Annotated in this window: 48 protein-coding genes, 1 tRNA gene and 3 pseudogenes (1 of these 52 only partly in view); 20 read left to right on the top strand and 32 right to left on the bottom strand. The window is 71.8% G+C overall.

Annotation, left to right across the window (positions count from 1 at the left end; genetic code table 11):
- Window positions 1-1002: the 5' portion of a PucR family transcriptional regulator gene (locus ACWDRR_RS06640; protein ID WP_449771241.1), read on the bottom strand. Its footprint begins 195 nt before the window's first position; the window shows 1002 of its 1197 coding nt (coding positions 1-1002); it begins with the start codon at window positions 1000-1002; the stop codon falls past the left edge of the window.
- A 297-nt stretch (window positions 1003-1299) separates the two neighbouring features.
- Between ACWDRR_RS06640 and ACWDRR_RS06635 the strand changes: the two genes are divergently transcribed.
- Entirely contained in the window at window positions 1300-2076 is a 777-nt protein-coding gene (locus ACWDRR_RS06635; RefSeq protein ID WP_449771083.1) for a pirin family protein, read from the top strand.
- 34 nt (window positions 2077-2110) lie between these two features.
- Here ACWDRR_RS06635 and ACWDRR_RS06630 read toward each other — a convergent pair whose 3' ends face one another.
- Entirely contained in the window at window positions 2111-2944 is an 834-nt protein-coding gene (locus tag ACWDRR_RS06630; protein ID WP_449771082.1) for a serine hydrolase domain-containing protein, read from the bottom strand.
- A 121-nt stretch (window positions 2945-3065) separates the two neighbouring features.
- Here ACWDRR_RS06630 and ACWDRR_RS06625 point away from each other — a divergent pair.
- Both ACWDRR_RS06625 and ACWDRR_RS06620 read left to right on the top strand, forming a co-directional pair.
- Window positions 3066-3497, top strand: a pseudogene (locus tag ACWDRR_RS06625) (MerR family transcriptional regulator); the annotation flags it as partial.
- 128 nt (window positions 3498-3625) lie between these two features.
- The gene (locus tag ACWDRR_RS06620; protein ID WP_449771081.1) at window positions 3626-4654 is read left to right on the top strand and encodes an aldo/keto reductase; all 1029 of its coding nucleotides are present in this window, start codon (window positions 3626-3628) and stop codon (window positions 4652-4654) included.
- 94 nt (window positions 4655-4748) lie between these two features.
- On the opposite strand, the gene ACWDRR_RS06615 is transcribed toward ACWDRR_RS06620, so the two are convergent.
- Complete coding sequence (locus ACWDRR_RS06615) at window positions 4749-5327, bottom strand: TIGR03086 family metal-binding protein (RefSeq protein WP_449771080.1); 579 nt, start codon at window positions 5325-5327, stop codon at window positions 4749-4751.
- 101 nt (window positions 5328-5428) lie between these two features.
- Between ACWDRR_RS06615 and ACWDRR_RS06610 the strand changes: the two genes are divergently transcribed.
- Window positions 5429-6409: a helix-turn-helix transcriptional regulator gene (locus tag ACWDRR_RS06610; RefSeq protein ID WP_449771079.1), complete on the top strand. Its 981-nt coding sequence runs from the start codon at window positions 5429-5431 to the stop codon at window positions 6407-6409.
- 12 nt (window positions 6410-6421) lie between these two features.
- Here the strand turns inward: ACWDRR_RS06610 and ACWDRR_RS06605 are convergent, their stop codons facing one another.
- The 9 genes from ACWDRR_RS06605 to ACWDRR_RS06565 all read right to left on the bottom strand — a co-directional run bounded on the left by ACWDRR_RS06605 (window position 6422) and on the right by ACWDRR_RS06565 (window position 18095).
- Window positions 6422-7633 (bottom strand): alpha/beta hydrolase, encoded by a 1212-nt coding sequence (locus tag ACWDRR_RS06605; RefSeq protein WP_449771078.1) that lies wholly within the window; start codon window positions 7631-7633, stop codon window positions 6422-6424.
- Between the two features lie 158 nt (window positions 7634-7791).
- On the bottom strand, window positions 7792-8139 hold the full coding sequence (locus ACWDRR_RS06600; protein ID WP_449771077.1) for an MmcQ/YjbR family DNA-binding protein: 348 nt from the start codon (window positions 8137-8139) through the stop codon (window positions 7792-7794).
- 74 nt (window positions 8140-8213) lie between these two features.
- Window positions 8214-10505 (bottom strand): Dyp-type peroxidase, encoded by a 2292-nt coding sequence (locus ACWDRR_RS06595; RefSeq protein WP_449771076.1) that lies wholly within the window; start codon window positions 10503-10505, stop codon window positions 8214-8216.
- A 36-nt stretch (window positions 10506-10541) separates the two neighbouring features.
- A complete protein-coding gene (locus ACWDRR_RS06590) occupies window positions 10542-12485 on the bottom strand; it encodes a galactose oxidase-like domain-containing protein (RefSeq protein ID WP_449771075.1) in 1944 nt (647 codons plus the stop codon).
- 224 nt (window positions 12486-12709) lie between these two features.
- Entirely contained in the window at window positions 12710-13936 is a 1227-nt protein-coding gene (locus ACWDRR_RS06585; protein ID WP_449771074.1) for an acyltransferase family protein, read from the bottom strand.
- 100 nt (window positions 13937-14036) lie between these two features.
- Window positions 14037-15179, bottom strand: coding sequence for an alpha/beta hydrolase (locus ACWDRR_RS06580; RefSeq protein ID WP_449771073.1), 1143 nt, complete (start codon window positions 15177-15179; stop codon window positions 14037-14039).
- Between the two features lie 156 nt (window positions 15180-15335).
- Window positions 15336-16010 (bottom strand): response regulator, encoded by a 675-nt coding sequence (locus ACWDRR_RS06575; RefSeq protein WP_449771072.1) that lies wholly within the window; start codon window positions 16008-16010, stop codon window positions 15336-15338.
- Window positions 16007-17308: a sensor histidine kinase gene (locus ACWDRR_RS06570; RefSeq protein WP_449771071.1), complete on the bottom strand. Its 1302-nt coding sequence runs from the start codon at window positions 17306-17308 to the stop codon at window positions 16007-16009. Before ACWDRR_RS06570 ends, ACWDRR_RS06575 begins: the two co-directional genes overlap by 4 nt.
- A 97-nt stretch (window positions 17309-17405) precedes the next feature.
- A complete protein-coding gene (locus ACWDRR_RS06565) occupies window positions 17406-18095 on the bottom strand; it encodes a TetR family transcriptional regulator (RefSeq protein ID WP_449771070.1) in 690 nt (229 codons plus the stop codon).
- Window positions 18096-18315: 220 nt separating this feature from the next.
- On the opposite strand from ACWDRR_RS06565, the gene ACWDRR_RS06560 reads away from it, so the two are divergent.
- Window positions 18316-19920 (top strand): MFS transporter, encoded by a 1605-nt coding sequence (locus ACWDRR_RS06560; protein WP_449771069.1) that lies wholly within the window; start codon window positions 18316-18318, stop codon window positions 19918-19920.
- 89 nt (window positions 19921-20009) lie between these two features.
- Here the strand turns inward: ACWDRR_RS06560 and ACWDRR_RS06555 are convergent, their stop codons facing one another.
- Window positions 20010-20456 carry a nitroreductase/quinone reductase family protein gene (locus ACWDRR_RS06555; protein ID WP_449771068.1) on the bottom strand — a complete coding sequence of 149 codons (447 nt, stop codon included), beginning with the start codon at window positions 20454-20456 and terminating at the stop codon, window positions 20010-20012.
- A 204-nt stretch (window positions 20457-20660) separates the two neighbouring features.
- The gene (aceE, locus tag ACWDRR_RS06550) at window positions 20661-23411 is read right to left on the bottom strand and encodes a pyruvate dehydrogenase (acetyl-transferring), homodimeric type (protein WP_449771067.1); all 2751 of its coding nucleotides are present in this window, start codon (window positions 23409-23411) and stop codon (window positions 20661-20663) included.
- Window positions 23412-23927: 516 nt separating this feature from the next.
- On the opposite strand from aceE, the gene ACWDRR_RS06545 reads away from it, so the two are divergent.
- From ACWDRR_RS06545 to ACWDRR_RS06525, 5 genes are all read left to right on the top strand, one after another.
- Window positions 23928-24362 (top strand): DUF3052 domain-containing protein, encoded by a 435-nt coding sequence (locus ACWDRR_RS06545; protein WP_329487476.1) that lies wholly within the window; start codon window positions 23928-23930, stop codon window positions 24360-24362.
- Between the two features lie 240 nt (window positions 24363-24602).
- Window positions 24603-25061 (top strand): peroxiredoxin, encoded by a 459-nt coding sequence (locus ACWDRR_RS06540; protein ID WP_360628806.1) that lies wholly within the window; start codon window positions 24603-24605, stop codon window positions 25059-25061.
- Window positions 25062-25297: 236 nt separating this feature from the next.
- A complete protein-coding gene (locus tag ACWDRR_RS06535; RefSeq protein WP_360628802.1) occupies window positions 25298-25873 on the top strand; it encodes a TerD family protein in 576 nt (191 codons plus the stop codon).
- A gap of 441 nt (window positions 25874-26314) precedes the next feature.
- The gene (locus tag ACWDRR_RS06530; protein ID WP_380571056.1) at window positions 26315-26890 is read left to right on the top strand and encodes a TerD family protein; all 576 of its coding nucleotides are present in this window, start codon (window positions 26315-26317) and stop codon (window positions 26888-26890) included.
- 68 nt (window positions 26891-26958) lie between these two features.
- On the top strand, window positions 26959-28059 hold the full coding sequence (locus ACWDRR_RS06525; RefSeq protein ID WP_449771066.1) for a DUF475 domain-containing protein: 1101 nt from the start codon (window positions 26959-26961) through the stop codon (window positions 28057-28059).
- 254 nt (window positions 28060-28313) lie between these two features.
- On the opposite strand, the gene ACWDRR_RS06520 is transcribed toward ACWDRR_RS06525, so the two are convergent.
- Window positions 28314-29471 (bottom strand): DUF2637 domain-containing protein, encoded by a 1158-nt coding sequence (locus ACWDRR_RS06520; RefSeq protein ID WP_449771065.1) that lies wholly within the window; start codon window positions 29469-29471, stop codon window positions 28314-28316.
- Between the two features lie 492 nt (window positions 29472-29963).
- Between ACWDRR_RS06520 and ACWDRR_RS06515 the strand changes: the two genes are divergently transcribed.
- Complete coding sequence (locus tag ACWDRR_RS06515; RefSeq protein ID WP_449771064.1) at window positions 29964-30704, top strand: Tellurium resistance; 741 nt, start codon at window positions 29964-29966, stop codon at window positions 30702-30704.
- An 85-nt stretch (window positions 30705-30789) separates the two neighbouring features.
- Here the strand turns inward: ACWDRR_RS06515 and ACWDRR_RS06510 are convergent, their stop codons facing one another.
- Window positions 30790-31950 (bottom strand): TerD family protein, encoded by a 1161-nt coding sequence (locus ACWDRR_RS06510; protein ID WP_449771063.1) that lies wholly within the window; start codon window positions 31948-31950, stop codon window positions 30790-30792.
- A 447-nt stretch (window positions 31951-32397) separates the two neighbouring features.
- Here ACWDRR_RS06510 and ACWDRR_RS06505 point away from each other — a divergent pair, with 447 nt between their 5' ends.
- From ACWDRR_RS06505 to ACWDRR_RS06495, 3 genes are all read left to right on the top strand, one after another.
- Window positions 32398-33759, top strand: coding sequence for an HpcH/HpaI aldolase/citrate lyase family protein (locus ACWDRR_RS06505; protein WP_449771062.1), 1362 nt, complete (start codon window positions 32398-32400; stop codon window positions 33757-33759).
- Between the two features lie 180 nt (window positions 33760-33939).
- Window positions 33940-36471, top strand: coding sequence for a phosphoribosyltransferase (locus ACWDRR_RS06500; protein WP_449771061.1), 2532 nt, complete (start codon window positions 33940-33942; stop codon window positions 36469-36471).
- Between the two features lie 5 nt (window positions 36472-36476).
- Window positions 36477-37346 (top strand): HAD family hydrolase, encoded by an 870-nt coding sequence (locus ACWDRR_RS06495; RefSeq protein ID WP_449771060.1) that lies wholly within the window; start codon window positions 36477-36479, stop codon window positions 37344-37346.
- A gap of 30 nt (window positions 37347-37376) precedes the next feature.
- Here ACWDRR_RS06495 and ACWDRR_RS06490 read toward each other — a convergent pair whose 3' ends face one another.
- Both ACWDRR_RS06490 and ACWDRR_RS06485 read right to left on the bottom strand, forming a co-directional pair.
- A complete protein-coding gene (locus tag ACWDRR_RS06490) occupies window positions 37377-37598 on the bottom strand; it encodes an FmdB family zinc ribbon protein (protein ID WP_449771059.1) in 222 nt (73 codons plus the stop codon).
- Window positions 37599-37755: 157 nt separating this feature from the next.
- On the bottom strand, window positions 37756-39075 hold the full coding sequence (locus tag ACWDRR_RS06485) for a hypothetical protein (RefSeq protein WP_449771058.1): 1320 nt from the start codon (window positions 39073-39075) through the stop codon (window positions 37756-37758).
- 212 nt (window positions 39076-39287) lie between these two features.
- On the opposite strand from ACWDRR_RS06485, the gene ACWDRR_RS06480 reads away from it, so the two are divergent.
- Window positions 39288-39359 (top strand) — tRNA-Val (locus tag ACWDRR_RS06480).
- A 65-nt stretch (window positions 39360-39424) separates the two neighbouring features.
- Here the strand turns inward: ACWDRR_RS06480 and ACWDRR_RS06475 are convergent.
- The 10 genes and pseudogenes from ACWDRR_RS06475 to ACWDRR_RS06430 all read right to left on the bottom strand — a co-directional run.
- A pseudogene (locus tag ACWDRR_RS06475) lies at window positions 39425-40132 on the bottom strand (tyrosine-type recombinase/integrase); the annotation flags it as partial.
- Window positions 40108-40332, bottom strand: a pseudogene (locus tag ACWDRR_RS06470) (diguanylate cyclase domain-containing protein); the annotation flags it as partial. The pseudogenes ACWDRR_RS06475 and ACWDRR_RS06470, both read right to left, overlap by 25 nt.
- A gap of 85 nt (window positions 40333-40417) precedes the next feature.
- Window positions 40418-40951: a DUF6197 family protein gene (locus ACWDRR_RS06465; protein WP_449771057.1), complete on the bottom strand. Its 534-nt coding sequence runs from the start codon at window positions 40949-40951 to the stop codon at window positions 40418-40420.
- 22 nt (window positions 40952-40973) lie between these two features.
- The gene (locus tag ACWDRR_RS06460; RefSeq protein ID WP_449771056.1) at window positions 40974-41171 is read right to left on the bottom strand and encodes a hypothetical protein; all 198 of its coding nucleotides are present in this window, start codon (window positions 41169-41171) and stop codon (window positions 40974-40976) included.
- A 12-nt stretch (window positions 41172-41183) separates the two neighbouring features.
- Complete coding sequence (locus tag ACWDRR_RS06455) at window positions 41184-41888, bottom strand: DUF2637 domain-containing protein (protein WP_449771055.1); 705 nt, start codon at window positions 41886-41888, stop codon at window positions 41184-41186.
- A 76-nt stretch (window positions 41889-41964) separates the two neighbouring features.
- A complete protein-coding gene (locus ACWDRR_RS06450) occupies window positions 41965-42129 on the bottom strand; it encodes a hypothetical protein (protein ID WP_449771054.1) in 165 nt (54 codons plus the stop codon).
- On the bottom strand, window positions 42126-42308 hold the full coding sequence (locus tag ACWDRR_RS06445; protein ID WP_449771053.1) for a hypothetical protein: 183 nt from the start codon (window positions 42306-42308) through the stop codon (window positions 42126-42128). The genes ACWDRR_RS06450 and ACWDRR_RS06445 overlap by 4 nt, the downstream gene beginning before the upstream one ends.
- Window positions 42309-42313: 5 nt before the next feature.
- The gene (locus tag ACWDRR_RS06440; RefSeq protein WP_352289675.1) at window positions 42314-42523 is read right to left on the bottom strand and encodes a hypothetical protein; all 210 of its coding nucleotides are present in this window, start codon (window positions 42521-42523) and stop codon (window positions 42314-42316) included.
- Window positions 42524-42602: 79 nt separating this feature from the next.
- The gene (locus ACWDRR_RS06435; protein WP_449771052.1) at window positions 42603-44009 is read right to left on the bottom strand and encodes an FtsK/SpoIIIE domain-containing protein; all 1407 of its coding nucleotides are present in this window, start codon (window positions 44007-44009) and stop codon (window positions 42603-42605) included.
- 5 nt (window positions 44010-44014) lie between these two features.
- On the bottom strand, window positions 44015-44371 hold the full coding sequence (locus ACWDRR_RS06430) for an SCO3933 family regulatory protein (RefSeq protein ID WP_449771051.1): 357 nt from the start codon (window positions 44369-44371) through the stop codon (window positions 44015-44017).
- Between the two features lie 219 nt (window positions 44372-44590).
- Between ACWDRR_RS06430 and ACWDRR_RS06425 the strand changes: the two genes are divergently transcribed.
- Both ACWDRR_RS06425 and ACWDRR_RS06420 read left to right on the top strand, forming a co-directional pair.
- Entirely contained in the window at window positions 44591-45379 is a 789-nt protein-coding gene (locus tag ACWDRR_RS06425; protein WP_449771240.1) for a GntR family transcriptional regulator, read from the top strand.
- A gap of 2 nt (window positions 45380-45381) precedes the next feature.
- Window positions 45382-46140, top strand: coding sequence for a glycosyltransferase (locus ACWDRR_RS06420; RefSeq protein ID WP_449771050.1), 759 nt, complete (start codon window positions 45382-45384; stop codon window positions 46138-46140).
- A 57-nt stretch (window positions 46141-46197) separates the two neighbouring features.
- Here the strand turns inward: ACWDRR_RS06420 and ACWDRR_RS06415 are convergent, their stop codons facing one another.
- The 4 genes from ACWDRR_RS06415 to ACWDRR_RS06400 form a co-directional block, all read right to left on the bottom strand.
- On the bottom strand, window positions 46198-46770 hold the full coding sequence (locus ACWDRR_RS06415) for a hypothetical protein (RefSeq protein WP_449771049.1): 573 nt from the start codon (window positions 46768-46770) through the stop codon (window positions 46198-46200).
- Window positions 46771-47336: 566 nt separating this feature from the next.
- Window positions 47337-47957, bottom strand: coding sequence for an RloB family protein (locus ACWDRR_RS06410; RefSeq protein ID WP_449771239.1), 621 nt, complete (start codon window positions 47955-47957; stop codon window positions 47337-47339).
- Window positions 47958-47961: 4 nt separating this feature from the next.
- Window positions 47962-49272 (bottom strand): AAA family ATPase, encoded by a 1311-nt coding sequence (locus ACWDRR_RS06405; RefSeq protein WP_449771048.1) that lies wholly within the window; start codon window positions 49270-49272, stop codon window positions 47962-47964.
- A gap of 555 nt (window positions 49273-49827) precedes the next feature.
- Complete coding sequence (locus ACWDRR_RS06400) at window positions 49828-50766, bottom strand: nuclease-related domain-containing protein (protein WP_449771047.1); 939 nt, start codon at window positions 50764-50766, stop codon at window positions 49828-49830.
- Between the two features lie 372 nt (window positions 50767-51138).
- Here ACWDRR_RS06400 and ACWDRR_RS06395 point away from each other — a divergent pair, with 372 nt between their 5' ends.
- The 3 genes from ACWDRR_RS06395 (at window position 51139) to ACWDRR_RS06385 (ending at window position 56014) form a co-directional block, all read left to right on the top strand.
- Complete coding sequence (locus tag ACWDRR_RS06395; protein ID WP_449771046.1) at window positions 51139-51993, top strand: toll/interleukin-1 receptor domain-containing protein; 855 nt, start codon at window positions 51139-51141, stop codon at window positions 51991-51993.
- Between the two features lie 634 nt (window positions 51994-52627).
- Window positions 52628-53368 carry a VIT1/CCC1 transporter family protein gene (locus ACWDRR_RS06390; RefSeq protein WP_449771045.1) on the top strand — a complete coding sequence of 247 codons (741 nt, stop codon included), beginning with the start codon at window positions 52628-52630 and terminating at the stop codon, window positions 53366-53368.
- Window positions 53369-53485: 117 nt separating this feature from the next.
- Complete coding sequence (locus tag ACWDRR_RS06385) at window positions 53486-56014, top strand: ATP-dependent Clp protease ATP-binding subunit (protein WP_449771238.1); 2529 nt, start codon at window positions 53486-53488, stop codon at window positions 56012-56014.
- The last annotated feature ends 122 nt before the right edge of the window (window positions 56015-56136 follow it).

Raw genomic sequence — 56136 nt, 5'->3', positions numbered from 1 at the left:
CAAGGTCTCCAGCAGTGCCGAACCGGCCTCGTCGAGCGGTGTGTAGATCTCCTCCACCAGCTGACGGCGGGCCGCCTGGTCGCCGGCGAGCGCCCGCTCGGGCAGCAGGTCGTCGGCCAGGACCGGGCGCGGGGCGTCCGGCCAGGCGGCGCAGGCCCGCAGGCCGGCCGCGGCGGCGTGCGCCGAGCGGGTCGCCGACAGCAGGTCGGGCACGGTCGGGCCGACCACCACCGGGCCCGGCGCGAACTGGCCGATCAGCGCCCGGGCCGCGTGCACCGGCTCCTTCTCGCCGCCGACCACCACGACCAGGCGCTTGCCGAGCACCCCGGTCAGGACGTGCAGTTTGGCGTAGCGGGCGGCCCGGCGGATCGCCTCCACCACCAGCTCGCTGTCGCCGTCCGGGGCGCTGCCCATCACCACCCGGACCTGGCTCGGCTGGCCCCAGCCGAGCGCGGCGGCCCGCGAGAGCACCCCCTCGTCGGCGTCGCCGGAGAGCAGCGAGTTGACGACCAGTGCCTCCAGCCGGGCGTCCCAGGCCCCGCGCGCCTCGGCGGCCTGGGCGTACACCTGGGCGGTGGCGAAGGCGATCTCCCGGGCGTAGACCAGGACGGACTCGCGCATGTCCGCCTCGTCGCCGGGGGAGGCCACCTCCTCGATGGCCTCCTCCATCACCTCGATGGTGGTGCGGATGAGTTCGACGGTCTGGCGCAGCGTGATGGCCCGGGTCAGCTCGCGCGGAGCGGTGCCGAAGACGTCGGTGGAGATCGCCTGCGGGGCGTCCGGGTGGCGGTACCACTCGGTGAAGGCGGCGATGCCGGCCTGGGCGACCAGGCCGATCCAGGAGCGGTGCTCCGGCGGCATCCGCCGGTACCAGCCGAGCTGGTCGTCCATCCGCGCGATCGCGGCGGTGGCCAGTTTGCCCGAGGACTTCTCCAGTCGCTTGAGCGTCGCGGCCCGCCGTTCGGCCCGCTCGGCCGCGAGTCTGCGCTCCTGCGCGGTCAGGCGTGGCGCCGCCCGACCGGGCCGGTCCCGGCCGGAGCCGGGCGTCGGGCTCTTCCCGTTCTTGTCGGGCTTGGCGGTCGGATCGTTCTTGGAGTTCGCGGAGGCGGCTGGCACAAGGACAAGACTGCCTCACCGGAGTGACTGCTCGTGCACACCCCCCGGCGCAGCGCCGCGGTGGCAACCGTCACAGTCTCGCGCCGGCGGGGGCGCCTCCCGCTCGCAGGGTCGGCGCCGGAGCGTCGGCGCCGGGCCCGCAGTGCCCGGGAACGGGCCCTCGGCCGCGCTACCGTGGGGCCCGTGACCGACGCCCCCGCCCGCCCCCGCGCCGACCTGCGCCGCACCGCCGAGCGCTACCGCTCCACCCCGGCCGAGGGCATCGAGACCAGACACGCGTTCTCCTTCGCCGGTCACTACGACCCGAAGAACACCCACTTCGGCGCGCTGCTCGCCTGCAACGAGGAACTGCTCGCCCCCGGGGCGGGGTTCGACGAGCACAAGCACCGGGACACCGAGATCCTCACCTGGGTCCTGGAGGGCGCGCTGGCGCACCGGGACTCCCGGGGCCACAGCGGCGTGGTCCGCCCCGGCATGCTCCAGTACCTGGGCGCGGGCTCCGGCGTCAGCCACACCGAGCGCAACGTCGGCGGCGCCGGCGGGCCGGTCCGCTTCGTCCAGATGTGGCTCCAGCCGGACGTGTTCGACGTGCCCCCGGTGTACGGGCTGCGCCGGGTGGTACCGGCGGACGGCGGGTTGACGCTGCTCGCCTCCGGGCTGGAGCGGGACGCCGGGACGGACGCCCTGCGGCTGCGCCGCAGTGACGCCGCACTCTGGCTGGCCACCGCCGACCCCTGGCAGCCGCTGCCCCAACTCCCGCCCGCCGCTTGGCGGTACGCGCACCTGACGGACGGCTCGCTGGGCTACCGGACGGTGCCGGGGCCGCAGGGCGGCGGCCGCTCGATGGTGCCTGGCGACAGCGTCCGGATCACCGGCGAGGCCTTCGCCGACCCGACGGCCGGCGAGGACGGCGCCCGTCTGCTGCTCTGGGAGATGCACTCGCCGGTCTCGTACGGCTGAGGGCGGGCCCCGGCCGGGGCCCGCCCCCCGGGGCTCAGCCGCGCAGTTCGGCCAGGACGGCGTCGCCGAGGACGGGCCAGACCTCGGCGGCCCACGGCCCGAAGTCCCGGTCGGTGAGCGCGACGCAGGCCACCCCCGCCTCCGGGTCCACCCAGAGGAAGGTGCCGGACTGCCCGAAGTGGCCGAAGGTGGCCGGAGAGTTGGTGGTACCCGTCCAGTGCGGCGCCTTGCCGTCCCGGATCTCGAAGCCGAGGCCCCAGTCGTTCGGCCGGCGGTGGCCGAAGCCCGGCAGCACGCCGCTCGTTCCGGGGAAGGCGACCTCACGGGTGGCCGCGCGCAGGGTGGACGGGTCCAGCAGCTTGGGCGACTGCAGCTCGGCCGCGAACAGCGCGAGGTCCGCCACCGTGGAGAGGCCGCCGGCGCCGGCGGGCGACTTGTGCGCGGTGTTGATCAGTGTCGCGTGCATCCCGAGCGGCTCGAACACGGCCTCGGCGGCGTAACGGCCGAACTCGATGCCCGAGGCCTGCTGGAGGGTCTGCGCCAGCACGTCGAAGCCGGCGTTGGAGTAGAGCCGGCGGTTGCCCGGCTCGGCCATCACCCGGTGCTCGTCGAAGGCCAGGCCCGAGGTGTGGGCCAGCAGGTGGCGCACGGTCGAGCCGGCCGGCCCGGCCGGGTCGTCCAGCTCGAAGACGCCCTCCTCGACGGCGACCAGCACGGCGTACGAGGTGAGCAGCTTGGTCACCGACGCCAGCGGGAACAGGTGCTGCTGCGGGCCGTGCCCGCCCAGGACGGCGCCGTCCGCGCCCCGCACCACCGCCGCGGCGGCGTTGGGCACCGGCCAGGTCTCGATCATCCGCAAGCTCTCCATGGCGCCGACTCTAACGGGCGGCCGCGGCCGGGTGCCGGGAACACCCGGATGGCAGGCTTGCTTGGAGTGCACTCCAACTCACTAGCGTCGTCGTCACCGCTCACCACCGGGGGTACTGATCATGGCAACGCTCGCACCGATCCACGTCGACCTGCGGACCTGCTCCGATGTGTTCAACGCGCCGGTCGGCGAACCGGACCGGACCCCTCGGCACACCATCAGCGAGGTGGCGGCGGCCAGCGGACTGACCGCCCACACGCTGCGCTGGTACGAGCGGATCGGCCTGCTCGACCCGGTCGACCGCTCCGCCTCCGGCCAGCGCCGCTACCGCGACACCGATCTGCACCGGCTGGCCTTCCTCGGCCGGCTGCGGCTGACCGGCATGACGGTCGCCGACATGCTCCGGTACGTGGAGCTGGCCCGCCGGGGCGAGCGGACCCTGGAGGACCGGCGGGACCTGCTGCTCGCCCACCGCGAGGAGGTGCGGCAGCGGATCGCCGACCTGCACGCCACCCTCGCCGTCATCGACTACAAGATCGACCTGTACGCCGGGAAGATCGCCGACCGCACCGACCCGGCCGACCGCACCGACCCGGCCGACCGCACCGACCCGGCCGACCGCACCGACCCGGCGGACGGCGGCGACCCGGCGGACGGCCCGCAGAGAAGGAAGCAGAGCGCATGACTCTCCCCACCCTCCCGACCGTCCGGCTCGGCCAGGACGGACCGGTCGTCGGTGTCCAGGGCCTCGGCTGCATGGGCATGAGCGAGTTCTACGGCCCGACCGACACCGCCGAGGCGCTCGCCACCCTGGACGCCGCCCTGGCGGCCGGCGTCACCCTCCTCGACACCGCCGACCAGTACGGCGCCGGCCGCAACGAGGAGTTGATCGGCCCCTTCGTCCGCGCCCACCGGGACGAGCTGGTGCTCGCCACCAAGTTCGGCGTCGAGCGCCGGGCGGACGACCCGGCGTACCGGGGCGTCCGCAACGAACCGGCGTACATCCGCGCCGCGGCGGACGCCTCGCTGCGCCGGCTCGGGCTGGACGTGATCGACGTCTACTACATGCACCGGCGGAACCCGGCCGTGCCGATCGCCGAGTCGGTCGGCGCGATGGCCGAGCTGGTGGCGGCCGGCAAGGTGCGCCACCTCGGACTCTCCGAGGTGACCGGGGCCGAGCTGCGCGAGGCGCACGCGGTGCACCCGATCGCCGCCCTGCAGTCCGAGTGGTCGGTCTTCGCCCGGGACGTCGAGCGCTCCGCCGTCGCGGCCGCGGCCGAGCTGGGCGTCGCCTTCGTGCCGTACTCCCCGCTCGGACGCGGCTTCCTGACCGGCTCGTTCGCCGCGGCGGAGGAGCTGGCCGCGGACGACATCCGGCGGACCCAGCCGCGGTTCAGCGGCGCCAACGCGGTGGCCAACCGCGCGCTGGTCGAGCCGCTGCGGGAGATCGCGGCGGCCCGCGGGGCCACCGCCGCGCAGGTGGCGCTGGCCTGGGTGCACCAGCAGGCCGAGGTGCACGGCCTGACCGTGGTGCCGATCCCGGGGACCCGCCGGCGCGAGCGGCTCGCCGAGAACACGGCCGCCGCGACGCTGCGGCTCACCGCGGCGGAGCTGGCCGTGCTGGAGCCGCTCGCCGGCCGGGTGGCGGGTGACCGCTACCCGGACATGGCCTTCACCTCGGTCGGCCGCGAGCAGCCGGGCGGCGAGTAGCGGCGAACCGGCCGCTCGTCGCCGCGAACGGCCCCGAACGGCCACGAGCGGCCCGCCGGGAGGGGCGCCCGCCCCTCCCGGCGCCGGGAGGGGGTCAGACCTCGCGGCCCAGGAAGGCCGCCAGCCGGGTGTAGGCGTCGGCACCGGCCGGCGCGGGCCGCACCGCGCCGAACGGGACCGGACCGCCGCGGTACTCGGCCGGCAGCACGGCCTCGGCGATCGCCAGCGCGGTCAGCGCCAGCTGCTCGTCCAGGGCGAGGCCGCTGCCGAGCGCCCGCGCGATGTCCCAGGAGTGCGTGACCGCCTCCATCACGTAGCCGCCCAGCGCGGCCCGGCCGGGGACCTCGCCCCAGGGGGCGACGGCGGGGCGGTCCAGCTTGGCGTCGTCCGCCCAGGCGGCGACGGCCCGGGTGCGGGCCCGGTCGAGGGCGGCCGGCCAGGCGTCGTCGGCCAGTTCGCCGGTGGCCGCCACGACGTCCTCGGCCCGGCCGCCCTCGCCGATGTAGGCGAGCCGGTGCACGCCGCCGACCACGTGGCTGAGCAGCTGCCGCAGGTCGTACTCGGTGCACGGGGTGGGGCGTCCCAGCGCCTCCGGGGTCACCTCGGCGATCAGCTTCTCCAGCTGGCCGAGCGCGAGCAGGTACAGCGGGCGGGGGTCCTGGGTGGTGTCCATGCGGGATCGGCTCCATCGGTGCGAAGGGGGTTCGGCTCTCTGGAGGCAATCTCCCGGTAAAACCTGACAACCGGCGTCAGGTTTTCTGAAATCCTCGTCCCATGAAGGCCGACCGCCTGCTCTCGATCCTGCTGTTGCTCCAGACCCGCGGCCAGGTGTCCGCCACCGAACTGGCCGAGCGCCTGGAGGTGTCGGTCCGCACCATCTACCGCGACGTCGAGGCGCTCTCGTCGGCCGGCGTGCCGGTCTACACCGAGCGCGGCCGGCACGGCGGGATCGCCCTGCTGCCCGGCTACCGCACCGACGTCAGCGGTCTGACCGCCGACGAGGCCCGGGCCCTGTTCGTGCTCTCCGCCCAGGGCGCGCACAGCGACCTCGGGCTGGACGGCGCGCTCGGCTCGGCGCTGCGCAAGGTGATGGCCGCGCTGCCCGCCCCGCACCGCCCGGCCGCCGAGCGGATCAGCGAGCGGATCCTGGTGGACCCGGCCCGCTGGCTCCAGGCCGGCGCACCCGCCGGGCCGGACCTCGGTGAGCTGCAGTACGCCGTCTTCGCCGACCGCCGGCTGCGGCTGCGCTACCGGCACAGCGGCACACCGGCCCCGGTCGAGTACACCGTCGACCCGTACGGCCTGGTCAGCAAGGCCGCCGTCTGGTACCTGGTGGCCGATCTGCGCGGTGAGCCCCGGTTGTTCCGGGCCGACCGGGTGCTCGTGGCCGAGGCCACCGAGGAGCCGGTGCGCCGCCGTCCGGGGCTGGGCCTGGGCGAGGTGTGGGCGGTGCTGCGCGAACAGGTGGAGCGGCTGCCGAAGGAGGTGCCGGTGAAGGTCCGGGTGCGGCGCGGGCGGCTGGACCTGTTCGTCCGGATCCACGGCGGCCGGCTCACGGCGCCGCCGCCCGAGTCGGGCGCCGGGGCCCCGGACGAGTGGGTCGAGCTCGCGATGGGCTTCCAGGCCCTGCCGGCCGTCCGCGCGCTGCTCTCCTTCGGGCCGGACGCCGAGGTGCTCTCGCCGCCGGCCGCCCGGCGGGAGCTGGCCCGGGCCGCCGCCGAAGCCGTCCGGCTCTACCAGGACCAGCCGCACTGACCCGCCCCGGGCTCAGGCCTCGGGAACGGGCCGGACCACGTCCTCGTAGTGGCCGAGCGAGATGGCCGCGAAGTTGTGCAGGCTGTCGGTGCCCTCGGTGAAGTAGCCGTTGTGGCCGGAGGAGCGGGCCGAGGAGATCTGCTCGGCGCCGAACTCGGCCGAGGTCGGGTCGGCGCCGTGGCCGAGCCCGCCCACCTCCAGGTACGGCACGTTGCCGATCCAGTCGCTGCCGTTGCGGGTGGCCCAGACGTGCACGCCGGTGCCCAGCTCGGCGGTGCTCTGCACGCCCATGCCGGGGCTGCCGAACACCATCAGGTCGGTGACTCCGGAGGTGTCGGACGGCGAGGCGGCCGCCCGGGGGATCTCGGGGGCCGCGCTGCCGCAGACCACCGAGCCGTAGGAGTGGCAGAGCAGCGACGGCGGCGCGTCCGGCCGGGTGGTCTCCTTGAGCCCGGCGAGCAGCCGCTCCAGCCGGGGCGCGCCGACGTCGGCGAGCCGGGAGGTGACGGCGTCCGGGCCGAGGCCGGAGGGCGTGACGTAGCCGGTCCAGGCGATCACCGCGGTACGGGTACCGGGCGACTGCCGCCGCTCCTCGGCGTACAGCGCGCGGGCCATCCCGGCGGGGGAGCGCAGCGGCTCGGCCGCCTGGTCGAAGTGGCCGAGGTCGGCGTCGGAGCCGGGCACCACGACGGAGATCCGGTCGGCGTCCGCGAGGTCGCCCCAGACCTCGGAGACCAGGCCGCGGCCGCGCGGGTCGAAGGCCAGCACCTGGCGCTCGGGGGCCAGCAGGTGCTCGACGTCGTTGGCGCGGGAGACGGCGAGCGCGCGCAGCTCGGAGTCGAGGTCGCGGTCGGCGGCGCGGGCCCGGGCGCGGTCCCGCTCGGCGGCGAGGGCGATCCGGTTGGCGCGGTAGCGCAGCTCGACCGGGGCTCCGTCGAAGTTGCCGACCACCAGCGGGTAGTCCTGGATCAGCCGGTCCAGCTCGGTGGGCGCCAGCGAGGCGAAGAACTCCGCGGCGGCGGCCGGCGAGGTGACGGCCGGGTCGGGCAGGGAGCGGCCGAAGGAGTGGTCCTCCACCCAGGCGGCGCTGCCGGCCGGGGGCGTGGAGATCGCCAGCTGCTCGGTGGAGGCGGCGGCCTGGGCCGCGGCGGCGCCGGCATCGGCGAGCACGGCGCACCCCGCGAAGGCACCGATCAGTACACGCTTCCACCGCCGACGGCGCATCGCGTCAACTCCCTAGGGGCCCGTGACCGTTCTGCGGGCGGGGCCCGGAGGGTGGTACGACTGCCAACTTCCCTGGGTAAGCGTAGGGGTCGTGGCGCGGTGTCGGGCCCGCTCAAACTGTGGGATGGATCACATGAACCTCCGGTGTCCTTTCGGCGTCACCGGGCCTGCGTCGCGTCGAACTCCCTGACCATGCGCTTCGGTGCGGTGCGCCGCCAGGCCTCGGTCAGCAGCTCCCGCAGCTCCTCCCGGTCGACCAGGTCGAGCCGGACGCCCACCCAGCCGTGCCGCCCGACGTACTGGGGGTACGAGAACACCTCGGGCGCGCCGGCGAGCAGCTCGGTCTGGTCCTCGTGGGAGGCCTTGACGCTGACGCTCGTGCCGTCCGGCGAGCCCATCGCGAAGATCTTCGTGCGGACCCGCAGGGTCTCGATCTCCCAGGTGGGCTGTTGCACGGCCTCGGGCAGGGCGAGTGCCATCGCGCGGAACTCATCGAACGTCACCATGGCGGCAGCGTAGGGCAGGGGACCGACACCGCGCTCCCGGCGCGCGTCGCGGACCGGGAGCGCGGGTGCCCGGCTCAGGCCAGGGAGTTCCAGGCGCTGCAGGAGCGGTCGTCGGCGAGCTTGCGGTCCGGGTGGCCGCTGCCGTCGGCCACCGAGATCCGGCGGTAGTTCTCGCCGTGGAACACCCAGTACTCGCTCTTGCCGCCGACCCGCTGGCAGTCGGGCACCGGCAGGAAGCAGTCCACCTTGGTGATGCCGCCCAGCGAACCCCACTGGGAGAGTTCACGGTCGGTGCGCTCGCAGACGTCGGTGTGCGCGGCGCCGTCCGCCACCGAGATCAGCCGGTACTGCTGGCGGCCGCCGGTGCTGTGGAACGCCCAGTACCAGCTCTTGCCGCCGACCCGCTGCTGGTCGGGCACCGGGAGGAAGCAGTCCATCCGGCCGACGCCGCTGAGCGAGCCCCAGGCCGAGAGGTCGCGGTCCGGGCGCTCGACGGCGTTGGTGTGGCTCCCGCCGCCGCAGGTGATCGAGACGGCCCGGTACTGCTGGCGGCCGCCGGTGCTGTGGAACACCCAGTACCAGCTCTTGCCGGACGGGTTCTGCAGGTCGGGCATCGGCAGCACGCAGTCGATCCGCGCGATGCCCTGCAGACAGGGCCAGCCGGTCAGCGCAGTGTCGCGCTCCACCGAGCGGTCGGTGTGCGAGGCGCCGTCCTCGACCGAGATCCGGCGGCACTGATCGCCGTGGAACGCCCAGTACTGGCTCTGCCCGCCCTTGCGCCACTGGTCCGGGACGGCCACGAAGTCGTCGCACGGGTAGCCCTTGCCCGTCTGCGGGGAGACCTGGCCGCCCTGCTGGCCCTGCGACTGGCCGGTGAGCCGCCCGTCGGCGAGCGCCTTGAGGGTGCTGATGGACGGCGCGAAGGCGTAGACCGAGCCCTGGGTCTGCACGAACTGCTGGAAGTTCAGCGGGGTGTGCTTGATCGCGCCGTCCGGGCCGCGGCTCTCGAAGTCGACGTCGTCGGCCTCGGTGATCACCGGGTCCTTGCCGGGCACCGGGTTGCGGCCGGGCGGGAAGTCCGGCTGGTCGATCCAGTCGGCCTGGATGAACTCGAACTGTCGTGCGATGTCGGCCTGGTAGCAGACGAAGAGCAGGCCGCGCGGGTCGTCCGGACCGCCGGGGCCCTCGGAGGCCGGGTCGAACGGGTGCCCGTAGGGCGCGCCGCGCCGCATGATCCGCCGGCCGTCGAGCTCCTTGGCGTCGAACGGAGGCCGGCTGGGGTTGGGGGCCTGCAGCCCGGCCCGCGGGCTGGACTTGCGCAGGTGCGAGAAGAGCGGGGTGACCAGGCCCTCCAGGTCGTCCCGGAAGTCGAAGTCGTTGTCCGACGAGGCCTTCGGGTCGTTCGGGACGTCGCGGTCCTGGTGCTTGCAGACCGGCGCGCCGGAGCGCCAGCGGCCGACCAGCCGGGCGGCCAGCCACTCGGCGGTGGCGGTCTCCGGGACGGCCTTGGCCTGCTTGAGCTCCTTGAGCTTGACCGAGACCTGCGACCACCAGCCCGGGACGTCCTGGGAGAGCCGGCGGACGACCTGGAAGGAGCCGTTGCGGGCCCACGCGGGGAAGTCGGTGAAGCTGCCGGGGGCGGGCTGCTCGCCGACGACGAACTCCCCGGCGGGGATGATCCGGGTGCCCGGGTGGCCCTCGACCTCCTCCTCGTTGCCCGCGCTGGGCTGGTCGAAGAAGCGGATGCCGGGTTCGCTGATGCCGTCCTTGAAGCCGAAGTGCTCCTTGCCGCGGCGGCTGCCGAGCAGGGTCTTCGCGTTCTGCTGGAAGATGATGACGATCTTGGCCTCGGCGGCCGCCTCGCGCTGGGCGGTGACGGCGGCGGCGAGGTCCTGCTCGGTGTCCGAGGCGATCGTCAGCACGGCGTGCACCGGCTGGTTCTTGCCGTTGCCGAAGAGCCAGTTCTCCGGGGAGTTGTCACCGGTGTCGCCGAGCGCGCCGGCCCGCTTGGCCGAGCCCTCCTTGAACGCCTCCAGGCCGCTGCCGACCGGCGGGGCCTGCTCGAACGGGTCGGTGGCGGAGAGCTGGCGCATGCCCTCGTAGGTGAGGCTGAGCCCCAGCCAGGTGGCCTTGAGGGTCTTGGGGTCGTCGCCGCCCGAGGACCTGCGGGCCTCGCTGAACGCCGCGTTGAACTCGGCGACCTGGCGGGTGGTGGCGATCTGCGGGGCGAGCCGGCGCAGCCAGTCGCGGGCCCTGGCGGCGTCCTCGAACTTCAGGAACAGCAGGGTGACGTTGTCCTTCTTGAAGCCGGCGACGACGTCGCCCTGGATCTCGTCGCTCTGGCGCAGTCTCAGATCCGTTGCCATGGGATTCCTCCGTGGGATGGGTGGGGGAGGCCGGGATCAGGCCGAGGAGCTGAGCTGCACCCACTGCGCGACGCTGGGCACGCCCTGGTCGTTGAGCAGGAAGAGCATGTACCAGCCGGGGGGCGCGGCCTTGGCGTCCGGCGGCGCCTGGAACTCCAACCGGTTGCCGGCCCGGCTGCTGAGCCGCAGCTCGATGTGGCGCTGGCTGGTGTTGACCGAGTGGGTCGCGGTGGTCGGCGCCAGCAGGACGGCCTTGGCCGCGCGCTCCGGGGTCGACGTGGTGATCAGGAACTTCTTGTCGTAGCCGACCGGTGTGGTCGGGGCCCGGTCGAGCGAGGGCCGGTTGCTCTGGTGCAGGTAGGCCGGCTCGTAGATCTCGATGGTGCCGTTCATGGTGACCGGGCCCGTGGTGCCGGGGATGCCGCTCACCGTGCCGTTGATGTCCGGGTTGTTGGCGATCTGCTGGAGCTCGTCGCCGGTCACCATGACGCGTCCGTCCGGCAGGACCACCGCGTTGGAGTGGTAGCCGCGCGGCAGCCGCTGGACGGGGCCGAGCTTCCAGTTGCCCTGGGCGTCGCGCAGCTCGATCTGGCGGTACTTGAGGTCGGCGTTCGGGTTGTAGGGGCCGTTGCCGTAGTCGCGGATGTCGTACGCGCCGTTGACGGTCAGCAGCTTGCCGTCGGGCAGCAGGATGGTGTCGTCCTGGGTGCGGCCGAACGCGCGCGACTTCTCGGCGGTCCAACTGCCGTTGGAGAAGCGCAGGGTGCTCGGGTTGTCCCGGTCGCCGCCGAGGACCAGCGCGGAGTCCGGGCCGTTCGGGCCGCTCGGCAGCATGACGGCCGAGCCGTAGTTGCGCTTGCGGCCGTCCGGGCGGGCCGCCAGGTCGCTGCGGGACTCGGCCACCGGGTCGAACTTCCACTGCTCGTTGGCCTGGCGGCCGAAGCCGTAGACGTTGCCGTCGTTGAGCGAGAACAGGTGCGGGTAGTCCAGGGTGAACGGGGCGTCCGCCTTGAACCGGTCCACCGGGGTGTTCTTCGGGATCTCGGTCTTGAGCGAGGGCACCGGGTAGCCCTTGGCGGGGAAGCGCTCGACCACCGGGGTCGGGGTGCCCCAGCCCAGCTCGGACTGGCCGGACATGATCAGCTGTCGGCCGTCGGCGCCGGTCACCACGGACGGGTACCAGCGGCCCACCGACATGTCCGGGTTCTTGGTCCAGGTCTCGGTCCACGGGTCGAAGATCAGCGAGAGCTTGGCGCCGGTGCCGCCGTTGCCGCCCAGGTTGCCGCCGAAGACGCCGAGCATGCCGTTGGGCAGGAACGAGTGGCCGGCGCAGAAGAACGGGGCGGGGCGGGGCTCGTTCAGCCCGTCCGGCATGTCGACGATCGGCGGGGTGACCTGCTTGAAGGCGTCCTTGCCGTAGCCCTTCGCCGGGTCCCAGAGGAAGGCCCGGCCGGCGTTCTCCTTGCCGATGGTCTGGGTCGGCGCGGGCTCCTTCTCCGGGTTGGTCTCGATCCGCTCGAACGAGAACACCAGCACCTTGCCGGTCGGCAGCAGTGCGATGTGGTCGCCGAAGTCGGGTGAGGGGAAGTACTGGTCGAACGCGCCGAAGACCTTCGGGTCGAAACCGGCGTTGGTGCTGGTCTGGGAGTCCGTCAACGCCTTGAGCCGGTTGGTTCGGGTGGTCTGCGGGTAGTCGCCGACGCCGCGGACGGCCGCCCGCATGCGGGCGTGCTCCTCGGCGTGCTCCTGGCCGAGCGCCGCGACCTCGTCGTCCCGCATCTCGGCCAGCACCCGGGGCGAGGTGACGTGCGGGGCCGGGTCGTCGTGGGCTCCGCCGTGGGCGAGGACCAGGGCGAGGGCCGGGGTGGCGGCGGTCAGGACGGTGCCGGTGGTCAGCGCGCAGACGACGGCGGTGGCGAGGACGGACAGCCGGCGGCGGGCCCGCGGCCGCCGCTGCGGTCGCGGTGGGGACAGGGACATGGGACTCCTCGGAAGGGGATGTCGGGAGAGGGGCCGGCGAAAGCGCGGGCGGCCCGGCCGTGGGCGGGCGCGGACGCACCGACAGTTGCCGACGGTCACAGGACATCACAGTGCGTGGTGGTTCGCATGCGGATGCACCGCTTCGGAGGGCGCGTGTCGCCGCCAGGCGGGGGGCGTGTGCCCAAGCGGCTCACGCCCCGTCAGTTCCCCTGGGCGCTCCCGGCTCAGACCACGCCCAGCGCGTACGCGGCGAACAGTGCCGCACCGGCGCCGGCCACCGCCTTCCAGGTGCGGGAGAACGCCGTCCAGGGACCGTCGAACCGGCGGGTGAACCACCCGATCGCGACCAGGACAGCGCCGAACAGCGGAAGCAGCGCCACCCGGGCGGCCACCCAGGCCGCCGAGTCGGGTGCGCCGGTCAGACCGGGCACGGTGCCGAAGGCGGCCGCGCCGGGCACCGCGACGGCCAGCATCGCGCTCTGGTGCCAGCAGAAGATCGTCATCGCCGAGAGGTTGACCGCCACCACCGGCAGCCAGAGCAGCGGGCGCCGCAGCAGCCGGCCGAGCCGCTCGCGCAGCAGCACCGCGGCGCCGCACTGCACCGCCGCCAGGGCCAGGACCAGCAGGGACGGCGGGTGCGAGTTGGTCCGCCCGGCACCGGGCACGCCGACCATGCTGGCCGGGTAGTGGAAGACCAGCAGCAGCACGGCGAACAGCGCCCCGCCGCCGAACAGCAGCAGTCGCGCGGCCGGGCGGCCGAGCCGGTCGCGGGCCCAGAGCACGCCCAGCTGGTAGCCGAAGAGCCAGCCCGGCAGGATGTTCAGCAGCCCGACCCAGGACGGTACCGCCTCCGCCCACGGGCCGTACCGCAGCAGGTCGACCACGGCGACCACGGCCGCCAGGACGCCCGCCGACCAGCCGCGCAGCCGCCGGGCGGCCGCCACGCAGAGCGGGGTCAGCGCGGTCAGCCCCAGGTAGACGGCGATGTACCAGAGCGGCTGCACCACCAGCACCGAGCCGGTCCGCACGGTGTCGCCCGGGACGCCGATCCGGCCCAGCACCGGGACCAGCAGCGCCCAGACGGCCGTCACCCCGAGGACCGGTCGCAGCAGCCGCACCGAGCGGCCGCGCAGCCAGCCGACGTAGCCGACCCCGCGGGCCCGGGCCCGCTCCAGCGAGCGGACCGAGGAGTGGCCGCCGACCAGGAAGAACACCCCGAGCATCTGGAGCACCCAGCTGACCGGCGCGAAGAAGCCGAGCGAACCGAGCGGGCTGGCGTTGTGCAGCGCGCCGTCGGCGGAGAGGGTGAAGCCGCCGAGCAGCCAGTGGCCGACGGGGACGGCGAGCAGGGCGAGGGCGCGCAGCCCGTCCAGGGCGCGGTCGCGGGTCTCGGGGGTACGGGCGTCGACCTGGTGCGCGGCGCGGCGCAGGGCGGTCAGCGGATGGGCCATGGCGTTGCTCCTCGGGAGGTGGCGGGCGGGGCGGTGGTTCGGTGGCCGGGGGCGGGGCGGGGGTTCGACGGCCGGCGCGGGGCCGGGCGCGGACCGGGCCTCAGCGGCCGAGCGCGAGGGCGGCGAAGGCCGCCAGGGAGGCGGTGCCGGGGGCGAAGTAGCCGGTGTGGCCGTGGGATCCGGTGGCGGGCAGCGGGCGGGCGCCGAAACCGGGGTCGGTCGGGTCGGCGCCGTGGCCGAGACCGAGGAGCGAGACGTTGGGCACGTTGCCGATCCAGTCGGAGCCGTTGCGCTCGGTGGCCCAGAGCGGCACCCGGGGGTCGAGGTCGGCGGCCGAGCCGACGCCCATGCCGGGGGAGCCGAGCACCACCAGGCCGGCGGCCTGCTCGGGACCGGGGCGGGCCAGGCCGCAGACCACCGAGCCGTAGCTGTGGCAGAACACCGTGGCGGGCGCCGCCGGCCGGGTGGTGACGGCGAGTCCGTCCAGCAGCCGGGTGAGCCGCCGCGCGCCGGCCCGGGCGAGGGTCTCGGTGGCGGCGTCCGGGCCGAGGCCGACCGGGGTGGTGTAGCCGGCCCAGGCGATCACGGCGCTCTGCCGGCCGGTGGCCTCGTACAGTGCGCGGGCCATCCCGGTCGGGGTGCCGTACGGGTCGGTGGGCCGGTCGAAGCTCAGCAGGTCGATGTCCGAGCCGGGGACGACGACCGCCGTCCGGCCGGCGGCGGTCAGGTCGCCGTGGACCTCGGCGACCAGGCCGCGGCCGCGCGGGTCGAAGGCGAGGATCTGCCGTCCGTCGTCCAGCAGGGTGCGGTAGCGCTCGGCGCGCCCGCCGGCGGCGGCGTGGTCCCGCGGGGTGAGCGCCGGGTCGGTGGCGCGGGCGAGTTCGCGCCCGCGCTCCTCGGCCAGGGCCAGCGCGTTGGCCCGGTAGCGGAGGCGGACGGGGGCGCCGTCGAGGTTGCCGACCACCAGCGGGTGGCGGACGGCCAGCGCGTCCCGGCGGGCGGGCGGCAGCTGCTCGAAGAAGGCGGCCACCTCGGCGGGGGAGGCGGTGGCCGGGTCGGGCAGCCGGAGGCCGAGCGTGGTGTCGGCGACCCAGGCGGCGGTGCCGGGCGGCGGGCCGGTGATCGCGCGCTGGGTGTCGGCGGCCCAGCCGCCGGCGCCCAGGACGGCGGCCAGCGCCATCGTGGCGGCGGCGGCCACGCGGGCGAAGCGCCGGGGCCTGTGGTCGGTGCGAGGCTGCCGCATGTCCGTGTTCTCCCTTGTCCGTCGGGTGTCGACGGAGAGGAAGGTAGAAATGCGGCGGCCCCGCGGACGTCACACCGCGGGGCCAACTCCCGGGTGCTACCCGGGTATCAGGAGGGGGTCGTGGTCGGACCGGTGTGACACCGGCCGCCGGGGCGGTCACTGACCGGGCGTCACCAGGCCGGACTCGTAGGCCAGGACCACCGCCTGGGCGCGGTCGCGCAGGTCGAGTTTGGCGAGGATCCGGCCGATGTGGGTCTTGACGGTCTGTTCGGCGAGGACCAGCCCGGCGGCGATCTCCTGGTTGGACAGGCCCCGGGCGATCAGTTCCAGCACCTCGGTCTCCCGCGGGGTCAGGCCGTTCAGCCGCAGCTTGGGGTCGCGGCGCCGGACCGGCCTGGTCCGGGCGAAGTCCTCGATCAGCCGCCGGGTCACCGAGGGGGCGAGCAGCGCCTCACCGGCGGCGACCACCCGCACGGCGGCGATCAGATCGGCCGGCGGCGCGTCCTTGAGCAGGAAGCCGCTGGCCCCGGCCCGCAGCGCCTCGTACACGTAGTCGTCCACGTCGAAGGTGGTCAGCATCAGCACCTTGGGGCGGTGGGCGCCGGGGACGGCCGGGTCGAGCAGCCGGCGGGCCGCCTCCAGGCCGTCCATGCCGGGCATCCGGACGTCCATCAGGACGACGTCCGGGTGGGTGCGGCCGCAGACCTCCAGGGCCTGCGCGCCGTCCGCCGCGTCGCCCACCACGTCGATGTCGCTCTGGACGCCGAGCAGGGCGGCGAAGCCCGCCCGCACCATCGCCTGGTCGTCGACGATGATCACGCGGATGGTCATGCGGTGGTCTCCCGGGGGGTGTCGATCGGCAGGACGGCGGCCACCTTGAAGCCGCCGTCGGGCAGCGGGCCGGTGTCCAGCTTCCCATCCAGCAGCCGGACGCGTTCCCGCATCCCCACCAGCCCGTGGCCGGTGCCCTCGGCGGCGGCCTCCAGCGACTCGGTGCGCGCCGGCGGGGCGCCGTTCACCACGGTGACCAGCAGGGCCGGGCCGTCGACGGTCAGGGACACCCAGGCCTCGGCGCCGGGCGCGTGCCGGACGACATTGGCCAGCGCCTCCTGGACGATCCGGTAGACGGAGAGGTCGACGGCCTGCGGCAGGGCGGCGGCCAGCTCCGGCGGGACGGCGAGCTCGGCCGGCACCCCGGCCCGGCCGACCGTCTCGACCAGCTGGGCCAGCTGCCCGATCCCGGGCTGCGGCGCCTTCTCGGCGCCGGAGTCCTCGCTGCGCAGCACGCCCAGCAGCCGCCGCATCTCGGACAGCGAGTCGCGGGCGGTGCCGGCGATGGCGGTGAACTCCTCGGCCGCCTCGGCGGGCACGCCGGTGATCCGGTACGGGGCGCTGGCCGCCTGGACGGCGATCACGGACATGTGGTGGGCGACCACGTCGTGCAGCTCGCGGGCGATCCGGGCGCGCTCCTCCAGCAGGGTGCGGCGCTCGCGCTCGGCCTCGCTGATGTGCTCCTGCTCGGCGAGCAGCCGCTGGGCCTCGGCCCGCTCCCGCAGGGCGCCGCCGAGCACCAGGACGGCGCCCGTCAGCGCCACCGCCAGCACGCTGTTGTCGCTGCCGAGGCCGCTGCCGACGCCGAGCAGCGACAGCGTGAGGCTGGCGGCGCCGGTGGCCAGCCAGACCGAGAGCAGGGTGCTCCGCCGCTCGCGGAGCGCGAGCGGCAGCATCAGCAGCAGGTAGCCGAGCAGGCCGGTGGCCGGCCACGGCCAGGCGGAGGAGGTGTCCCGGCCGGTGGTGAGGATCAGCAGGGAGGTCAGCAGGTCGGCGGCGCCGATCATCCACCAGGCGGGCAGCGGGCGGCTCACGGCGAGCAGCAGCGGCACGGTCTGGGCGACGGCGAGGGCTGCGGCGAGGCCGACGTTGAGCCCGTAGTCGTGTGCCAGGACGTTGATCCCGCTGGGCAGCAGGGAGGACACCGCCGACAGCGCGAGGACGTACGGCAGCCAGCGGACCCAGCGGCTGCCGGCGTGGGCCAGCAGCGGGGTGTGGTCGGCGGACGGGCGGGCGAGCGGGGCGAGCAGACCGGGCAGCAGGCCGCCCCGGGTCGGCCCGGTGGGCGGATCGATCATTCCGTCAGCCTAGGGCGGCCCGCACCGCCGGGCGTCGGACCGGGGGCGGGGCTTCGCCGTAGTACTCCGGTATGACGCGGCGCGCCCGGGGCTTGCCCTAGTGCCGCCAGTCGCCGGCCAGGGCCGGGCCGAGCTGGTCGAAGTGACGGGTGATCAGCGCGATCATGTCCTCCGGTCCGGACTCCTCGCACTCCGCGCTCCAGGACAGGTGGGCCGCGCGCAGCACGCTGCCGAAGACCGCGGCCATCACGGCGGGGCGCAGGTCCTCGGCCGGGTCGAGGCCCTCGCGGGCCGCGAGCACCTGGACCACCACCCGCTCCTGCTCGGTGACCCGGCGCAGGTGGGCGGCGAGCAGCGTGGGGGTGTCCTCGATCATCCGCATCAGTTCCAGCGCGCTGGTCACCGAGCCCGGTCCGGACCGGTGCCGGGAGGCGAGCTCGCGCCAGGACTCGACGATCGCGGCGCGCAGGGCCACCAGCGGGTTCTCCCCGGCGGGTCGGGCCCGCAGCCGGTCGATGAAGTAGTCCTCGGCCTCGGCCATGACGGCGAGGGCGACCTCGTCCTTGTTGGCGAAGTAGCGGAAGAAGGTGCGCTGCGAGACGTCGACGGCGGCGGCGATCTCGTCCACCGTCGTCGAGGCGAACCCCTGGCTGAAGAAGAGCCGGTGGGCCGCCTCGATCAGGGCGTCCCGGGTCTGTTGCTTCTTGCGCTCGCGCAGGCCGGGGCCGGCCCCCTCGGCCGGGCGACCGGCCGGGGCGGTGGCGAGGGGCGAGCGCTGAGCGGCCATGGCGGGGCCTTCCGGACGGCGATGCGGGGGGTGGTGCTGGTGCACAACTCTAGCTGGCTGACAAATGTCAGCCTCCGCAACACGGCAGAGTTTGCCAGATGTCAGTGACTGTCATAATCTGCGGAGCGTGGCGCCCCCAGGCCGGGTAACTCGTGGGGACGGGTGGGCCCGGGGCGCCACGACCACGTCTGTTCGCTGCCATGCCCCCGGAGGGCCCCAGATGAGCCAGTCCGTCGTCAAGATCACCAAGGCGGACGATCCGCCGCAGCCCGAGCCGTCGTCCGGGAGCGGTCTGAAGGGGCACCCCTGGCTGACCCTGCTGACCGTCGCCGTCGGCGTCATGATGGTCGCGCTGGACGGCACGATCGTCGCGATCGCGAACCCCGTCATCCAGGCCGACCTCAAGGCCGCGCCCTCCGAGATCCAGTGGGTGACCAGCGGTTACCTGCTCGCCCTCGCGGTCTTCCTGATCACCGCGGGCAAGATCGGCGACCGCTTCGGCCACAAGCGGACCTTCCTGGTCGGCGCCGCCGGCTTCGCCGCCACCTCGGCCGCGATCGCCTTCGCGGGCAACATCCAGACGGTGATCGCCTTCCGCGTGCTGCAGGGCCTGTTCGGCGCGCTGCTCCAGCCGGCCGCGCTCGGCCTGCTGCGCGGGGCGTTCCCGGTCGAGAAGCTCAACATGGCGATCGGCATCTGGGGCGGGGTGATCGGCGCGTCCTCGGCGGCCGGTCCGATCGTCGGCGGCCTGCTGGTCGAGCACGTCAGCTGGCAGTCGGTGTTCTTCATCAACATCCCGGTCGGCCTGCTGACGCTGGCCCTCGGCCTCTGGATCCTGCGCGACGTCCGGGCCGAGAAGGCGGCCAAGTCCTTCGACGCCCCCGGCATCGTGCTGCTCTCGCTGGCGATGTTCGCGCTGGTCTTCGGCATCATCAAGGCGCCCGAGTGGGGCTGGGGCGACGTCTCCACCCTGCTCTTCCTGGGCGGCGCGCTGGTCCTGATGACGGCCTTCGCGCTCTGGCAGCGGGTTGCCCGGGAGCCGCTGATCCCGCTCAGCCTGTTCCGCTCCGTCCCGCTGTCGGCCGCCACCCTGCTGATGGTGCTGATGGCCTTCTCGTTCTTCGGCGCGATCTTCTTCGTGACCTTCTACCTGCAGAACGTCCACGGGATGTCGCCGGTCGAGGCCGGCGTCCACCTGCTGCCGATGACCGGCATGATGATCGTCGGCTCGCCGGTGGCGGGTCTGGCCATCGGCCGGCTCGGCCCGCGGATCCCGATCGTGGCCGGCATGCTGATCACCACCGTGGCGATGTTCGGGATGTCCACCCTGGACGAGGGCTCCGGCGCCGGGGTGATGTCGCTCTGGTTCGTGCTGATGGGCCTGGGCATGAGCCCGGTCATGGTCGGCGCCACCGAGGTGATCGTCGGCAACGCGCCGATGGAGCTCTCCGGGGTGGCCGGCGGTCTGCAGCAGGCCGCGATGCAGGTCGGCGGCAGCCTGGGCACCGCCGCGCTGGGCGCGCTGATGGCCGCCAGGGTCGGCGACGTGCTGCCCGGCAAGTGGGCCGACGCCGGCCTGCCGCCGGTCCAGGGCGCCGAGGCCGAGGGCCTCAAGCAGGCGGCCCAGCTCGGCTTCGCCCCGCCCGCCCCGGCCGGTACCCCGGGAGAGGTGGTCGACGCGATGGCCGGCGCCGTCCACCAGTCCTTCCTCAGCGGTATGTCGCTCGCCTTCGCGGTGGCCTCCGTGGTGGCCTTCGCGGCCGCCCTGCTCGGGCTGCTGGCCCGCCGCGGCAGCGCCGAGGCCGGCCCGGCCGTCCACATCTGACGCCCCCCGCACCTGACGGCCCCCGCCCGGGCCCCCGGCCGCCGGCGGCCCCGGACTCCACCGAGTCCGGGGCCGCCGGCGTCCGCGCGTCAGCCGGCCGTGCGGCGCAGCTCCACCAGCGGGACGACGCGGCCGGCCCGGGCCCGGAAGGCGGCGAACGACGGCTGGGCGGCGATCTGGGCCGCCCAGAGGGCCTCGTACCGCTCCTCGTCGGCCACCGCGGCGGCCAGCGCCGGGTAGCGCTCGGCACCGAGTTCGACGGTGACCTCGGGTCGGGCGGCCAGGTTGCGGTACCAGTCGGGGTCGGCCGGGGCGCCGCCGTTCGAGGCGAAGACCACGGTGCGGCCGCCCTCCGTCAGGTGGACCAGCGGGGTGGTGCGCGGCTCGCCGCTGCGCCGGCCCCAGGTGGTGAGCAGCAGCAGCGGGGTGCCCGCGAAGGAGCCGCCGACCGCGCCGGCCGAGGCCCGGAACTCGGTGATCACACCGCGGTTGTACGCGTTGCCGCCGGCGGCGGGCTCGGGGTGGACGGCGTTCATGGGAGACCCTCCTGGGGTGGTCCGGTTCGTCTGGGAACGACCCTAGGAGCTCACACCTGTGTGAGGTTCAAGAGTGTGTGACGGAGGTCACACCCGGGCTCGGTGGCCGGGGACGGCGAAGGGCCGGACCCCCACGAGGGAGGTCCGGCCCCTGGATCGGCCCACCGGCCTGCCGGTCTACCTGCTCACCGGCTCACCGGCTGATCAGGCGTCGCCGCCGGCGGCACCCGGGTCGGCCGCCGCCACGTCCAGCAGCTGGTAGCGGTCGATCGCGTCCTTCAGCGCGCTGCGGTCGATCTTGCCCTGCTTGGCGAGCTCGGTGAGCACGCCCAGGACGACCGACTGCGCGTCGATGTGGAAGAAGCGACGGGCCGCGCCACGGGTGTCGGCGAAGCCGAAGCCGTCGGCGCCCAGCGACTGGTACTGGCCCGGCACCCAGCGCGAGATCTGGTCCGGCACCGCGCGCATCCAGTCGGAGACGGCGACGAACGGGCCCTCGGCGCCCTGGAGCTTCTGCGTCACGTACGGGACGCGCTGCTGCTCCTCCGGGTGCAGGAGGTTGAACTCCTCGGCCTCCACCGCGTCGCGGCGCAGCTCGTTCCAGGAGGTCGCGGACCAGACGTCGGCCTTGACGTTCCACTCCTCGGCGAGGATGCGCTGGGCCTCCAGGGCCCACGGCACCGCCACGCCGGAGGCGAGGATCTGGGCCGGGATCTGGCCGGCGGTGGCCGGCGCGTACCGGTGCAGACCCTTGAGGATGCCCTCGACGTCGACGTTCTCCGGCTCGGCCGGCATCTTGATCGGCTCGTTGTAGACGGTCATGTAGTAGAAGACGTCCTCGCCGTGCGGGAACTCCGCCGACGAGCCGTACATCCGCCGCAGGCCGTCCTGGACGATGTGCGCGATCTCGAAGCCGTACGCCGGGTCGTACGCGACGACGCCGGGGTTGGTCGAGGCCAGCAGGTGCGAGTGGCCGTCCGCGTGCTGCAGGCCCTCACCGGTCAGCGTGGTGCGGCCGGCGGTGGCGCCGATCACGAAGCCGCGGGCCAGCTGGTCGGCCATCTGCCAGAACTGGTCGCCGGTGCGCTGGAACCCGAACATCGAGTAGAAGACGTACACCGGGATCAGCGGCTCGCCGTGGGTGGCGTACGAGGAGCCCGCGGCGATCAGCGACGCGGTGCAGCCCGCCTCGGAGATGCCGTCGTGCAGCATCTGGCCGGTCGGGGACTCCTTGTACGCCAGCAGCAGCTCGCGGTCGACCGACTCGTAGGTCTGGCCGAGCGGGTTGTAGATCTTCGCCGACGGGAAGAGCGAGTCCATGCCGAAGGTGCGGTACTCGTCGGGCGCGATCGGCACGAAGCGGTTGCCGATGCCCTTGTCCCGCATCAGGTCCTTGAGCACCCGGACGAACGCCATGGTGGTGGCGATGGTCTGGTTGCCGGAGCCCTTCTTGACCGCCTTGTAGGCGTCGTCGCCCGGCAGCTCCAGCTGCCGCGGCCGCACCTTGCGGGTCGGCACGTAGCCGCCCAGCTCCTTGCGGCGGTCGTGCATGTACTGGATCTCCTCCGAGTCACGGCCCGGGTGGTAGTAGGGCGGGTAGCCCTCCTCCAGCTGCTTGTCCGTGATCGGGATGTGCAGGCGGTCGCGGAAGCGCTTCAGGTCCTCGACCGTCAGCTTCTTCATCTGGTGCGTCGCGTTGCGGCCCTCGAAGTTGGGGCCGAGCGTCCAGCCCTTGACCGTCTGGGCGAGGATGACCGTCGGCTGGCCCTTGTGCTCGCGGGCCGCCTTGAACGCCGCGTAGACCTTGGCGTGGTCGTGGCCGCCGCGACCCAGGTGCTGGATCTGCTGGTCGGTCATGCTCTCGACCATCTTGCGCAGCCGCAGGTCGCCGCCGAAGAAGTTCTCGCGGATGTACGCGCCGGTCTCGGTGGCGTACGTCTGGAACTGGCCGTCGACCGTGGTGTTCAGCTTGTTCACCAGGACGCCGTCGCGGTCCTGCGCGAGCAGCGGGTCCCAGCTGCGGTCCCAGACCAGCTTGATGACGTTCCAGCCGGCGCCCCGGAACTGGGACTCCAGCTCCTGGATGATCTTGCCGTTGCCGCGGACCGGGCCGTCCAGGCGCTGCAGGTTGCAGTTGACCACGAAGGTCAGGTTGTCCAGGCCCTCGCGCGAGGCGAGCGACAGCTGGCCCAGCGACTCCGGCTCGTCCATCTCGCCGTCGCCGAGGAAGGCGTAGACGTGCGAGGCGGAGGTGTCCTTGATGCCCCGGTGCTCCAGGTAGCGGTTCATCCGGGCCTGGTAGATCGCGCCGAGCGGGCCGAGGCCCATCGAGACGGTCGGGAACTCCCAGAAGTCCGGCATCAGCCGCGGGTGCGGGTAGCTGGAGAGGCCGTACGGCGCCTTCGACTTCTCCTGGCGGAAGGCGTCGAGCTGCTGCTCGGACAGTCGGTCCAGGAGGAAGGCGCGGGCGTAGATGCCGGGGGAGGCGTGACCCTGGAAGAAGATCTGGTCGCCGGACTCGCCCTCGGCGTCCTTGCCGCGGAAGAAGTAGTTGAAGCCCACGTCGTAGAGCGACGCGGAGGAGGCGAAGGTGGCGATGTGGCCGCCCACGCCGATGCCCGGACGCTGTGCCCGGGAGACCATGACGGCCGCATTCCAGCGGGTCGCGTTGAGGACCTTGCGCTCGATCTCCTCGTTGCCGGGGAAGAACGGCTCGTCCTTGGTGGCGATGGTGTTGACGTAGTCCGTGCTGCGCATCTCGGGCACGGCGACACGCTTCTCGCGGGCGCGCTCGATCAGGCGGAGCATCAGGTAGCGGGCACGCTCGCGCCCCCGCTCGTCGATGGCCGCGTCAAGCGACTCCAGCCATTCCGCGGTCTCCTCGGGATCGAAGTCCGGGACCTGACTCGGAAGGCCGCCAATGATGATCGGGTTGCGATCGGATCCGGAAGCCACGCTGTTCCTTCACTGTCGGTCGAAACTGAGGTGTGTCGCGCCGCCTCCATCGTGCTACCGCGCTCGGAGATCCGTCATCTCTACCGATCGGTAACCGTTCCGCCCGGTGGGCGGTACGGTCTGGCGGCGCGCGGAGCAGGCGCTCTTGCCTGCGCCCCGCACCACCGGGTGTTACGAACAGAGGTGGTCCGACCTGGTTGCCCGACCGTCCGATGGCGGGCGGTCGGGGTGAGGGCCAACAGGAGACTCTACGCCCGCGCACGCGCGGACCCGAATGCCGTTCGCATCTCGGGCACGCGTACGGCCTGTGGACCAGGGCCACCCGAAGCATCCTTGTCTCATGCAGAGAAGGGCAAATCGGTGTGATTCACGACACGTCGACCGGCGTGTTCCCGTGCGACACGTCAACCTTTGGAGGGGATCGGGGGTCGGGTACTTGCGCGAACCGCCGCGCCCGTGTGGACTACGGCCACAGCCTCGGCAAGGATGCCGAGCCGAATACTGGAGGTTATTCCCGTGAGCGCGACCGCGGACCCCGCGGACAAGTCCAACCCGGCGCACCGTCTCGGTTTCGAGAAGGACCAGATCATCCAGGAGCTGGGGTACGACGAAGACAGTGACCAGGAACTCCGCGAGGGCATCGAGGAGATCACCGGGACGGATCTCGTCGACGAGGACTACGACGACGTCGCCGACGCCGTCCTGCTGTGGCACCGCGACGACGACGGAGATCTCACCGACTCCCTCGTCGACGCCCTGGAATACCTGGCCGAGGGCGGCCTGATCTGGCTGCTGACGCCCAAGACCGGCCGTGACGGCCACATCGAGGCCTCCGACATCGCCGACGCGGCCCGGACCGCCGGCCTCTCGCAGACCAGCTCGATCGCCATCGCCAAGGACTGGGCCGCCACCCGGCTGGCGACCAAGGCCGCCAAGGCGGGCAAGCGCTGAGCGCCCCTCGCGCCTGAGCCGCGATCCCGAGCCGGGCCCCGTTGGACCTTCCTCCAACGGGGCCCGGCCGTTTCCCGCTCCGGGCTGGATCCCCTGCCGGGGGGTGCGTTCGCCGAGGGCGAAAGCGGCCGCCCCGGCCCCCGGCCGCCTCACCCGTTCGGCCGAATCGGTGCCGGTGAATGCGAGGATGGCGCTCGCCGCGCCCGCCGCGCGGCCCTGTCGCGTCAGAAAGGTCCCACCATGGCCATCGAGGTCGGCACCGAGGCTCCGGACTTCGAGCTGAAGAACCAGCACGGCGAGCTGGTCAAGCTCTCCGACTTCCGGGGCGAGAAGAACGTCGTCCTGGTCTTCTACCCGTTCGCCTTCACCGGCGTCTGCACCGGCGAGGTCTGCGCGATCCAGAAGGAGCTGCCGCGCCTCCAGAACGACGAGGTGCAGGTGCTCGGGATCTCCAACGACTCGCCGTTCACCCAGCGCGTCTTCGCCGAGCAGGAGGGCCTGGACTACCCGCTGCTCTCCGACTTCTGGCCGCACGGCGAGGTCTCCCGGGCCTACGGCGTCTTCAACGAGGAGAAGGGCTGCGCGGTGCGCGGCACCTTCGTGATCGACAAGGCCGGCGTCGTGCGCTGGAGCGTCGTCAACGACCTGCCGGACGCGCGGGACGAGCAGGAGTACCTGAAGGTCCTCGGCGCGCTCTGACGCCCCCCGCGCGCCCTTCGCGGGGCGCCGTACGGGCCCGGCGGGCTGCGGAACGGCCGCGGGGAAGGCGCCCGCGCAGATTCGAACAGCCACGCCGGGCCCGTTCCCTGCCCAGGACGGGAACCCGGCACTACGATCGGTCCGTTGGCTGGTCAGAGGCTCGGCGCAATCGCCGCCGACACCTCGGACCGCACCACGGGGGCACCAGCGAGTGCCTCCCGAATCTTGGAGGACAAGTGGGTGTCAGCCTGAGCAAGGGCGGCAATGTCTCGCTCACCAAGGAAGCCCCCGGCCTGACCGCCGTGGTCATCGGCCTTGGCTGGGACGTCCGTACCACCACCGGCACGGACTTCGACCTGGACGCCAGCGCCCTGCTCTGCAACGACCAGGGCAAGGTCGACAAGGACGGCAACTTCGTCTTCTTCAACAACCTGAAGAGCCCCGAGGGCTCGGTCGAGCACACCGGCGACAACCTGACCGGTGCGGGCGAGGGCGACGACGAGGCCATCAAGGTCAACCTGGCGACCGTCCCGGCGGACGTGCACAAGATCGTCTTCCCGGTGTCGATCTACGACGCCGAGAACCGGACCCAGAACTTCGGCCAGGTCCGCAACGCGTTCATCCGCGTGGTGAACCAGGCCGACAACAACGAGCTGGCGCGCTACGACCTCTCCGAGGACGCCTCGACCGAGACCGCGATGGTCTTCGGCGAGCTGTACCGCAACGGCGCCGAGTGGAAGTTCCGCGCCATCGGCCAGGGGTACGCCTCCGGCCTGCGCGGCATCGCCCAGGACTTCGGCGTCAACGTCTGAGTCGGGCGGCGGGCCCTTCGGGCCTGACGGGGCACCACCGGGCCGGGGCGGCCGCGGACGCGAGGCGTCGGCGGCCGCCCCGGCTTCGTGCTGTCCGGGTTCGGGGCGCTTCCGGGGGCCGTGGCGTCCGGGTCGCGCTGTACGGCTCGGCGGCGTCCGGGTTCGTGGCGTCCGGCTCGGCGTCGTCCGGGTTCGTGGCGTCCGGGTTCGTGGCGTCCGGGTTCGTGGCGTCCGGGTCGGCGGAGTCCGGGGCCGTGGCGTCCGGCTCGGCGGCGCGCCGGCGGCGTGCCGCTTCGGTTCGTGCTGCCCCGGCTTCGTGCCGTCCCGGCGCACTGGAAGGATAGGAGTTCAGGAAGTTCAGCCGGCCGAAGGAGGCCGGGCGGGGCCACGGGGGAATAGACCTGAGATGCGCCCCGGGAGGCAAAGGGAGGAAGGACAGCCATGAGTGTCACGCTCGCCAAGGGTGGAAACGTCTCGCTCACCAAGGCCGCGCCGAATCTGACGCAGGTGCAGATCGGCCTCGGCTGGGACGCCCGCTCGACCACCGGCGCACCGTTCGACCTCGATGCGAGCGCGCTGCTCTGCTCGGGAGGCCGGGTGCTCGGTGACGAGTACTTCGTCTTCTACAACAACCTCAAGAGCCCCGAGGGCTCGGTCGAGCACACCGGCGACAACCTCACCGGTGACGGCGAGGGCGACGACGAGGTCGTGCTGGTCAACCTGGACCTCGTCCCGCCGCAGGTGGACAAGGTGGCCTTCCCGGTGTCGATCTACGACGCCGAGTCGCGCCTGCAGAACTTCGGTCAGGTGCGCAACGCCTACATCCGGGTGGTCAACTCCCTGGACGGGCAAGAGATCGCCCGGTACGACCTGACCGAGGACGCCTCCAGCGAGACCGCGATGATCTTCGGCGAGCTGTACCGCTACGCGGGCGAGTGGAAGTTCCGAGCGGTGGGCCAGGGGTACGCCTCGGGTCTGCGCGGCATTGCCCTCGATTTCGGCGTAAACGTACAGTAAAGGCCCGAACCCGTAGTCGACGTGGTCGACGTTCTCGGCGCCATGAACTCGAAAGGTAACCAAGTCCCGTGTTCCTCCGCACCTTCGGCTGGTCATTCGCGATCACCGTCATCGGGCTGATCGCAGCCGGCCTGCTCTGGGGAGCTGAAGGATTCGGCATCGTGCTGATCCTCTCCATCCTGGAGATCTCCCTGTCGTTCGACAACGCGGTGGTCAACGCCACGGTGTTGAAGCGGATGAACCCGTACTGGCAGAAGATCTTCCTCACCGTCGGCGTGCTGATCGCCGTCTTCGGTATGCGGCTGATCTTCCCGCTGCTGGTCGTCGGCCTCACCGCGCACCTCAGTCCGTCGACGGTCATCGACCTCGCGCTCAACTCCGACAAGACGTACGAGGGTCTGACCTACGGCCAGTACCTGGAGGCCGCGAACCCGGCCATCGCGGCCTTCGGCGGCGTCTTCCTGCTGATGATCTTCCTCGACTTCATCTTCGAGGAGAAGGACTACAACTGGCTGGCCTGGATCGAGCGTCCGCTGGAGAAGGTCGGCAAGCTGGAGGCCTTCTCGACGGTCGTCGCCCTGGTCACCCTGCTGCTGGCGTCCAACTTCTTCGCCGGGGAGCACGCCGAGACGGTGCTGCTCGCCGGTGTGCTCGGCCTGGTCACCTACCTCGCCGTCAACGGGCTCTCCTCGATCTTCGAGGCGGGCCTGGAGGAGGACGAGGAGGAGGAGGAGAAGGCCGCGAAGTCCGGGAAGTCCATCGTCCAGGTGGGCGGAAAGGCCGCGTTCTTCCTCTTCATGTACCTGGAGGTGCTGGACGCGTCGTTCTCCTTCGACGGCGTCGTCGGCGCGTTCGCCATCTCCAGCGACATCTTCCAGATCACCCTGGGCCTCGGCATCGGCGCGATGTACATCCGCTCGCTGACCGTCTACCTGGTCCGCCAGGGCACCCTGGACGACTACGTCTACCTGGAGCACGGCGCGCACTACGCGATCGGCGCGCTCTCGGTGATCCTGCTGGTCGGCATCGAGTACCACATCCCGGAGATCGTCACCGGCCTGATCGGCGTCGCCTTCATCGGCCTCGCCCTCGGCTCGTCGGTCCTGCGCAACCGCCGGGTGGCCGCCGAGGGCGGCGGCGAACACGAACTGGTGAGCGCCGACAAGTAGCGCTCGGGCCCCGGGTCCTGTGGTCCCGGGGCCCCCGGCTCCGGAGCCCGTGGTTCGGGCCCGGTGGTCCTCCCGGCTCAGGTCCGCGAACGGACACGCGAACGGCCGCCCCCTTCCTGCGAGGGGGCGGCCGTTCGCGTGTCCCGCCGTGCGGCGGGTCGTTCCCGAAGCCGGTCAGCCGGTCAGCCGGTCAGCCGGTCAGCCGGTCAGCCGGTCAGCCGGTCAGCCGGTCAGCCGGTCAGCCGGTCAGCCGGTCAGCCGAGCTGCTGCTCGATGGCGCGCAGCTTGCGCTCCAGCGAGTCCAGCTTGGGCATCGACAGGGTGTCGTCGTCGGCCGTCAGATCGATGGCCGAGCTGCGGTAGGACGAGGACGACGAGGAGCTGCTGCCGAGGTAGGACGACTCGCCGAGGGAGCCGGCCGAGGAGGAGAAGGAGGAGGAACCGACGGCGGCGCGGGGCCGGCGACCGGCCTCCAGGGCGCTCGGCGAAGCGGCGGGCTCCAGCACGGAGCGGCCGGACTGGGAGGTGGCGTCGGCGTCAGCGGCTAGGGCAGGCTCCGAAGCGTTCGGGCCGTCTCCGGCAGCGGTGAGCGCGGGCACCTGACGGCCGCCGCGGGCCCGGGCGAGCACGCCGCCCTGGCGGGAGATGGCCTTGAGCTCGGCACGCTCGCGGCGGTCGGCGCTGCGGGCGCGCAGCTTGGCCGCCTCCTTCGCCTGGCGCTCCTCGCGCACCTCCTCGACCGCCTCGTCCAGGCTGCGGACGTTCTCCAGCAGCATCAGCGACCAGGCGGCGTAGGTCTCGCGGGGGGCGCGCAGCCAGCGCACGATGCGGATCTGCGGCAGCGGGCGCGGGACGAGGCCCTGCTCGCGCAGCGCGGCCTTGCGGGTCTGCTTCAGCGCCCGGTCGAACAGGATCGCGGCCGAGATGGACATGCCGGAGAAGAACTCCGGGGCGCCGTCGTGCGCCATGCCGCGCGGGGCGTGCACCCAGTTGAACCAGGCCGAGGCGACGGCGAACACCCAGACCAACAGGCGCGAACCGAGCGCCGCGTCACCGTGGCTGGCCTCGCGCACCGCGAGCACCGAGCAGAACATCGCGGCGCCGTCCAGGCCGAACGGGACGAGGTACTCCCAGCCGCCGGAGAGGCCGAGGTTCTCCTTGCCGAAGCCCACCAGGCCGTGGAACGACAGCGCGGCCGCGACGCCGGCGCAGCAGAACAGCAGGACGTAGGAGGAGATCCCGTAGATCATCTCCTTGCGCCGGCGGCGCTCCTCGGTGCGCTCCCAGGAGTCGCCCGACTCCTCGTTCTTGGTCGTGTTCTTGAAGCGCAGCGTCGCCACCAGGATGGCGGTGAACAGCAGGGCTGCGCCGCCGATGACGGTCCAGACCAGCTGTATGGAGGTCAGGTTCATTGCGGGTCGGGCCTCGGGTTTCCGCAGGGGACAGGTCACAGTGCGACACAGGCGATCAGATCCCGTCGCCGGGACAGGGCCTGACGGTGCGTCCTTGCCGCCGGGCGCGCCCACCGCGCCCGGGCGGGGGCGGTCGGGACACCTGTGCGGCTAGACGATATCGCGTCCGAAGGGGCGGCATGTTACGGGAGGGGAGCTTTGTCCCGCCAGCCGACCCGCCGTCGGCCGGGGGCGGGTCGGCCGACGGGGTGGGGAGGCGGGGTGGAAGGCGCCCTGCCGGTGGTCCGTCGGTGGTCCGTCGGCGCCCCGTCGGTGGTCCGCCGGTGGCTCGGCGGTGGCTCGGCGGTGGCCCGTCGTAGCCCGTCGGGGCCGTGAGCGGTGTCCGGTTCACGCTGCTGGGTAGGGAGTTCGGGTACCCGGCGGGCGGGCTGATGCCGGATCATTGAGCGGCGGACCGTCGGACCGACTGGCGGCCCCTGGGGGAGGACTGGGATGGCCTCGATTTGGGAGTACCTGCGCGGGGAGCGGAACACCCTCGACCCGGGCGGGCAGCACAAGGTCACGCTCACCAAGTCGACGCCGCAGCACGCCATCACCGGGGCCGCGGCCACCACCGGCTACCTCTACGTCAACCTGCACTGGACCACCCGGATAGGAGCGCCGCGCGCCTCCGGCCGGGACACGCTCAAGCGCTGGTTCAGCCCGCGCATCCTCAGCCCGATGGAGCCTGACGCGCAGCAGGGCGCCCAGCTCAACGTCGACCTCGACCTGGCCTGCATGTACGAACTCTCCGACGGCAGCCGGGGCGTGGTCCAGCCGCTCGGCGGCTACTTCGGGGACCTCCAGCACGCGCCCTACGTCAAGCTCAGCGGCGACGACCAGTACGGGGCGCCGTCCGGCGAGACGATGTACGTGAACCTGGAGAAGAAGGACCAGTTCAAGCGGCTGCTCATCTTCGTCTACATCTACGACGGCACTCCCGCGTTCGAGCAGGCCAACGCGGTGGTGACGATCGTGCCGCAGACCGGTCCGCGGATCGAGATCAAGCTGGAGGAACGCGCCTCGGCCGCCCGCTCCTGCGCGGTGGTGCTGATCGAGAACGCCGGGGACAACCAGCTGACGGTGCGCCGCGAGGTGCGGTACGTCAACGGCTTCCAGGCGGACATCGACCGGTTGTACGGCTTCGGGATGCAGTGGCAGCGCGGCTACAAGAACCCCTCGGGGCCGGAGTAGCCGCGCCGGCTCGGCCCCGGGGGCGGTGGAGTGCGGTGCGGCCACCGGGTCCGCGGTCCCGTGCCGTGGCCGGGTGCCGCGGCTGTCAGCGGGGCTGGAACTGCGGGCCCTGCGGCGGCAGCGCGAACTCCTCGGTGGCGGCCGGGGGCTGGGGAGCCTGCGGGGCCGGTGGCTGCTGGGGCTGCGGGGCGGTGTTCGGCGGCGGGTAGCCGTAGCCGCCCTGCTGCTGCGGTGCGGGCTGCTGCGGGTAGCCGTAGCCGGGGGCGGACTGGTGCGGCGGGTACGGCTGCTGCGGGGCCTGGTGGGCCGGCTGGGGGTAGCCGTAGCCGGGGCGCGGGGCCTGCGGGGGGTAGCCGTAGCCGCCCTGCTGCGGGGCCTGCGGCGGGTAGCCGTACCCCGGCTGCTGGGCCGGGGGCGCCGGCGGGACGGTCGGCGCCGTCGTCGGCATCGCGGGCGGGGCGGGCGGCGGCGGGGGAGTGTTCGCGGGCACGGCCGGCGCCGACGCGGGCGGCTGCGGTGCGGCGCCCTGCGGGGCACCGGTCTGCGGCGCGGCGAGCGGGACGGCGGGGGCCAGGGTGTACGTGCCCGGTTCCGGCCGCGGGGCCGGGCGGGCGTCCGGCAGGGCGGCGCGCGGGTCCGCCGCCTGAGCGGCCCGGTCCGGCTGGTCGGTCGGCCCGGCGTCCTGGGGCCCGCCCGCGCCGTCCTCGACGGTGATCCCGAAGTCGGTGGCCAGACCGATCAGCCCGGTGGCGTAGCCCTGGCCGACGGCCCGGAACTTCCACGATCCGGACCGGCGGTAGAGCTCGCCCGCGACCAGCGCGGTGACGTCGTCGTTCTCCGGCATCGCGAACTCGGCCAGGGCGGCGGCGCCCTCCCCGGCGCCGGCGTCGAAGAGCAGCAGGCGCAGCCCGGTCACCGTGCGGAACGAGCCGCCTTCGGAGGAGCCGGCCAGGACCACCCGGTCCACCTCGGGCGGCAGCTTGGCGAGCTCCGCCTCCACGGTGTCGGCGATCTCGGCGCCGGCGGAGGTCTGCTGCTTGGGCAGGTGGCGCACCTGTCCCGAGGGGTGTCTCGGCTGGTTGTAGAAGACGAAGTCGGCATCGGAACGAACCCTGCCGTCGGCGCCGAGCAGCAGCGCGGAGGCGTCCACGTCCGGCGCACCGGGCGTGGCGCTCCAGCGCAGCACGGCGCGGACCGCCGCCACCGGCAGTGCGATGTTGGCGCCCTTGGCCATCACGTGCGTCATAGCCGACCATCCTGCCTGTTCGCCACCCCTTCGGACAACGTGACCGAAGGTGGCGAAACCGTGGGACTTTGCCAATGCTTGCGCTTTGTGAAGCGGAGGGTAATCTTCCGAGAATTCGATGTTTCGGAATCGCATTCGACCGGAAGTCGTCCGTACGATGGGCCCCCAGAGGGCTCCGGGGGGTTCGGCAGGGGGTAACAGCAGCGTGTGCCCGGGAACCACCGGGCCCGGTGGACCGGTTAACCATCGTGACGCCCCGCACCCCGCAGTGGTGCCCGACGGCCCGCACCCCGACCTTCCGTAGCCCGACGTCACGCCGGATCGCGGCACCCTCCGAGCATCCTCCCGCACCCTCCGAGACCTCCCCGCACGCCCCCGAGCACCTCCCCGTACGCCCCTGAGCACGAACCCGCCGGGACCGGCGGCCGCAACCCTGAGGAGAGCACCATGCGCCATTTCGGCCACCTCGCCGACGACGTACGCGGCCGGCTCTTCCTCGAGCAGCCCCGGGCCTTCTCGGCGGAGAGCGAAGCGGCCGTCCTGGCCACCGCGCTCGGCGCGACCCTCTACAGCCCCGCCACCAGGCCCACGCTGGGCGCGGACATCCGGAAGCAGGCCGCTCGGGGCGTCGTCTCGATGGTGCTCTGCCTGGAGGACGCGATCGCCGACCACGAGGTGACCGCCGCCGAGGCCAACCTGGTGGTGCAGCTCGGCGAGCTGTTCGACGAGCTGCGGGGAGGGGCCCGGGGCGAGTCGTCCGGCGCGGCCCGCGGTGAGCTGCGCGACGGGCTGCGTGCCGGGCTGCGTGCCGGGCTTCGTGCTCGCGGCGAGGTGCGGGCCGAGACGCCCGGCGGGTGGCTGGGAGAGGTCCGGGGAGTGGCCTCCGAGCCGGCCGAAACCGTCGAAACCTCCACCGATTGCACACAAGATCTGCCCCTGCTCTTCATCAGGGTCCGCGCCGCCTCCCAGATCACCGATCTCGCCGACCGGCTCGGCCCGGCGATCGGGCTGCTCACCGGTTTCGTGCTGCCGAAGTTCACCGACGAGAGCGGCGGCGAGTTCCTGGAGGCGCTCGCCGACGCCGAGGCGGCCACCGGCCGGCGACTGTTCGCCATGCCCGTACTGGAGTCCCCCGAGCTGGCCCACCTGGAGACCCGTCGCGAGCAGCTGTTCGGGATCGCCCGGCTGCTCGACAAGTACCGTGAGCGCGTCCTCGCCGTCCGGCTCGGTGTCACCGACCTCTGCTCCGCGTACGGGCTGCGCCGCTCGCCCGACCTCACCGCGTACGACGTCGCCCTGGTCGCGGCGGTGATCGGGGACGTGGTCAACGTGCTCGGCCGGGCCGACGGCACCGGGTTCACCGTGACCGGCCCGGTCTGGGAGTACTTCCCCGTCCAGGAGCGGATGTTCAAGCCGCAGCTGCGCCGCACCCCGTTCGCCGAGGCGGAGCCCTCCGGGGAGGCGGTGCGCCAGCGGATCATCGAACACGACCTGGACGGCCTGATCCGCGAGATCGAGCTCGACCGGGCCAACGGGCTGCTCGGCAAGACCTGCATCCACCCCAGCCACGTCCCGGCCGTGCACGCACTCTCCGTGGTCACCCACGAGGAGTACAGCGACGCCCGGGACATCCTGGACCAGGAGCGCGGTGGCGGTGGGGTGCTGCGTTCGGCGTACACCAACAAGATGAACGAGGCCAAGCCGCACCGGGCCTGGGCGGAGCGGGTGATGCTGCGCGCCGAGGTGTTCGGGGTGGCGCGGGAGGACGTCAGCTTCGCCGAACTGCTCTCGGCCTGCCTCTGCGGCTGACCGCACGGGCCGCACGAGTCGCATGCCGTTTATGACCTGTACGACCTCGCACCGATCGCACGACCGGTACGACCCGCACGACCTGTACCGATCGCACGACCTGCACGACTCGCACTGATCGCACGACCTGCACGACCCGCACCGATCGCATGACTCGCACCATCGAAGGCAGGACCAGTAGTGACAGCACAGCAAGAGTGGACCGGCCGCTGGGTGGCCGACCGGGCCGGCGTCGCCCTGACCGGCTCGGACCGCCTCCCCGAACTGGTCGGCCTGGCCCTGCGCGAGAACCCCAAGCGCGCCCACCTGCTGGTCTCCACCGTGCTCGGCAAGCACGTCCCGCAGCGCCCGTCCGTGGTGCACGGCGCCGGTCTCGACCTCGGCCGCCGGGTGCGCGAGCTGCTGGGCGAGGAGGCGGCCGCCCGCGCCGTGGTGCTCGGCTACGCCGAGACCGCGACCGGCCTCGGCCACAGCGTCGCCGACGGTCTGGACGCCCCCTACCTGCACTCCACCCGCCGCCCGGTGGCGGGGGTGACCCCGGTGGGCGGCTTCGAGGAGGAGCACTCGCACGCCACCTCCCACCTGCTGCTGCCCGCCGACCCCGCACTGCTGGCCGGGGACGGCCCGCTGGTCCTGGTGGACGACGAGTTCTCCACCGGCAACACCGTGCTCAACACCATCCGCGAGCTGCACGCGCACCACCCGCGCGACCACTACGTCGTGGTCGCCCTGGTCGACCTGCGCGACGAGGCCGACCGCCGCCGGCTGGCCGACACCGCCGTCGAGCTCGGCACCCGCCTGGACCTGGTCGCCACCGCCGGCGGCGGCGTCGAGCTGCCCGGCGACATCCTCGCCCGCGCCGAGCGGCTGATCGCCGAGGTCGGTCCGGCGCCGGCGCTGCCCGCTGTCGCCCCCGCCCCGCTGGTGCGGGTCGCCCTCGACTGGCCCGAGGGCCTGCCGGACGGCGGGCGGCACGGCTTCGGTGCCGCGCACCGGTCTCAACTCGAAGCAGTTCTGCCGCAGTTGGCATCGCAGCTGGCCGCCGCGCTGGAGCCGGCCGGGTCGGTCGAGGACGGGCTGGAGCCGGCCGGGTCGGTCGAGGACGGGCCGGTCGGCGACGGCCGGGTGCTGGTGCTCGGCTGCGAGGAGCTGATGTACGCGCCGCTGCGCCTCGCCGGCGCCCTCGCGGACCGTCTCGCGAACGGCGAGGAGCGGGTCCGCTACTCCACCACCACCCGCTCGCCCGTCCTCGCGGTGGACGACCCGGGCTACGCCATCCGCACCCGGCTCTCCTTCCCCGCCCACGACGAACCGCAGGACGGCGGCTCGCGCGAGCGCTTCGTCTACAACGTCGCCCCCGGCGCCGACCCGGCCCGCCGCTTCGACGCGGTCGTGCTGGTGGTCGACGACGTGGCCGACACCCCCGAGCTGCACGAGGGCGAGCGCTCCCTGCTCGCCCAGCTGCGGCAGGTCACCGATCTGGTGGTCCTCGCCGTGCTGCCCTCGCACCGGCCTTCCCGGCTGCGCGCCGTCGTGCCCGGCGCCGCGCCTGCCGATCCGCTCTCCGCTCTGCCCACGCCGCTGCACGGCCCGGAGTTCTCGTCCTACCGCGCCGACGAGGTGTCCTGGCTGCTGAAGGACCTCTCCGACGTCCCGTTGGAGGCCCCGACCGAGGAGCGCGAGGAGGCCGTCCAGAACGGCGGCGCCCACTACGCCGAGTCCCTGCCGGTCGAGTACCAGCCCAGCCCCGAGTACCAGGAGCTGTTCCACCAGGCGCTGCGGATCTCCGCCCGCCGGATCGCGCTCGCCGTCGGCACCGTCGCGGAGACCCTGGTGCGCGAGCGCGGCCGCGGCCTGGTGCTGGCCTCGCTGGCCCGGGCCGGCACCCCGGTGGGTGTCCTGATCCGTCGCTGGCTGGCCTTCGCGCACGGCCTGGACACCCCGCACTACGCCGTCTCGATCATCCGCGGCCGGGGCCTGGACCCGGTCGCCGTGCGCTACCTGGACGCCCACCACAACGCCCCCGACGTGGTGTTCGTCGACGGTTGGACCGGCAAGGGCGCGATCACCCGCGAACTCGCCGAGGCCCTGGCCGGCACCGCGTTCGACCCCGAGCTGGCCGTCCTCGCCGACCCCGGCCGCTGCGTGCGCACCTACGGAACCCGGGACGACTTCCTCATCCCGTCCGCCTGCCTCAACTCGACCGTCTCCGGCCTGATCTCCCGCACCGTGCTGCGCACCGACCTGATCGGACCGGACGACTTCCACGGTGCCAAGCACTACACCGAGCTGGCCGGCGGGGACGTCTCCGGCGCCTTCCTGGACACCGTCGCCGACCACTTCGCCGAGGTCCTGGCCGAGGTCCGGGCGGCGGCCGACCGGCTCGCCGCCGAGGACCGCACCCCCGACTGGGCGGGCTGGGCCGCCGTCGAGCGGATCAGCGCCGAGTACGGCATCGACAACGTCAACCTGGTCAAGCCCGGCGTCGGCGAGACCACCCGGGTCATGCTGCGCCGCGTCCCCTGGCGGGTGCTGGCCCGGCGCGGCACCGGCGCCGATCTCGACCACGTCCGCCTGCTCGCCGCGCAGCGCGGCATCCCCGTCGAGGAGGTGGACGACCTGCCGTACTCCTGTGTCGGCCTGATCCACCCCCGCTACAGCCGCGGAGCGACCGGCGCCTCCGGCACGGCTGTCCTGGTGAAGGAGTCCTGAGCCCGATGAGCAGTCCCAGTGGTTTCCTGGTCGCGAGCGACCTCGACCGCACCCTGATCTACAGCAACCGCGCCCTCGCCCTGGACGTGCCCGACCGTCTCGCACCCCGGCTGCTCTCCGTCGAGGTGCACGACGGCAAGGCGCTCTCGTTCATGACCGAGCAGGCCGCCGAGCTGCTCGTCGAACTCGCCCGCGAAGCACTCCTCGTCCCCGCCACCACCCGGACCAGGACCCAGTACGAGCGGGTCAACCTGCCCGGCCCGACGCCCGGTTGGATCCCCGCCTACGCGATCTGCAGCAACGGCGGCCGGCTGCTCGTCGACGGCGTCCCGGACGAGGACTGGCAGAGCGAGGTGGCCGGCCGGCTGGCCACCGCCTCGGTGCCGCTGGCCGAGGTGGTCGAACACCTGGCGCTCTGCGCGGACCCGGAGTGGACGCACAAGCGGCGGGTCGCGGACGAGCTGTTCGCCTACCTGGTCGTCGAACGCGCCGAGCTGCCGGTGGGCTGGCTCGACGAGCTCACCGGCTGGTGCGCCGAGCGCGGCTGGACCGTCTCGCTGCAGGGCCGCAAGGTCTACGCCGTGCCGGCGCCGCTGAGCAAGAGCGCGGCGCTGGCCGAGGTCGAGCGGCGGGTCGGCGGCGCCACCGTGCTCGCGGCCGGCGACTCGCTGCTCGACGCGGACCTGCTGCTCGCCGCCGACGCCGCCTGGCGCCCCGGCCACGGCGAACTCGCCGACAGCGGCTGGACGGCCCCCGGCGTCACCGCGCTCGACCAGGTGGGCGTGGCGGCCGGGGAGGAAATCATCCGTCAGTTCCTGGCCCGGGTCCGGGGCGGAGTGGACGCCGGCCCGGTGGAGGCCGTCGTCAACGGCTGAGGCCTCGGCCCCCGGCGTTCCGCGCCGCGCTCAGCCGCAGCAACCGCCGCCGCAGCAGCCACCCCCGCCACCGGACGGGGCCTGCTGCGCGGCGCCGCCGGACGCGCCGCCGGTGACGGCGACGGCCGACAGCAGCTTCACGGTGTCCTGGTGGCCCTGCGGGCAGACCGCGGGGTCGTTGGCCTGCGCCATCGCGCGGCGGAGTTCGAAGGTGGCGCCGCAGGAGCGGCAGCGGAAGTCGTAGCGTGGCATACCCGCAGGGTAGCCCGGCGCGGGCCGGCGTCGCAGGGTGTCCGCGTCAGCGGTGTCCTGCGGTACGGGTGCGCTGCGGTACCGCGTGCCGCGGCACCCGTGTCCTGCGTTACCGGTGCCCCGCGCTACTCGTGTCCCGTGCTACCCGTGCCCCGCGTTACCGGTGCCCGCCCAGATCCTCCCGGATCAGCTCCACCACCTGGGCCGCCGTCTCCCGCACCGCCGCCAGCTCGGTCAGGAAGTGCCAGTAGTCGGGGTGCCGGCCGGCGGCCTCCAGTGCCGCCACCGCTCCGTCCAGCCGGCCGACCGCGGCGTCCAGCGGAGCCGCGTGCCGCGGGTCCGGCGCCTGCCGCCCCGCCATCGCGAGCCGCTGGGCGTCCCGGAGCGCGAAGCGGGTCCGCTCGATCTCCCGGTTCGGATCGTGCTGCACCTCGTTCAGCTGCCGCAGCCGCTCGTTCACCGCGACCACCGAGCCGTCCGCCGTGTCCAGCAGGGCGCGCACCGTGCCGATCGCGCCCGTCGCGTCCGCCCAGCGCTGCTCGTCGCGCGCCCGCGCCGCCTCGGCGAGCTTCTGCTCCGCCGCGCGCCCCGCCTCCGCCACCTGGTCCGGCACCCGCTGGAGGTCCTGCCAGCAGGCCGTGGCGAACCGCCGCCGCAGCTCGCTCAGCGCGGGCTCCACCGTGCCCGCCTTGGTCTCCAGCGCCTGGATCCGGGTCCGCAGACTGGCCACCCGACGGTCGATCTCCCGCGCCCGCTCCGGCAGGTGCTCCGCATCCGCCGCGATCGCGTCGGCCCGCTCCTTCACCCGCTCCGCACGCTGCAGCGTCGCCGCCACCCCGTGCCGGCCGGCCCCCTCGTTCAGCCGGCCCAGCTCCGGGCTCAGCTCGGCCAGCCGGGCCGCCAGGTCGTCCGCCTTCAGCCCCGCACCGCGCACCGCCTCCAGCGTGGTGGTCGCGGTCAGCAGCGCCCGCTTCGCCTGCTCCACCGCCGGGGTCACCCGCATCAGCTGCGACTCGGCGTGCTGCAGCACCGGCTGCAACCGCTGCAGGAAGTCGTTCAGCTCGGCCTGCGCCGACCCGAGCTGCCCCTTCACGTCCTGCAACTGGTGCCGGGCCCGCGCCGCCGCACCGGACTCCAGCTCCTCGGCGTCCAGGTCGTGCGCGTCCAGCGCCGCCAGGTAGTTCACGGTGACCTGGTCGATCCGGCCGGAGATCGCCTCGAAGTCCGCCGCCGCCCGTCGAGCGGTCGCACCGTCCTCCGCCGCGCGCACCGTCTCCACCGCCAGCCGCACCTCGCGCTGGGCGGAGTCCAGCTCGTAGAACGCCTGCTGCGCCGCGTCCCGGGCCGCCTTCGCGTCCGCCCGAACCCCCTCGCCGCCCCGCCGGCCCCACCAGCCCCCGCCCGCACCGAACGACGCCGCCCCGACAGCACCCAGCGCACCCGCCACCACCAGCGGCAACACCAGTGCTTCGGCCACCGCACTCCCCGGCCGCCGCCGCCCCCACCCGCTCCCGCCGGCCACCCTCACTGCGCGCTCCCTGTTCCGACCGCTGATCCACTGCCCATTGTTCCCGATCGCCCCACCACACCGGCACCCCCACCCGTCCCACTCCCCGACCACCTGCACCGCACCACCCCCCGAACCAGGTACCCTAGGCAGTCGTCGTGCCCCCACCGGGCCGCGATGGGGGGCGCGTAGCTCAGTGGTAGAGCGCTGCTCTTACAAAGCAGATGTCGGCGGTTCGAAACCGTCCGCGCCCACAGCGGAGAAGGGCCAGTTCGGAGGAATGATCCTCGCGAACTGGCCCTTAGTCGTTTCCGGGGTTTCAGTCGGGCTGTGCCACCGGCGTGCCAGATGCCTCCAGCGGCGGGTCCTGCCGGCCGAGCGCCTTACGGACGGCTTCACCCATGCGGTCGGCTATGGCGCGGTCCCGGTCGCTGGTCATGTGCTGGTAGATCAGTGCGGCCCGAGTGCTGCTGTGGCCCATCCTGGTCATGAGCTCTCGGGCGCTGGCCCCGTTCTGCGAGGCGAGGGTGTTCCCGGTGTGTCGGAGGTCGTGGAAGTGGGCATCTTCACTCACTCCGGCGGCCGTGCGGGCCCGGATCCAGTCGTCCCGGAAGTTGCTCCGACGGAGCTTCCCGCCGCGGGGGCCGATGAAGAGGTGCCCATCCGGCCCGGCGCCGGCGAAGTGGTCGAGGTGATTCGCCATGTCGGCCACGATCTCGGCGGGGAAGGCCACTGGCCGGAAGCCGGCGCGGCTCTTCGGTGCCTTGTCGTACAACCGTCCGGTGTTCAGCTCTGCCTGGTTGCGCTGTACCCGGACGAACCGGCCATCCAGATCGACGTGCCTACGGCGGAGCGCGGCCAGCTCACCGAAGCGCAGCGTCGTGAACGCGGTCAGCAGGACCAGGGCCCGCCAGCGAGGGCCGATCGCCTCGGCCACGGCGAACACCTCGTGAGGCGTTCGGCGGTGGCGGCGAGTACCGCATCGCCGGCGGCGTGGCCGTGGGTGTCGTTGGTCGCCTTGAAGTCGTCCAGATCGATCAGCAGCACCGACGCGCGGTCGGGGTAGTGCTCGATCAACCGGAGGGCGCGGGTGGTGAAGCCGTCGCGGGTGTGGAGCCCGGTGAGCGGGTCGCGGCGGGCGGTGGCCAGGCGGTGGTGCAGCCAGGCGCTGTGAGTGGTCCATCCGATCAGCGGTGCACCGGCGGCAAAGATCGTGGGCAGATCCATGAGCGGTCCTTCGTGATGGGCGGTGGAGGGTTGCGATCTCCGGGACGGCGGGATGATGGCGGCGTGTTGGCCGTCCCCGGGGAGGTCAGAGGCCGAGCGACAGAGCGCGGGCGGCGGCGCGGTCGAGCAGGTGGTGGATGTCGGCCTGCCGCGTGGTGGACCTGTCGTTGAACTCGTCCGGCGAGCGCACGGGGCGACCGGTGGCGTGCAGGGTCTCCATGAGCTGAACCCGGGCGGTCTGGACGGTGGTCGGGGTGCCGTAGCCGTGGACGAGGACGGCGGTCTGGGCGCCGACGAGGCAGACCCGGCCGGCGGAGTCCCACATGGCGCCCTGCAACCAGCCCACGGCGGTGATGTACCGGGAGACGAGCCGCAGGTGGTCGCTGGCAGTCACCGGGACCGGACGAGCCGGGCGCCGGGTGAGCCGGTCGAGCAGGGTGAGCTGCGGAAGCGGGTACCCGGAGTTCCAGGGCTGCACGGTGGAGCCGAGCGGAGAGATGTACGGGACCGGGACGCGGACCGGGGCGGGCAGCGTGGCCAAGTACGCCTCGATCTCGGCGGCCAGGCCGGAGCCGTCGACCGTGACCAGCGGCGGCAGGTTCAGGAGTGTGACGTTCATGCGAACTCTCCGATCTGGTCGGCTACTTGGCGCCGGTCTTGTTGATGACCTCGACACCGTCGCGGGTGGTCTTGTCGATCAGCGGGCCGGCCGAGGAGCCGGCGAGGTAGAAGCCGAGGAGGACGAGTGCGGCGACGGCCCACCAGCGCAGGCGGAGATTCCGAACGATGAACCAGGCGATGAGCGCGAGGACCGGGAGGAGGGGCAGCGAGATGTTCATCAGGCCGTTCCTTCAGACGAGTTCGGCGACGAGGGCCGTGGCGAGCGGATCTTTGATGCCGAGCCGAGTGCGGAGAGTCGCGGCGTCGATCGGGTTGCCGGTGCGGGTGCGGTGGTCGTCGGCGACCTTCCGGGCGTGATCGAGGAGGAAGGACGGGACGGCCGGGGCCGCAGCGGGAGCTGGCTCCGGAGTCGGGTCCGGTGCAGGAACTGGGGCGAGCTCCGGGACGGGAGGCGGCGGGAGCACTTGGGTCGGCTCGGTCACCGGCTCGGCGGCCGGGGAGTAGAGCGGCGGCAGTTCGTCAGCCGCGGGGCCGTCCTGCTCCGGTTCAACCGGTGCGGCGTCCGGCGTGGGCACGGCGGTCGAGTGGGCCAGCAGGGTCCCGCCCAGGAATGCGGCAGCGGGCCAGCCGGCGACGAGCACGCGGAGCCAGGCCGGGGCGTTGCCGAGGTCGAGCAGTCCTGCGGTGCCGATGTTGGCGCCGAGCGAGGCGGCCAGGGCTATGACGAACCAGCACCAGGCGAGCCGGACCGAGGCCCCGGACCGCAGCCGGCGCCAGGCGGCGACGAGCAGCAGGTCGACGGACACCGGGTAGGCCCACGACTTCCAGCCGGCCTGACCGGCGGACTCTGCGAGGTCGTGCAGGTGGGCGAAGGACAGTGCGGCAGCGATCACCGCTTGCGCCAGGACGGCGTCCAGCTTGGGGAGTCGGCGCATGTCGGTTCACCTCCAGTTTGGTGGGGCGGAGACCGGGCGAGCCGGCGGTGGGCCGCCCGGTCTTGGCGAGTGGGTGCTACCTGGTGCGGGTCGCGCGGCGGGACGCAGTGATGTAGACACGGCGCTGGCCGGGGTCCCGGGCGGGGTACTCCTTGACGTCGTGCACCCTCCAGAGGCGGCACAGGTCGGCGACCACAACGGCCACGGAGTCGATGTCGCAGGTCACGCGGATCCGGATCACTGGTGCACCTCCATGGCGACCCCGGTGCCGAGGCAGTCGAGGCACGTGGCTTCCTGCTCGGCGAGCCGGCGGCGGTGCGGGCCGCGGCCGGTGTAGACGACCTCGGTGATCTGACCGGTGCCCTCGCAGGGCTGGCAGGGCGCGGGCTTGGGCGCCGACGGGCGCTTGCGGGCGGCCACGGCGGTCACCGGTTCACGCGCTGGGCGCGGGCGGCGGCACGGGCGTCGCGGGCGACCTCGGCGGCGTCGCGGTCGCCCGGGTTGGCCTTGGCGATGCGCTCCAACAGGTCGGCCTTATCAGCCAGCAGCGGACCGGGGTTGGCACCCCTCTCAGCGTTGGCCTTGAGCCGGCCGATGAAGGCGCCGATCTCGGCGATGGAGGGCTTGTGGGACACGGGCGTTCTCCTTCGGTTCGGGGCATGGCGGGGGTAGGGACTTGGCGTGGGGCGGTCACGCCGACCGTGGGCGGGGGCTCTACTCGGAGGCCGGGAACGGGGTGAAGATCGGCGGCGCCGAGGGCATCGGCGGGACGCTCACCGCAGCGGCAGCCGATGCGCCCTGCGGGCGGAAGGCCGCGAGGCGCGGCAGCGTCGGCACCAGGTGACGGAAGTTCGCGCAGCGGTCAGCGACTTCGGAAAGCGAGCGATACGGCGTGCGGATCTCGGACCAGCGGCCCGAGGTGTCGCCGGCGACAGCAACCCCGGGCATGTCGGGGCTGATCCGGGTAGCGGCGAGCATGGCCGTCTCGGAGATGTCGCCGAGGCCCATGCGCGCGGTCTCCAGGTCGTTGACGCGGTGGACAGTGCGGCCGGTGAGCTGGGAACGGAGCAGCGTCGCACCCTTGCCCAACTCCGAGCCGAAGCGCTGACCCGAGATCTCCAGGAAGATACCGGCGGCGCAGGCGAGTTGGGCGAGCCGGATGAGCGCGATGACGATCTGGTTCCGGCGTTCCTCATCGGCCTTACCGGCGGCGAGGAAGAGTTCCGCGATCTCGTCCACCAGGACCACGATGGGCACCGGCCGGACCTTGGCGGCGAGGTCCCAGATGTCGGCGGTCACGTCCTCAGCAGCTACCGAGCCGGGGACACCCTGATGGGCGCGGATCAGGTCGTACCGGTCGTCCATCTCGACCAGCAGCGCCAGCAGCAGTCCGAGCGCTTCGCCCGGATCGGTGGCCAGGGCGGACAGCCGCGGGGCGAAGGGGCGCTGTTCCACACCGCGCTTGCAGTCGATACCCACCAGGGCGACCGGCTGAGCGGCCAGGCCATGGACCAGGTTCCGGGTGAACATCGACTTGCCGGACTGGTTGGCGCCGAGATTGAGCCCGTTGGGCACCTGCCGGAAGTCCCGGTAGTGGACGGTTCCGTCAGCCCGGACTGCGACCGGGACCCGCAGCAGGCCGGCGGACTTGGCGGTGGCCCGTCGCGGCATGCGGACGTTTCGCAGCACGTCGAAGCCGACCACCCGCAGGTCCACCACGCCGGGCTTGACCTCCGAGGCGTACACCGCGTGGACACCCCAGGCGTGCCGCAGACGCTCGGTGGCGTTCAGCATGTCGGCCGTCTCCTGGCCGCGGGCGAGCCGGAGCCGTATCCGCAGACCGGTCGAGCTGGCGGTGATGCTGCGGATCTTGGGCATCGCGGGGCGCGCCGGTCGGTTGGTGGCCGAGGAGGCCATCACCCGCCAGAACGAGGGCTCGACGGTGAGGCCGCACGCCTCCATCACGTTCTCGTAGTCGCGCCGGATGCGGTGGACGGTCAGCGGCAGGCCGACGGTCGCCCAGTAGGTCCGCGGGAGCTTGGCCCTCGCGTAGAGGGCGCCGGAGCCGAGGGCCGCAGCGGGGACGCCCAGCTCCAGGAGCGCCCTCGTCAAGGCGTCCATGGCGATCAGGCGCTCGCGCCGGCGAAGGCCGGAGCGGAAGTGACGGTCACGGCGTCGGCGCGGAACGCGATGCCCGAGCGCTTCTGACCGTTGAACTCGTTCTCCCACGGCCGCGCGATGAGCCGGGTGACACTGACCAGCATGCCGGGCGCCAGACCGTCCGGGATGCCCGGCTGCGGGACGGTCAGGGACAGGATGTCGGCCTCGCCGTTGGCCACGAAGGTGACGTCCAGGGTGACCAGCGGCGCGCCGGTCTCGGTGTCCATAGCCATCTCGCCGGTGCGGCGGTCCTTGAGCTTCGGGCGGGGCGTCTGGGCGACCATCACCAGCGCGGCGGTCGTGTCGACGGGGATGAAGCGCATGAGCTGGGCTCCTTCATCTGGTCCGGGGGGAGCTATCGACCCTCGGAGCAGCCTCACCACGGCAGATACCGGGTGTCATCAGCACCTCATGAGATCTTGTCTTCAAGTCCTCATTAGGAGTTGCTGTCCCCATGACTATGACGGCTCATCAGCTAGTCGTCAACACCTCTTTAGGACCTAGGATGAGCGGGAGACCTCGACAGGACGGTGACCAGCACCATGGCGAAGCGCTACGAGCAGATCGCGGCCAAGCTCACGGCCCAGATCGACGACGGAACCCTGCCTCCGGGCGAGCGGCTCCCCGCCGAGACTGAGCTGGCCGACATCTACGAGGTGAGCGTCCCGACCGTGCGCCAGGCGGTCGGAGTGCTTCAGGCGCAAGGGCTGGTAGACAAGCAGCACGGTCGGGGCACGTTCGTCCGCCGACAGCCGACCCCGGTCACGCGCGACAATCTGCGGCATCAGTGGGAGAAGGACCGCGCCCGCGAGTCGGAGGCGGAGCGGTTGAAGACCGGCGCCACCGAGCACGACACCGGGCTCACCGTGAACGATCTGGTGTTCGCGGCCAAGTACGAACAGATGCCGGCGGATGCCGACCTCGCCGCCGCGTTCGGCGTCCCCGAGGGGACGATCCTGCTCCAGCGCACCTACCGCACCCGCTACAGCGAGGAGCGCGCACCGTTCAACGTCGCCCGGTCCTACCTCGTACTCGACATGATCGCGGAGAACCCGGACCTGCTTCGCGAGGACCAGGAGCCGTGGCCGGGCGGCACCCAGAACCAGCTCCTCAGCGTCGGCATCGAGCTGGACCGCATCGTCGAGACCTTCCACGCCCGGCCCCCGACGCCGGAGGAGACCGAAGAACTCGGCCTGCCGATGGGTGTGTCCGTGATCGTCCTCCGGAAGACTTGCATCGACACGACAGACCGCGTGGTCGAGGTCGCCGATGTGGTGCTCCCGGGTGACCGTACCGAGATGGTCTACACAACCAAGCTGAACAGGTGGTGAGCATGACCAACCTCGTTACCGTCATCACAGCCGTCCACGGCCCGAGCGCCGAGTATCTGGCTGACGCCTACAAGTCCTTGCTGGATCAGGACCTGCCGGAAGGCTGGGACTGGCAGTGGGTGATCCAGGAGGACAGCGAGACCGACGACGTTGCCCCGCATGTCCCGGACGACGCTCGGATCAGCTTCGGCCAGGGCCGGCACGGGCGGGCGGGCATGGCGCGCACGATGGGGCTGTCCCGGGCCACCGGGCAGTTCGTGAAGGTGCTCGACGCCGACGACATGCTTCCGCCGGGGACGCTGGCCCGGGATCTTGCTGTGCTCACCAGCCGGCCGGACGTGGCGTGGACGACGTCCCGCGTGCTCGACCTGTTGCCGGACGGCAGCACGGTGGGCTTCGACCGGGACCCGCCGGCCGGATCGGTTGAGCGCGGCGAGGTGCTGGCTCATTGGAAGGCGCACAACTTCCGCGCCCAGGTGCACCCGGCGACGCTGTGTGTGCGGCGGGATCTACTGCTCGCGCTCGGCGGGTGGATGGCACTGCCGGCGTCCGAGGACACTGGGCTACTGCTGGCGCTCAACGCCGTCAGCCGCGGGTGGTTCATTGAGGAGACTGGTCTGCTGTACCGGAAGTGGCCCGGGCAGAGCACCCACCAGGCGGCGCACAGCCAGGAGATCGAGCGAGCGGCCCGCATGGCGGTCGTCCAGGCCAGGGCGGAGGCGCTGTTGGCGCTGGAGAACTGGCGGATCGACGCCAGCTGAGCGCGATGCGGCAGGACCGGCCCCGGCAGTTCGCTGGGGCCGTCTTGCTGCCAGGGCTCAGGCTCGGTCGGTCGACTCGCCGGCGGTCCGGGCGCCAGGCAGCAGGAGCCCACGAGCGGTGTGTCGGTCACCCTCGAAGCGGCCCCCGACGCCAAGGTCGGCGCGAGCAGCTTCATGGAACCGGTTGATCGCCTTGAACGCTTCGGTGTGCAAGGCCCGCCAGTCAGCAAGAGTGCCGCCGACCATCCCGCGAGCCTGCCAGCCGATCGCTGCAAGAGTCTCCTGGATCGCGTGAGCTGCCTCGATCACCTCGTCGCCGGCGAGCAGCATGACCCGCTCGAAGGCCTTGGCCTGGTCCCCACCAGCCTCGGTCAGCTCCATCGACAGCTCGTGTTCAGTACGAGGCATCTGCCGGATCTCTTCACGGACTTCGTACAGGAGGACTGAGATGTGGATCGTGGTCCGGACCTGCCCGACGTAGTCGGCGTAGGCGTCCAGCTTCTTCTCGTCCCACCGGAGCCGCAGCCCGTCCTTGCGCCTGCTTCGCTCCATCAGGCTGTTCGTCAGGTACGTCGTGAGCCCACCGAGAACGACGGCCGCGATGGTCACAAGCTGGGTGATCGTATCCATGGCCCCCGCGCAGGATGGTGAAGAACCGTCAGGTCAAAGCTTGCCGATCATAGGCGGCCAGCGGGCCCAGGAGCAGGGGGAGGGGGAGGTGAGAGGGGCGGGTGAAGGGGAGGAGGGATGCGTAAAACTCTTCTCTACGGGTTCAAGGGCGCGCCCGGCGCGCCAGCGCGCGGCCCTGCCGCTCGCCGCCGCTCCTGTCTGCGCCCCGCGACGGCGGCGGCCGGCCGCGCCAGGCGGGAGGACATGGGTACAGGTCACTACCGGCCGTGGCTGGTGACGGGCGGCTCCACGGTTTTGCCCACCTGCCAGGACCGGGACCCGCGTCGAGCAAGACCGGGGGGTCACTCGGCCAAATTGCGGTCAGGCCCAAAAGCCCTGACCGAGTCGCAACAGCTTACGGCCCCCCGATCATGCTCGACCCCAGACCAGACAGGACACCGGCCAAACCGCTCCACCGCCCGCGCGGGAACTCTGTCGCTCACCTCGCTTGGGAATTCTAGGTGGCAACTACCGAGGTAAAGGTGAACCCACGTCCAGCGCTCATACTCGGCAACAATCAACGCCTACTATCGCTGCATGCTTGACTGCCGCAGAACCTCAGCCAGCAACGCCACCGAGCTATGCGGGTTTGGCGGTCGGTGCGGAACGGATGCCGACTCGCAACGCATGGCACGCCGAATTGCATCCTCGTAGCTAGAGAATGGAAATTCCTCGGGAAGGTTCTTTCCCGAGAATCCGTGGCGCCCCTTGAGTCTCGCTAATGCCTCGGCGCCGGCTATCCAGGTTATTTGGTCAGCAAAGTGCCAGAGGAGCCAGATTTCGAAACAAGGGTTGCTAATAGCGAGCGATACACCCTCTTTCCGAGCGAGGGAGCATGCAGCCTCAAGTGACTGATGGTCGTCCACGTCGACGGCGCACCACGTTGAATCGAAGGGATCGCCTGCTCGCTGCTCGCGCGTTCTCCGGATGACGGCTTCCTTGACCACCGAAAGCGGATCCTTCCCGAGGCCGACAGGCCTTACTGAGATCACCTGGACTGCTCGCGAGTTGAGGTGCCTGGCCAGTCCCTCAAAGTACTGGGGCTCAGTCTTAGTGCCCTCAGTAACAATCAAGATCTTCTTCCCGGCCACCTTTCGGTCGCGTGGCTTCTTGAGCTCATGACTTCCACGTCTCGTGTGCCCCCTCATTTCCTTATCGCCCCACTTCAAGAGCGCGCTGGAAATCCTGCCAGGAAATCTGTGGCACAGACCCATATCGGCCACTGAGGTAGCGGCGTTCGATGTTGTGATCGCTTTTCACCGGAAAATCCGTCAGCGGATACAAGTCCGTGGCCCCGTCCAGATCCTTCTCCGTGAACCACACGTCTTCTCTCCCAAGGTCACCACCGGAGAGGCGGCCCATGAGGGAAGTGTCATGCGAAGCAAAGATGAGCTGAGCGCCGGTCTGGTTGTACTCGGGTGATTTGAACAGCTCAATCATTGCCGAGACTAGCTTTGGATGGAGACTTGCGTCGATTTCATCAACTGCAAAAATCCCGCCCCACTCGATGGCGCGCAGCGCAGGAAGAGCAAGAGACAGCCATGAGACCGTTCCGGCACTCTCCCGAGAGATATCCAGACGGTACTCGCTACCATCTCCGATGGAATGCCAGAACCCGATTTCCTTCTGCTGCTCTGCGATGAAATCATCCACAGAGCCCCCGGCCGAGTTCGATGACTCGGCGCTGGAAATGACCGTGCTTATCGCCTGATAGACTCGGCGAATCCCGTCCAACTGTCCCTCTGGAATCTCCTTGGACTCTGCCGAGATCCGCAAGATTCCCAGATCCGCAAACCTCAAGAGACTTTCCGCCTTGCGTCGGACCGAGTCATCCTCGATCCACTTCCTGATGGATCGGATTCGACCAGCCTGCTGCTGCTCGGAGAACGGAACATAGTCGAAGTGGCTCGTAACATAGTGCTGGATCCTGCCAAGCTCTTTATGCTTCCAGTGTGCGGCCACCGAAAGGAAGAGGCTGTGACTCCCCATAACTCGGGCAATCCTCTGGTTTTCGCCCTTCAGGCTTCGGCCGAATTCGATGTCATTCGATGCCCCTCGCTCGAAAAGTACTCTCTTCCGCCCTGAAGGGTAGCTGTATAGCCACTCGGATTCGACTCCCGATCCACCGGACTCAAATCCGTAAGTGTATCGGATGTCTTTAACCGTGAAGTCAATCTCATATGCCGACGGATCATTCTTGGATGTTTCGTCAAGCAAGAACGGAGAATGCGGGAACTCGGTCCAGTGTGCCGAATTCTGGACGGCTTGACGCGCGAAATCCAGCGCATCAAGAATATTCGTCTTACCTGATGCGTTGGCGCCAAAGATTCCAGCAACGCGGTTAGTGACCGGCCGCCAGTCGCCATCAGCGGGTCGACTCGCCGAGAAGCCGGCCGTAGTCATGGAGAGCTCGATGGTGTCACGGATGGACCGATGGTTCGTGACTCGGAACCTCAGCAGCATGGCTCTCACCTTGGTAGCAGTTTCGTTGTCCTCCTGGACGGAAGGCGCCTCAGATGGCTCTGAGACCGTACTATCATGGCGCACTCGCCAGCGCAGAGGTAAGCCCAAATTTCCCTCCAACAGCTGAACCGGGCACCTCGCGTGCACCTGTTCGCGCCAAGCTAAACCCGGCAGTCCGATCGATCGCCCCGCCATGATCGCAGCTGCTCTAGAAGGTGCCTGTGGCCGCGTTGGCCAGCGTGTGAAGCCCTGACGACCGCCTACCGACAGTTCGCATCAAGGGGCAGCATTCGTGCCACAGGCGTGCCAGAACGGGCGGTACGTGGCGGTCGGCGGTGGGTGCTGGCGGTGCGGTGGCCGGGGGCGGGCAGGGCCAGGTGCGGCGCAGGTCGGAGAGGGTGTCGCACACCAAGGCTTACAAAGCAGATGTCGGCGGTTCGAAACCGTCCGCGCCCACAGCACAGATGCCCCGGACCGCGAGCGGTCCGGGGCATCTGATGTTTCGGGTCGACATCAGTGGAGCCGGTCGAGCGGATCTGAACGTCGGCCCAGCTGTCAGCGGGGCTTCTTCCCGCGCTTGCCCAGATGGCTCCAGACATGGCGATGGCGGGCCACCGTGAAGATCCGCTCCACCCGGTCGGGCGTCAGCGCTGTTGGTCGGGAGGGCAGGGTCGCGGCGATCTGTTCGCCGTCGATGACGCTTACCTCCGGCGCCGCCCCGAGCGTGATCTTCTGAGCACCCACGACGGCGATGACGGGGTGGACGGGGACGTCGAAGCCGCACCACTCGCTCAGCAGCGTGGCGGTGCGACTCGCCTCGAACTCGGCGTTCGCCACGTACGGGAAGCCGTTGCGGTTGACCTTCACGATTTTGTCGCCGACCCACACCGTGGCGCCGGGGTGGTGCTTCGAGTTGACCGTGAATACGCCCGGCGGGCCGATCACGACATGGTCGATGTCCGATCCGGACGGCAGCGGCACGCCGTGCAGGACTTTCCAGCCGAGGGCTTTCAGCGACTCCAAGTGGGTGCCTACGATCTGCTCGCCCTCCAGCCCCCGGAGGGTGCTCGTGTCGCCGAGGCGCTGCCGGGAAATCTTGGCGGCCAGGCGGACGAGCAGGTTGTACTTCTCCTCGCCCGCGCGAACCAGGCTCTCCAGACCGGCGCCGGGGAGGTTCCGTGCGAGGTCGTCCGCTTCTCGCAGGGGAGGGAGGAAGGGCACCGCCGCCCGAGGTTGCGGTACGGGAACCGCCTTCGGTGGCCGGCCGCTCCCTTCTCGGCCTCGCACGGTTCGCGGAGGTACGTGACTGCCGAAGGAGCGGCACCACTCTTCTATCTTGGCCAGCGCGATGGCCTCGAAATCCGGGAGGTCCACCGTGACCACGCCTGTTTTGCAGTCCAGCCAGGCCACCGATCCGCCACGAGGGCCGGCCTTGTTCACATAGAGCCGCTCCTTACCCGGAACTCGCCACAGCTTGACCATCAGGTCCGTCATTCCCCGCCCCTCCCTGACACGGGATCAGCATGCCCACGGACCGATGCGCGGGAACGCGGCGAGCCAGACAGCCGGGCAGGTTCGGACGGCAGACGGAGGAACAGGGCAAGAGGTGGAAGTCGCTGCGCGCAAAGCTCTTCACGGTCCAAGGGCGCGCACGGTGCGCCGGCGCGCGGCCCAGGCCGCTCGCCGCTGCTCCTGTCGTGCGCCCCGCGGCGCCAGACGGGAGGACATGGGTACAGGTCACTACCGGTCAGGACCGGGACCTGCGTCGAGCAAGACCAGGGCCACTCGGCCGCCGCGTCGAGCCCAAGCGGCTCGATCGGCCTGCCCTATGTGTCACACTGACGATAACTCAGTCGGGGAGGGCTCGTGGCCAAACATGATCTGTTCATCTCGCACGCCTCCGAGGACAAGGGGGATCTTGTGCGTCCGCTCTACAGTGCGCTCGGTCGCCTCGGCCTTCGAGTGTGGTACGACGAGCAGTCCCTTTCCATTGGCGACAGCCTCTCCGGGGCGATCGACAGTGGGCTCAAGGCTGCAAGGTATGGTGCCGTAATTCTGAGCCCAAACTTCCTCAAAAAGGCCTGGCCGGAGTACGAGCTCAGGAGTCTGATCGCGCTGGAGTCCGGGCGTCCGAAAAGGATCTTGCCAATTTGGTATAACTTGACCCGATCTGACGTTCTGAAGTACAGCCCCCATCTTGCCGACCGGGTTGCCCTCGTTGTGGGAAATCAAAGCCCTATGCAGGTGGCGCTTGAGATTATGCGGGTTGCAAGCCCCCGGCGCTACAGTGAGTTGTCGCGGATTGCTGCAGCTGAGCGGCTGGCAAGGGAGTCTTCGATCAAGGTTGACCCGCGACGCCTGATCAGCATGCCCTTGCTTTTTGAGCCGCTCACAAAGACGCAGCTAAGTCGAGTGCGCCTGATCAATGAGGCCCTGATGGAGGTCTTTCCTCAGACGTGGAATGAGGCCGTCTCGACATTTCAGCGCGATATTCCAAGCATGAGGGAGCGTGAGATTGAAATCTGGGAGTGGATCTCCGGCGTCTACTTGGCAGTGGACCGACAGTTTGATCTTTTGATCGAGGAAAAGCAAGAACTTCTAGGGACCCTGGTGAGTGCGTCGACCGGGGTGAAGATCCAACTTGATGGCAAGAGTCCCGAATGGCTCGTGGTCGCCTCGAATCTATTCTATGGATGCCTTCCGGATGCCCGGCCAGAATAGGTCGCCTCGAATGAGCTTGCCGTGGGTGGCAGTCCGCGTACCACTGGCGTGCCGGATCGGGCGGTACGTGGCGGCCGGTCGTGGGTGCAGGCGGTGAGGAAGCCGGAGAACCGGTAGGCCAGGCGCGGCGCGGGTCAGCGCACGGTGCGTATGCCAGGGCCTACAAAGCAGATGTCGGCGGTTCGAAACCGTCCGTGCTCACTCTTCACTGGGTATAACCGAGGCTGTGGCCCGGGTCAGGACAGAGGTCCTGACCCGGGCCGCAGTCGTGTGCGGAGTGAACCGGCAGCGGCTCTCAGGGCCTCTGTCGTCCGACTGGGCGGGCCCGGCTCCTGAAATCCTCCTAAATGATCACGCTGGCTTCGCCGACCGGCCAGAGCGGCAGGGGTGCTTCGGAGCGGGGTGGTCGGAGGGCGGAGTCCTCGGGCGATGGATGGCTGTGCGTGGCGGCCGGGTGGTGCTTTCCGGAGTGCCGGCGTCCTGGATCCAAGAGGTGGGCGAGGTGGTTCAGCCAGGGGCCTGAAGGGCTGCGCGCCAAGGGGCGGTGTCGGTCCGGTGGACGTGCGGGCGAGGGCGGGCTGAGTGATCATCGGGGGAGCGGGTAGCCCCGAGGGATGATCGGAGGTGGTCGCTGATGGACGGACAGGCCCCGGTGGCCGGGGAGGCTGCCGTGTCCGAGCCGGGTGGGAGCCGGGCCGAGCTGTCGGCGCGGCTCAACTGGTTGCGGGCCGGCGTGCTCGGGGCCAATGACGGGGTGGTGTCGACGGCGGGCATCGTGACCGGTGTTGCCGGGGCGTCCGGGTCGCGGACGGCGTTGGTGGTGGCGGGGGTGGCGGGTCTGTTGGCCGGGGCGATGTCGATGGCGGCGGGGGAGTACGTCTCGGTCAGCACTCAACGGGACACCGAGCAGGCGGCGTTGGCGAAGGAGCGGCGCGAGCTGGCGGAGGACCCGGAGGGGGAGCTGGACGAGCTGACCGACTTCTTCCGCGGCGCCGGGCTGGACGACGCCCTGGCACGCGAGGTGGCCGTGGCGCTCACCGAGCGGGACGCGTTGGCCGCGCACGCGCACACCGAGTTGGGGATCGACCCGAAGGTGCTGACCAGCCCCTGGCAGGCGGCGTTCGCCAGCGCCGCCGCCTTCACCCTGGGCGCACTGGTGCCGCTGCTCGCGGTCCTGCTGCCGCCGGAGTCCTGGCGGCTGGGGGTGACGGTCCTGGCCGTGCTGCTGGCGTTGACCGCGTCGGGCTGGGTGAGCGCCCGGCTGGGCGGCGCCGGTGTGGTGCGGGCGGTGCTGCGGAACGTGGCGGGCGGCATGCTGGCGATGGCCGTCACCTACAGCGGCGGTGTGCTGCTCGACCAGGTGACGGGCACCTGAGGGGCACGTGACGGTCACCTGGGGCGGCAAGCCGAGCGGGTCCGCCCGGGAGGCGGGCGCCGGAGGGCTGTGTTTGTGTGGGCCCAGACTGCTTGGGAGAGGTGAACCACGGTGACCATGCCCCCGTTCGGATCGAGCGACCCGTTCTCCGACCTGCTCAGCCGGTTCTTCGGAATGAGCCCGATGGCCTCCCCGCCCGCCGTGCAGCGGGTGCCGATCGGGCGGCTGCTGAGCGAGTCCTCGCAGGAGCTGCTGGCGCTCGCCGCGCAACGCGCCACCGAGGACGGGAGCAGCGATCTCGACACCGCGCACCTGATCTGGGCCGCCACCCGGGTGGACGTGTCGCGCCGGATGATGGAGCGGGCCGGCATCGACCCCGACCAGCTCGCCGAGGACCTGGGCAAGGAACTGCCCTCCGGGGACGGGGCGCAGGCGTCGGACGGGCGCCCGGCGCTCACGCCCTCCGCCAAGCGCGCGCTGCTCGCCGCGCACGCCCGTTCGCAGGAGGCCGGTGCCTCGTACATCGGGCCGGAGCACATCCTCGGCGCGCTGTTGGAGGAGGAGCGCTCGGGCGCGGGCGTGGCCCTGCGCAACGCGGCGCCCTCGCAGGAGGCGCTGCGCACGGTGATGGAGGGGCGTGGAACGGGTGGTGAGCGCAGCAGTACCGGCGCGCACCCGAGCCAGACGCCCACCCTGGACGAGTACGGCCGCGACCTGACCGAGGACGCGCGGGCGGGCCGGCTGGACCCGGTGGTCGGGCGGGCCGAGGAGATCGAGCAGACCGTCGAGATCCTCTCCCGCCGTACCAAGAACAACCCGGTGCTGATCGGCGAGCCGGGCGTCGGCAAGACCGCCATCGTGGAGGGTCTGGCGCAGCGGATCGTCTCTGGGGACGTGCCGCAGAGCCTCCGCGACAAGCGGGTGGTCGCCCTCGACCTCACCGGGCTGGTGGCGGGTTCCAAGTACCGGGGCGAGTTCGAGGAACGGCTGAAGAGTGTGATCGACGAGGTCACGGCGGCCGAGAAGAGCGTGATCCTCTTCCTGGACGAGCTGCACACCGTGGTCGGTGCGGGTGGCGGGGGCGAGGGCTCGATGGACGCGGGCAACATCCTCAAGCCGGCCCTGGCGCGCGGCGAGCTGAGCGTGGTGGGCGCCACCACCCTGGACGAGTACCGCAAGCACGTGGAGAAGGACGCCGCGCTGGAGCGCCGCTTCCAGCCGGTGCTGGTGCCCGAGCCGAGCGTCGAGGAGACGGTCGAGATCCTGCACGGGCTGCGGGACGCGTACGAGGCGCACCACCAGGTGCGGTTCACCGACGAGGCACTGGACGCCGCCGCGAACCTCTCCGACCGCTACGTCAGCGACCGCTTCCTGCCGGACAAGGCGATCGACCTGCTGGACCAGGCCGGCGCGCGGGTGCGGCTGCGCAGCCTGAGCGGCTCCACCGAGGCGATGCCGGTGCAGGACCGGATCACCAAGCTGCGCCGGGAGCTGGAGGAGGCCGTCTCGGACGAGGAGTTCGTGCGGGCCGCCAACCTCAAGACCGAGCTGAGGCAGACCGAGGACGAGCTGGCCGCGATCCGGGAGTCGCGCGAGGAGGTCGTCGCGGTCACCGCGGAGGACATCGCGCAGGTGCTCTCGGGCCGGACCGGCATCCCGGTCGCCGAGCTGAACGCGACCGAGCGCGAGCGACTGCTCAAGCTGGAGGAGCACCTGCACCAGAAGGTGATCGGGCAGGACCAGGCGGTCACGGCGGTCGCCCAGGCGGTGCGGCGCGGCCGGGCCGGGATGGGCGATCCGGAGCGGCCGACCGGGTCCTTCCTGTTCCTCGGGCCGACCGGCGTCGGCAAGACCGAGCTCGCCAAGGCGCTGGCCGCGCTGCTGTTCGGCGACCCGGACCGGATGGTCCGCTTCGACATGAGCGAGTTCCAGGAGAAGCACACCGTCTCCCGACTGGTCGGCTCCCCGCCCGGGTACGTCGGCTACGACGAGGCGGGGCAGCTCACCGAGGCGGTCCGCCGCAAGCCGTACAGCGTGCTGCTGTTCGACGAGGTGGAGAAGGCGCACCCGGACGTCTTCAACCTGCTGCTCCAGGTGTTGGACGACGGACGGCTGACGGACGCCCAGGGGCGTACGGTCGACTTCCGCAACACCGTGGTCATCATGACCAGCAACATCGGCTCGCAGCGGATCCTCGACCACGCGGGCGATGTGGACGAGATCCGGGACGACCTGATGCGGGACCTTCGGACGCACTTCCGGCCGGAGTTCCTCAACCGGATCGACGAGGTGATCGTCTTCCACGCGCTCTCCCGCAAGGACCTCCTCGAGGTGGTCGACTTGATGCTGGAGCGCAGCCGGCGCCGGCTGAAGGCGCAGGGCGTGCGGCTGGAGGTCACCGAGGGGGCCAAGGAGTGGCTGGTGAACCGGGGCTACCAGCCGGAGTTCGGGGCACGGCCGCTGCGCCGCACCATCCAGTCGGAGTTGGACAACCGGATCTCCAACCTGCTGCTGGACGGCACCGTGCAGGAGGGGGACACGCTGATCGCGGAGGTGGACGCCGGGGAGCTGGTGGTGGCGCTGGCCCGGCCGGAGCCCTCGGCGACGATGGAGGAGGCCGAGGCGAAGGCCGCCGATCCGCAGTAGTGGCGGGGCCGGCCCACCGGTCCGGTCGGCACCGGCGCCGAGGGGGAACAGCCGGTTCTGCTGGATGTCGGCGAGGTACACGGTGCTGACGCCGATACCGAGTGCCTGGGTGTACCGCTGGG

This window comes from Kitasatospora sp. NPDC003701 (assembly GCF_053587085.1).
The sequence above is the reverse complement of the archived record's forward strand: the minus strand, read 5'-3'. Positions and strand labels throughout refer to the sequence as shown.

Excerpts from the sequence above, each read along its gene's own strand:
- ACWDRR_RS06630 (WP_449771082.1), bottom strand. The coding sequence starts at position 2,944 with ATGGAGAGCTTGCGGATGATCGAGACCTGGCCGGTGCCCAACGCCGCC.
- ACWDRR_RS06620 (WP_449771081.1), top strand. The coding sequence starts at position 3,626 with ATGACTCTCCCCACCCTCCCGACCGTCCGGCTCGGCCAGGACGGACCG.
- ACWDRR_RS06615 (WP_449771080.1), bottom strand. The coding sequence starts at position 5,327 with ATGGACACCACCCAGGACCCCCGCCCGCTGTACCTGCTCGCGCTCGGC.
- ACWDRR_RS06610 (WP_449771079.1), top strand. The coding sequence starts at position 5,429 with ATGAAGGCCGACCGCCTGCTCTCGATCCTGCTGTTGCTCCAGACCCGC.
- ACWDRR_RS06605 (WP_449771078.1), bottom strand. The coding sequence starts at position 7,633 with ATGCGCCGTCGGCGGTGGAAGCGTGTACTGATCGGTGCCTTCGCGGGG.
- ACWDRR_RS06600 (WP_449771077.1), bottom strand. The coding sequence starts at position 8,139 with ATGGTGACGTTCGATGAGTTCCGCGCGATGGCACTCGCCCTGCCCGAG.
- ACWDRR_RS06595 (WP_449771076.1), bottom strand. The coding sequence starts at position 10,505 with ATGGCAACGGATCTGAGACTGCGCCAGAGCGACGAGATCCAGGGCGAC.
- ACWDRR_RS06590 (WP_449771075.1), bottom strand. The coding sequence starts at position 12,485 with ATGTCCCTGTCCCCACCGCGACCGCAGCGGCGGCCGCGGGCCCGCCGC.
- ACWDRR_RS06585 (WP_449771074.1), bottom strand. The coding sequence starts at position 13,936 with ATGGCCCATCCGCTGACCGCCCTGCGCCGCGCCGCGCACCAGGTCGAC.
- ACWDRR_RS06580 (WP_449771073.1), bottom strand. The coding sequence starts at position 15,179 with ATGCGGCAGCCTCGCACCGACCACAGGCCCCGGCGCTTCGCCCGCGTG.
- ACWDRR_RS06575 (WP_449771072.1), bottom strand. The coding sequence starts at position 16,010 with ATGACCATCCGCGTGATCATCGTCGACGACCAGGCGATGGTGCGGGCG.
- ACWDRR_RS06570 (WP_449771071.1), bottom strand. The coding sequence starts at position 17,308 with ATGATCGATCCGCCCACCGGGCCGACCCGGGGCGGCCTGCTGCCCGGT.
- ACWDRR_RS06565 (WP_449771070.1), bottom strand. The coding sequence starts at position 18,095 with ATGGCCGCTCAGCGCTCGCCCCTCGCCACCGCCCCGGCCGGTCGCCCG.
- ACWDRR_RS06560 (WP_449771069.1), top strand. The coding sequence starts at position 18,316 with ATGAGCCAGTCCGTCGTCAAGATCACCAAGGCGGACGATCCGCCGCAG.
- ACWDRR_RS06555 (WP_449771068.1), bottom strand. The coding sequence starts at position 20,456 with ATGAACGCCGTCCACCCCGAGCCCGCCGCCGGCGGCAACGCGTACAAC.
- ACWDRR_RS06540 (WP_360628806.1), top strand. The coding sequence starts at position 24,603 with ATGGCCATCGAGGTCGGCACCGAGGCTCCGGACTTCGAGCTGAAGAAC.
- ACWDRR_RS06530 (WP_380571056.1), top strand. The coding sequence starts at position 26,315 with ATGAGTGTCACGCTCGCCAAGGGTGGAAACGTCTCGCTCACCAAGGCC.
- ACWDRR_RS06520 (WP_449771065.1), bottom strand. The coding sequence starts at position 29,471 with ATGAACCTGACCTCCATACAGCTGGTCTGGACCGTCATCGGCGGCGCA.
- ACWDRR_RS06515 (WP_449771064.1), top strand. The coding sequence starts at position 29,964 with ATGGCCTCGATTTGGGAGTACCTGCGCGGGGAGCGGAACACCCTCGAC.
- ACWDRR_RS06510 (WP_449771063.1), bottom strand. The coding sequence starts at position 31,950 with ATGACGCACGTGATGGCCAAGGGCGCCAACATCGCACTGCCGGTGGCG.
- ACWDRR_RS06505 (WP_449771062.1), top strand. The coding sequence starts at position 32,398 with ATGCGCCATTTCGGCCACCTCGCCGACGACGTACGCGGCCGGCTCTTC.
- ACWDRR_RS06495 (WP_449771060.1), top strand. The coding sequence starts at position 36,477 with ATGAGCAGTCCCAGTGGTTTCCTGGTCGCGAGCGACCTCGACCGCACC.
- ACWDRR_RS06490 (WP_449771059.1), bottom strand. The coding sequence starts at position 37,598 with ATGCCACGCTACGACTTCCGCTGCCGCTCCTGCGGCGCCACCTTCGAA.
- ACWDRR_RS06465 (WP_449771057.1), bottom strand. The coding sequence starts at position 40,951 with ATGAACGTCACACTCCTGAACCTGCCGCCGCTGGTCACGGTCGACGGC.
- ACWDRR_RS06460 (WP_449771056.1), bottom strand. The coding sequence starts at position 41,171 with ATGAACATCTCGCTGCCCCTCCTCCCGGTCCTCGCGCTCATCGCCTGG.
- ACWDRR_RS06455 (WP_449771055.1), bottom strand. The coding sequence starts at position 41,888 with ATGCGCCGACTCCCCAAGCTGGACGCCGTCCTGGCGCAAGCGGTGATC.
- ACWDRR_RS06435 (WP_449771052.1), bottom strand. The coding sequence starts at position 44,009 with ATGGACGCCTTGACGAGGGCGCTCCTGGAGCTGGGCGTCCCCGCTGCG.
- ACWDRR_RS06430 (WP_449771051.1), bottom strand. The coding sequence starts at position 44,371 with ATGCGCTTCATCCCCGTCGACACGACCGCCGCGCTGGTGATGGTCGCC.
- ACWDRR_RS06425 (WP_449771240.1), top strand. The coding sequence starts at position 44,591 with ATGGCGAAGCGCTACGAGCAGATCGCGGCCAAGCTCACGGCCCAGATC.
- ACWDRR_RS06420 (WP_449771050.1), top strand. The coding sequence starts at position 45,382 with ATGACCAACCTCGTTACCGTCATCACAGCCGTCCACGGCCCGAGCGCC.
- ACWDRR_RS06415 (WP_449771049.1), bottom strand. The coding sequence starts at position 46,770 with ATGGATACGATCACCCAGCTTGTGACCATCGCGGCCGTCGTTCTCGGT.
- ACWDRR_RS06410 (WP_449771239.1), bottom strand. The coding sequence starts at position 47,957 with ATGAGGGGGCACACGAGACGTGGAAGTCATGAGCTCAAGAAGCCACGC.
- ACWDRR_RS06405 (WP_449771048.1), bottom strand. The coding sequence starts at position 49,272 with ATGCTGCTGAGGTTCCGAGTCACGAACCATCGGTCCATCCGTGACACC.
- ACWDRR_RS06400 (WP_449771047.1), bottom strand. The coding sequence starts at position 50,766 with ATGACGGACCTGATGGTCAAGCTGTGGCGAGTTCCGGGTAAGGAGCGG.
- ACWDRR_RS06390 (WP_449771045.1), top strand. The coding sequence starts at position 52,628 with ATGGACGGACAGGCCCCGGTGGCCGGGGAGGCTGCCGTGTCCGAGCCG.
- ACWDRR_RS06385 (WP_449771238.1), top strand. The coding sequence starts at position 53,486 with ATGCCCCCGTTCGGATCGAGCGACCCGTTCTCCGACCTGCTCAGCCGG.